General features: G+C 64.8%; 46 protein-coding genes, 2 tRNA genes and 4 pseudogenes (2 of these 52 only partly in view). 29 read left to right on the top strand and 23 right to left on the bottom strand.

Annotated elements, in window-relative coordinates; translation table 11 throughout:
- From CNO20_RS01115 to CNO20_RS01090, 6 genes are all read right to left on the bottom strand, one after another.
- Window positions 1-453 carry the 5' portion of an SDR family NAD(P)-dependent oxidoreductase gene (locus CNO20_RS01115; RefSeq protein WP_101294197.1) on the bottom strand. It extends 255 nt beyond the left edge of the window, so only the first 453 of its 708 coding nucleotides appear in the window; its start codon is at window positions 451-453; its stop codon lies beyond the left edge, outside the window.
- A gap of 210 nt (window positions 454-663) precedes the next feature.
- Complete coding sequence (locus CNO20_RS01110) at window positions 664-1542, bottom strand: EamA family transporter (protein WP_101294196.1); 879 nt, start codon at window positions 1540-1542, stop codon at window positions 664-666.
- 65 nt (window positions 1543-1607) lie between these two features.
- Window positions 1608-2204 (bottom strand): DUF7411 family protein, encoded by a 597-nt coding sequence (locus tag CNO20_RS01105; RefSeq protein WP_101294195.1) that lies wholly within the window; start codon window positions 2202-2204, stop codon window positions 1608-1610.
- Between the two features lie 4 nt (window positions 2205-2208).
- On the bottom strand, window positions 2209-2559 hold the full coding sequence (locus CNO20_RS01100; RefSeq protein ID WP_101294194.1) for a DNA-binding protein: 351 nt from the start codon (window positions 2557-2559) through the stop codon (window positions 2209-2211).
- A 101-nt stretch (window positions 2560-2660) separates the two neighbouring features.
- Window positions 2661-3116, bottom strand: coding sequence for a 30S ribosomal protein S19e (locus tag CNO20_RS01095; protein WP_101294193.1), 456 nt, complete (start codon window positions 3114-3116; stop codon window positions 2661-2663).
- A 39-nt stretch (window positions 3117-3155) separates the two neighbouring features.
- A complete protein-coding gene (locus CNO20_RS01090) occupies window positions 3156-4184 on the bottom strand; it encodes a lysylphosphatidylglycerol synthase transmembrane domain-containing protein (protein WP_101294192.1) in 1029 nt (342 codons plus the stop codon).
- A gap of 187 nt (window positions 4185-4371) precedes the next feature.
- Here CNO20_RS01090 and thiL point away from each other — a divergent pair, with 187 nt between their 5' ends.
- On the top strand, window positions 4372-5271 hold the full coding sequence (gene thiL, locus CNO20_RS01085) for a thiamine-phosphate kinase (RefSeq protein ID WP_101294191.1): 900 nt from the start codon (window positions 4372-4374) through the stop codon (window positions 5269-5271).
- On the opposite strand, the gene CNO20_RS01080 is transcribed toward thiL, so the two are convergent.
- Window positions 5237-6373: a site-2 protease family protein gene (locus tag CNO20_RS01080; RefSeq protein WP_101294190.1), complete on the bottom strand. Its 1137-nt coding sequence runs from the start codon at window positions 6371-6373 to the stop codon at window positions 5237-5239. The genes thiL and CNO20_RS01080 overlap by 35 nt on opposite strands.
- 161 nt (window positions 6374-6534) lie before the next feature.
- On the opposite strand from CNO20_RS01080, the pseudogene CNO20_RS01075 reads away from it, so the two are divergent.
- Window positions 6535-7159: pseudogene (locus CNO20_RS01075) on the top strand (bile acid:sodium symporter family protein).
- A gap of 195 nt (window positions 7160-7354) precedes the next feature.
- Here CNO20_RS01075 and CNO20_RS01070 read toward each other — a convergent pair.
- The 3 genes from CNO20_RS01070 to CNO20_RS01060 form a co-directional block, all read right to left on the bottom strand.
- Window positions 7355-7609, bottom strand: a complete 255-nt coding sequence (locus CNO20_RS01070) for a DUF7123 family protein (protein WP_101294189.1) — start codon at window positions 7607-7609, stop codon at window positions 7355-7357.
- 288 nt (window positions 7610-7897) lie between these two features.
- Entirely contained in the window at window positions 7898-8725 is an 828-nt protein-coding gene (locus CNO20_RS01065) for a molybdopterin synthase (RefSeq protein ID WP_101294188.1), read from the bottom strand.
- Between the two features lie 72 nt (window positions 8726-8797).
- Window positions 8798-9502 carry a methyltransferase domain-containing protein gene (locus tag CNO20_RS01060; RefSeq protein ID WP_101294187.1) on the bottom strand — a complete coding sequence of 235 codons (705 nt, stop codon included), beginning with the start codon at window positions 9500-9502 and terminating at the stop codon, window positions 8798-8800.
- A 249-nt stretch (window positions 9503-9751) separates the two neighbouring features.
- Here CNO20_RS01060 and pyrH point away from each other — a divergent pair, with 249 nt between their 5' ends.
- The 3 genes from pyrH (at window position 9752) to CNO20_RS01045 (ending at window position 14074) form a co-directional block, all read left to right on the top strand.
- Window positions 9752-10471: a UMP kinase gene (gene pyrH, locus CNO20_RS01055; protein ID WP_101294186.1), complete on the top strand. Its 720-nt coding sequence runs from the start codon at window positions 9752-9754 to the stop codon at window positions 10469-10471.
- Entirely contained in the window at window positions 10468-12141 is a 1674-nt protein-coding gene (gene lysS, locus CNO20_RS01050; protein ID WP_101294185.1) for a lysine--tRNA ligase, read from the top strand. The genes pyrH and lysS overlap by 4 nt, the downstream gene beginning before the upstream one ends.
- A gap of 136 nt (window positions 12142-12277) precedes the next feature.
- On the top strand, window positions 12278-14074 hold the full coding sequence (locus tag CNO20_RS01045; protein WP_101294184.1) for a site-2 protease family protein: 1797 nt from the start codon (window positions 12278-12280) through the stop codon (window positions 14072-14074).
- A 9-nt stretch (window positions 14075-14083) separates the two neighbouring features.
- On the opposite strand, the gene CNO20_RS01040 is transcribed toward CNO20_RS01045, so the two are convergent.
- Both CNO20_RS01040 and CNO20_RS01035 read right to left on the bottom strand, forming a co-directional pair.
- Window positions 14084-14602, bottom strand: a complete 519-nt coding sequence (locus CNO20_RS01040) for a PadR family transcriptional regulator (protein WP_101294183.1) — start codon at window positions 14600-14602, stop codon at window positions 14084-14086.
- 66 nt (window positions 14603-14668) lie between these two features.
- A complete protein-coding gene (locus tag CNO20_RS01035) occupies window positions 14669-15508 on the bottom strand; it encodes a formate/nitrite transporter family protein (protein ID WP_101294182.1) in 840 nt (279 codons plus the stop codon).
- 149 nt (window positions 15509-15657) lie between these two features.
- Between CNO20_RS01035 and CNO20_RS01030 the strand changes: the two genes are divergently transcribed.
- Window positions 15658-17235 (top strand): heme-binding protein, encoded by a 1578-nt coding sequence (locus CNO20_RS01030; RefSeq protein WP_101294181.1) that lies wholly within the window; start codon window positions 15658-15660, stop codon window positions 17233-17235.
- Window positions 17236-17305: 70 nt separating this feature from the next.
- Here the strand turns inward: CNO20_RS01030 and CNO20_RS01025 are convergent, their stop codons facing one another.
- Window positions 17306-18040: a helix-hairpin-helix domain-containing protein gene (locus tag CNO20_RS01025; RefSeq protein ID WP_101294180.1), complete on the bottom strand. Its 735-nt coding sequence runs from the start codon at window positions 18038-18040 to the stop codon at window positions 17306-17308.
- 368 nt (window positions 18041-18408) lie between these two features.
- On the opposite strand from CNO20_RS01025, the gene CNO20_RS01020 reads away from it, so the two are divergent.
- Entirely contained in the window at window positions 18409-18882 is a 474-nt protein-coding gene (locus CNO20_RS01020; RefSeq protein WP_101294179.1) for an Lrp/AsnC family transcriptional regulator, read from the top strand.
- Window positions 18883-18884: 2 nt separating this feature from the next.
- Here CNO20_RS01020 and CNO20_RS01015 read toward each other — a convergent pair.
- Window positions 18885-19242: pseudogene (locus tag CNO20_RS01015) on the bottom strand (amidohydrolase family protein); the annotation flags it as partial.
- Between the two features lie 141 nt (window positions 19243-19383).
- On the opposite strand from CNO20_RS01015, the gene CNO20_RS01010 reads away from it, so the two are divergent.
- The 3 genes from CNO20_RS01010 (at window position 19384) to CNO20_RS01000 (ending at window position 24138) form a co-directional block, all read left to right on the top strand.
- On the top strand, window positions 19384-20064 hold the full coding sequence (locus tag CNO20_RS01010) for a PadR family transcriptional regulator (RefSeq protein ID WP_101294977.1): 681 nt from the start codon (window positions 19384-19386) through the stop codon (window positions 20062-20064).
- A 191-nt stretch (window positions 20065-20255) separates the two neighbouring features.
- Window positions 20256-21746, top strand: a complete 1491-nt coding sequence (locus CNO20_RS01005; protein ID WP_101294178.1) for a proton-conducting transporter transmembrane domain-containing protein — start codon at window positions 20256-20258, stop codon at window positions 21744-21746.
- Window positions 21736-24138 carry a DUF2309 domain-containing protein gene (locus tag CNO20_RS01000; RefSeq protein WP_101294177.1) on the top strand — a complete coding sequence of 801 codons (2403 nt, stop codon included), beginning with the start codon at window positions 21736-21738 and terminating at the stop codon, window positions 24136-24138. The genes CNO20_RS01005 and CNO20_RS01000 overlap by 11 nt, the downstream gene beginning before the upstream one ends.
- Window positions 24139-24498: 360 nt before the next feature.
- Here CNO20_RS01000 and CNO20_RS00995 read toward each other — a convergent pair whose 3' ends face one another.
- Window positions 24499-25551: an aldo/keto reductase gene (locus tag CNO20_RS00995; RefSeq protein WP_101294176.1), complete on the bottom strand. Its 1053-nt coding sequence runs from the start codon at window positions 25549-25551 to the stop codon at window positions 24499-24501.
- 329 nt (window positions 25552-25880) lie between these two features.
- Between CNO20_RS00995 and CNO20_RS00990 the strand changes: the two genes are divergently transcribed.
- Complete coding sequence (locus CNO20_RS00990; RefSeq protein WP_101294175.1) at window positions 25881-28049, top strand: GH32 C-terminal domain-containing protein; 2169 nt, start codon at window positions 25881-25883, stop codon at window positions 28047-28049.
- 88 nt (window positions 28050-28137) lie between these two features.
- Here CNO20_RS00990 and CNO20_RS00985 read toward each other — a convergent pair whose 3' ends face one another.
- Window positions 28138-29499, bottom strand: a complete 1362-nt coding sequence (locus CNO20_RS00985) for a glycoside hydrolase family 68 protein (protein WP_101294174.1) — start codon at window positions 29497-29499, stop codon at window positions 28138-28140.
- Between the two features lie 202 nt (window positions 29500-29701).
- On the opposite strand from CNO20_RS00985, the gene CNO20_RS00980 reads away from it, so the two are divergent.
- The 4 genes from CNO20_RS00980 (at window position 29702) to CNO20_RS00965 (ending at window position 33274) form a co-directional block, all read left to right on the top strand.
- Window positions 29702-30607 carry an acyltransferase gene (locus tag CNO20_RS00980; protein WP_101294173.1) on the top strand — a complete coding sequence of 302 codons (906 nt, stop codon included), beginning with the start codon at window positions 29702-29704 and terminating at the stop codon, window positions 30605-30607.
- A 181-nt stretch (window positions 30608-30788) separates the two neighbouring features.
- Window positions 30789-31979 (top strand): PQQ-dependent sugar dehydrogenase, encoded by a 1191-nt coding sequence (locus CNO20_RS00975; RefSeq protein WP_101294172.1) that lies wholly within the window; start codon window positions 30789-30791, stop codon window positions 31977-31979.
- Window positions 31980-32099: 120 nt separating this feature from the next.
- Window positions 32100-32459: a zinc ribbon domain-containing protein gene (locus tag CNO20_RS00970; protein WP_101294171.1), complete on the top strand. Its 360-nt coding sequence runs from the start codon at window positions 32100-32102 to the stop codon at window positions 32457-32459.
- Window positions 32460-32539: 80 nt separating this feature from the next.
- Window positions 32540-33274 carry an Nmad3 family putative nucleotide modification protein gene (locus CNO20_RS00965; protein WP_101294976.1) on the top strand — a complete coding sequence of 245 codons (735 nt, stop codon included), beginning with the start codon at window positions 32540-32542 and terminating at the stop codon, window positions 33272-33274.
- A 577-nt stretch (window positions 33275-33851) separates the two neighbouring features.
- Here CNO20_RS00965 and CNO20_RS00960 read toward each other — a convergent pair.
- Window positions 33852-33922, bottom strand: a tRNA-Gly gene (locus CNO20_RS00960).
- A gap of 688 nt (window positions 33923-34610) precedes the next feature.
- Between CNO20_RS00960 and CNO20_RS24195 the strand changes: the two are divergent.
- Together CNO20_RS24195 and CNO20_RS00945 are read left to right on the top strand one after the other, a co-directional pair.
- Window positions 34611-34769, top strand: a pseudogene (locus CNO20_RS24195) (helix-turn-helix domain-containing protein); the annotation flags it as partial.
- A 1095-nt stretch (window positions 34770-35864) separates the two neighbouring features.
- Window positions 35865-36698, top strand: a complete 834-nt coding sequence (locus CNO20_RS00945) for an NAD+ synthase (protein WP_101294168.1) — start codon at window positions 35865-35867, stop codon at window positions 36696-36698.
- Window positions 36699-36862: 164 nt separating this feature from the next.
- Here CNO20_RS00945 and CNO20_RS00940 read toward each other — a convergent pair.
- Window positions 36863-37549 (bottom strand): annotated as a pseudogene (locus CNO20_RS00940) (enoyl-CoA hydratase/isomerase family protein); the annotation flags it as partial.
- A gap of 60 nt (window positions 37550-37609) precedes the next feature.
- Here CNO20_RS00940 and CNO20_RS00935 point away from each other — a divergent pair.
- From CNO20_RS00935 to CNO20_RS00915, 5 genes are all read left to right on the top strand, one after another.
- Complete coding sequence (locus CNO20_RS00935; protein WP_101294166.1) at window positions 37610-38284, top strand: DUF7114 family protein; 675 nt, start codon at window positions 37610-37612, stop codon at window positions 38282-38284.
- A gap of 43 nt (window positions 38285-38327) precedes the next feature.
- Window positions 38328-38399 (top strand) — tRNA-Thr (locus CNO20_RS00930).
- Window positions 38400-38519: 120 nt separating this feature from the next.
- On the top strand, window positions 38520-41648 hold the full coding sequence (locus CNO20_RS00925) for a hypothetical protein (protein WP_101294165.1): 3129 nt from the start codon (window positions 38520-38522) through the stop codon (window positions 41646-41648).
- Between the two features lie 193 nt (window positions 41649-41841).
- Complete coding sequence (locus CNO20_RS00920) at window positions 41842-42066, top strand: hypothetical protein (protein ID WP_101294164.1); 225 nt, start codon at window positions 41842-41844, stop codon at window positions 42064-42066.
- Between the two features lie 288 nt (window positions 42067-42354).
- Window positions 42355-42786: a hypothetical protein gene (locus CNO20_RS00915; RefSeq protein WP_101294163.1), complete on the top strand. Its 432-nt coding sequence runs from the start codon at window positions 42355-42357 to the stop codon at window positions 42784-42786.
- Between the two features lie 189 nt (window positions 42787-42975).
- Here the strand turns inward: CNO20_RS00915 and CNO20_RS22480 are convergent, their stop codons facing one another.
- Entirely contained in the window at window positions 42976-43218 is a 243-nt protein-coding gene (locus CNO20_RS22480; RefSeq protein WP_143423121.1) for a helix-turn-helix domain-containing protein, read from the bottom strand.
- Between the two features lie 239 nt (window positions 43219-43457).
- Between CNO20_RS22480 and CNO20_RS00910 the strand changes: the two genes are divergently transcribed.
- The 3 genes from CNO20_RS00910 (at window position 43458) to CNO20_RS00900 (ending at window position 45818) form a co-directional block, all read left to right on the top strand.
- Window positions 43458-43760: a hypothetical protein gene (locus CNO20_RS00910; protein ID WP_101294162.1), complete on the top strand. Its 303-nt coding sequence runs from the start codon at window positions 43458-43460 to the stop codon at window positions 43758-43760.
- Window positions 43761-43857: 97 nt separating this feature from the next.
- Window positions 43858-44181 carry a hypothetical protein gene (locus tag CNO20_RS00905; protein ID WP_101294161.1) on the top strand — a complete coding sequence of 108 codons (324 nt, stop codon included), beginning with the start codon at window positions 43858-43860 and terminating at the stop codon, window positions 44179-44181.
- Window positions 44182-44516: 335 nt separating this feature from the next.
- Window positions 44517-45818: a hypothetical protein gene (locus CNO20_RS00900; protein ID WP_101294160.1), complete on the top strand. Its 1302-nt coding sequence runs from the start codon at window positions 44517-44519 to the stop codon at window positions 45816-45818.
- Between the two features lie 491 nt (window positions 45819-46309).
- Here the strand turns inward: CNO20_RS00900 and CNO20_RS00895 are convergent, their stop codons facing one another.
- Window positions 46310-48010, bottom strand: a complete 1701-nt coding sequence (locus tag CNO20_RS00895; protein ID WP_101294159.1) for a hypothetical protein — start codon at window positions 48008-48010, stop codon at window positions 46310-46312.
- Window positions 48011-48166: 156 nt separating this feature from the next.
- Between CNO20_RS00895 and CNO20_RS00890 the strand changes: the two genes are divergently transcribed.
- The 4 genes from CNO20_RS00890 (at window position 48167) to CNO20_RS00875 (ending at window position 54912) form a co-directional block, all read left to right on the top strand.
- Window positions 48167-50893, top strand: coding sequence for an N-6 DNA methylase (locus tag CNO20_RS00890; RefSeq protein ID WP_101294158.1), 2727 nt, complete (start codon window positions 48167-48169; stop codon window positions 50891-50893).
- On the top strand, window positions 50890-53856 hold the full coding sequence (locus tag CNO20_RS00885) for a type I restriction endonuclease subunit R (protein ID WP_101294157.1): 2967 nt from the start codon (window positions 50890-50892) through the stop codon (window positions 53854-53856). The genes CNO20_RS00890 and CNO20_RS00885 overlap by 4 nt, the downstream gene beginning before the upstream one ends.
- Window positions 53857-53937: 81 nt before the next feature.
- Complete coding sequence (locus CNO20_RS00880; protein WP_101294156.1) at window positions 53938-54270, top strand: hypothetical protein; 333 nt, start codon at window positions 53938-53940, stop codon at window positions 54268-54270.
- A 90-nt stretch (window positions 54271-54360) separates the two neighbouring features.
- A complete protein-coding gene (locus tag CNO20_RS00875) occupies window positions 54361-54912 on the top strand; it encodes a hypothetical protein (protein ID WP_101294155.1) in 552 nt (183 codons plus the stop codon).
- Window positions 54913-54974: 62 nt separating this feature from the next.
- Here the strand turns inward: CNO20_RS00875 and CNO20_RS00870 are convergent, their stop codons facing one another.
- The 3 genes in view from CNO20_RS00870 to CNO20_RS00860 are tightly spaced (at most 3 nt apart) and all read right to left on the bottom strand, a layout consistent with a single transcriptional unit that may run on beyond the window.
- Window positions 54975-56291, bottom strand: coding sequence for a hypothetical protein (locus CNO20_RS00870; protein WP_101294154.1), 1317 nt, complete (start codon window positions 56289-56291; stop codon window positions 54975-54977).
- Window positions 56279-57589, bottom strand: a complete 1311-nt coding sequence (locus CNO20_RS00865) for a Piwi domain-containing protein (RefSeq protein ID WP_101294153.1) — start codon at window positions 57587-57589, stop codon at window positions 56279-56281. Before CNO20_RS00865 ends, CNO20_RS00870 begins: the two co-directional genes overlap by 13 nt.
- Window positions 57590-57592: 3 nt before the next feature.
- On the bottom strand, window positions 57593-57671 hold the 3' portion of the coding sequence (locus CNO20_RS00860; RefSeq protein WP_101294152.1) for a hypothetical protein. It continues 920 nt past the right edge of the window; the window shows 79 of its 999 coding nt (coding positions 921-999); its start codon lies off the right edge, out of view; it ends in the stop codon at window positions 57593-57595.

Here is a 57671-nt window from a genome sequence, read left to right as displayed (position 1 = left end):
GCCGCCCCAGCCGGGGTAGCCCTCGACCGCGGCGTCGCTCGTGACGTTCACCACCAGTCCGCCGGCCTCGCGGAGCACCGGCAGGACGGCCTGCGCGAGCGCGAGTGGGGCGACGACGTTCGTCCGGAGCACGCGCTCGAACTCGTCGAGGGGGTACGCCGAAAGCGGCGGGAGCGGCGACGGGCCGAGCGCCGAGGCGTTGTTCACGAGCAGGTCGAGCGCCCCGCGCTCGGCCGCGATCTCGCCGAGGACCGCGCGGTGGTCGGGGTCGGCGACATCGCCGGCGACGGCGCGCACGTCGACGCCGAACTCGGCGAGCGACTCGGCTCGCTCCGTCAGCGCGGCCTCGTCGCGGGCGGTGAGTAGCAGGTCGTCGCCCCGCCCGGCGAGGAACGTCGCGAGAACGGCACCGAGTCCCTTGCTCGCGCCCGTGACGAGGGCGAATCGCGGCATCAGCGCCTCCAGGACGAGCGCGGCTGCGGCTCCGAGCCGCCCGCGTGCGGATGTCGTTCGGCGTACATACAGGAGAGGAGGTTCTCGGGCGGCTTAACGGCGCGCTGAACCCGACTTCAGTACGCGCGCCGGAACGATTCAGGGACGCGATCCGACGCGCTTCGGAACGCGGACCGACGCGGTTCAGCGCGTTCAGCGCGGGCCGACGCGTCACAGGGCGATGAGCGCCACTCCGGCAACCGCGAGCCCCGCGGCTGCGAGGCGGACGCGGAACGCCTCCTCGCGGAGGACGACGCCGCCGAGGACGACCGCGACGATCGCCTGCGTGTTGATCACCGGCGAGGCGATGCTGGCGGGGACGTTCGAGAAGGCGAGCGAGGTGACGTGCTCCCCGACGGCCACCGCCGCGCCCGCGACGGCGAGCTTCGGGGCGTCCGCCAGCACGTCGTCCGGCCACGACCGCAGGGCCGCCGGGAGGAGGACGAGCAGGACGCCGCCGAGGAGGGCGAGCACCCACGCTTCCAGTGGGAGCCCCAGATCCTGTAGCGCGAGGCGCTTGCCGATGTCGCCGACGGCGAAGCAGGCGGCGCTCACGAGCGCAAGCTGCGCCGCCCGCGACGTCGCCGCCTTCCGCACCGGCGCGAGCAGCCCGCCGGGCCGGTAGTTGGCGACGTACACCGCGAACGTGGCGACGAGCACGCCGAACACCTGGATCGGGGCGAGGTGCGCGCCGAGCAGCCCGATCTCGATCGGGAGCACGAACACGGGCACGGTCTTGTTGATCGGCGCGACGTACGACACGTCGCCCGCCTCCAGCGCCCAGAGGAAGATGACGAGCGCCGCGGCGATGGCGGCGACGGTGACGAGCACCACCCCGGCCGTCGCGAGGCCGGCGCGGTCGACCGCGTCGCCGACGGCACCCTCGGGGAGCGCCACGGCCGCGTAGGGGAGGTACCAGGCGATGGCGAAGGCGTAGACGAGGACGGAGAGCGCCGTCGCGGGGTAGTCGTCGAAGTAGCGCTTCAGTCCGAACAGGTAGCCGCCCCAGACCAGCGCCGCGACGACGGAGTAGGCGATGCCGATGTCCACGGACGGCCTACAGGCGAGGGGGACAAGAGGGATTCGAAGTCGCTCGGGGCGGGGACGAACCCACGTCAATCGGTTTTCGTGCCCCGGACGTACGTCTGCTCGTGGGCGGGGAACACCTCGACGATCGCGTCGGAGCCGTACCGCTCGGCGAGCAGGCGGCGGAGTTCGCCCTCGTAGTCCGACTTGGGGATCTCCTCGCTCGGACCCGACTCGACCGCGAGCTGCGACTCGACGAGGCGATCGACGGCCCGGCGGCCGAAGCCCGAAAGCGGCGCGAGGTAGTCGACGTCGTGGCGGTCCTCGAGGCTCTGCGCCTGGGCGCGAGAGACGGTCGGGACGCGGTCGTCGCGGCGGGTCCCGTCGGCGACGGCGGCGACGTCGAGCCCCGCGACGGTCTCCAGGGCGTGTTCGTGGACGCGCTGGATGCCGTGTCGGGGGTAGCCGTCGGCGCGGATCCGGTCGACCGCCTCCTCCGCGACGGCGCGGTCGAGTTCGACCGCCTCGAACGGGTAGCCGAGCGCCTCGGCCGCCCGCTCGGCGTGCCGCCAGTCGTCCGTCACGCCGAAGTGGGCGGTGACGAGCGTCACGTCGTAGAACGAGTCGAGGAGGAGGGCGGCGAGCGAGGAGTCCTTTCCCCCGCTGTAGAGGAGCGCGAGCTCCATTCCGTCACCGGCGACGGATGTTGAAGCTCTTGGAGTCGGGCTTGAGCTCCTTCAGGAGTCGCTTCATCTGCTCTTCGTCGATCTTGCCCTGGATCCGACCGCTCTGGGCGAGCGCGACGATCTGTCGTTCGACCTGTTCGGCGAACTGCGGCTTGCTCATCTGGACCGCGTTGAGCCGCTGGCGGGCGCCGTCGGTGAGGAACTGCCGGAGGAGCGCGTCCTTCTGGGCTTCGGCCTGCTGGCGGGCCGCCTCGTCGGCTTCCTCCTGGCCCTCCTGTTGGGCCTGCTCCTGCATCTCCTGCATCTTCTGGCGACGGAGCTCCTCCAACCGTTCGTCGTCTGGATTGCCGCTCATACCTGCATAGTTTCCGATTGGACAGGAAAACGGTTACGGACGAACGCAGCGACGGCTCGTCGGGCGGACGGTGAAACGCTCACGACGCGTTCGACGAAAGGCTACGCGTAGCGCTCGAGGTCGGGGCGGTCGAGGCGCTCGAAGACGGAGCGGGCGGCCTCGTCGAGGAAGCTGCGGCCCTCGGGCGTGATGCGGCGACCCTCGCCCTGCGCGGTCTCGACGAAGCCCTCCGCTTCGAGCTGCTGGAGGATCGTGCGGATGATCTTCTTGCTGCCCGTCTCCTGGTGGGCCTTGGCGACGCGGTAGCGGTTCGTGCCGCGCTTTCGGCCGCCGTACTCGACCGCCAGGCGCTCGATGCCGATCGGCCCCTTCATGGCGACCTTTCGGAGGACGCTCCCCGCGCGGACGTACCAGAAGTCGTCGTCCTGCGGCGGGAGTTCCTTGTTCGCGCCGGTCTTCGAGTACTGCATCCAGTCGGGCTGTTCGAGCCGGTCCTCGAGGCGGTCTGCGAGCTCCGAGATGAGCTCGTCCGCCGGGACGTCGTAGAGGGTTACCATGGCTACGAATTCTTGAGGGCGCTGTTTAAAGCCATCGTATTAGGCCCGTTCGCGGACGGTGACAACGCCCATCACGATCCCGCCGATGACCATCGGAACCCAGTACACCGCGCCGCGGTAGATGATGACGGCCGCCAGCACGATGGGCTCCGTGATCATCGGGCCGGTCGCCGCGAGCAGCAACACGACGAGCATGCTCTCGATGCCGCCCGCGCCGCCGGGGAGCGGTGTCACCCCCGCGATCGCGGCCATCGGGACGACGAACAGCGTGATCGACAGCGGGATCGACGCGCCGATCGCCTCGAAGGCCAGCCAGAGGCCCACCATCTGGAACGCCCAGCCGGTCGCCGACAGCATGACGGCGAGCGCGAGCCCCTTCGGATTCGTGGCGACTCGCTCGATCGCCTGGAAGAAGCGCCCGACGCGCCGTTCGATGATCGCCGCGCTGGGGGCCGAAACGCGCGGAACGACGCCGGCGATGCGCTGGATGAGCGGCGTCACGCCCCGGACGGCCCGCCGTTCGAGCGAGTAGCGCCGCTGCCAGCCCACGTAGATGAGGGAGGGGACGACGAGCCCGAGGACGAGAACCGCGCCGACCGCGATCTCCAGGTTTCGACCGAGGGTCGTCTCCGTGGCGAAGTAGCCGACGCCGATGAGCGCGAGCGCGATCGACGGGACGAAGTTGAGCGTGTCGACGCTCGCGATGGCCGCGAGGCCGGTCTCGTACTCCGCGTCGGCCGTCCGCGAGATGAGCAGCGCGGTCACGGGCTCGCCGCCGGCCTGCCCGAACGGCGTGATGTTGTTCGAGAACGTCGCGCCGGCGAAGACGAAGAAGGCTTTCGCCGTCGAGATGTCGAGCCCGAGCACCGCGAGGACCGTCCGGAGCGACAGGCTCCAGGCCGTGAGCCACCCCAGCGTCACGAACAGGACGAGCGCCACGGTTCTCGGGTCCGCCGTCGACAGCTGCTGGACGAGGCGGTCGACGCCGACGAAGTAGAACAACAACGCGAAAACGGCGAGCGCGCCAGCGAACCCCAGCACCGTCGTTCGAATTCTCTCGCCGGCCATACCGCCGAATCGGACACGGACGGCATTAAGCCACCGAAAGGGACGGACGGGGCGCAGCCGCCGCCTCGACGGCCCTCCGCCGCTGTGATCAGGTTCGTCTCGGTGACGCCCTGTTCGTCTCCGCGGCGTCCGGGCCGGAGTTTCGGTCTCGGAGCCTTTACCACGTCGCCGTCGCAACCACCGAGGCATGGACGAGCGCACGGCCCTGCGCATGCTCGCGGGCGATCTCCCCGGGGCGGGCGACGACGCCGCGGTCGTCGGCGGGACGGTCATCACGACGGACATGCTGCACGAGTCGACGGACTTCCCGCCGGGGACGACCCGCTACACCGCCGGCTGGCGGTCGGTCGGGGCGTCGCTGTCGGACGTGGCCGCGATGGGGGCCGAGGCGACCGCGGCCGTCGCCGCGTACGGGGCCCCCGCGTTCGACGGGGACGAACTCCGGGCGTTCGTGCGCGGCGCGCGGGGCGTCTGCGACGCGGTTGGGGCGACGTACGTCGGCGGCGACCTCGACGCGCATGGCGAGTTCACCGTCGCCACGACCGCGATCGGCGAGACGGACGACCCCGTCCTCCGCACGGGGGCGGAGCCCGGCGACGCCGTCTGCGTCACCGGGACGTTCGGGCGAACCGCCGCGGCGCTGCGCTTCTTCGAGCGCGGCGACGCCGAACGGGGGAACGACCTCTTCCGCTTCGAACCGCGCGTCGCCGCCGGGCTGGCGCTCCGCGGGCACGCGAGCGCGATGATGGATTCCAGCGACGGGCTCGCGCGGTCGCTCCACCAGCTGGCCGAGGCGAGCGGCTGCGGATTCGCGGTCGAGTGGGACCGCGTCCCCGTCGATCGGAGCGTCGACGAGGTGGCCGACGGGGGCGGCGACCGCCGCGAGCTCGCGGTCCACTTCGGCGAGGACTTCGAGCTCGTGTTCTCGCTCCCGGAGGACGCGCTCGACGACGCCCGGGAGGCGTCGCCGACGTCGATCGCGCGCGTCGGCCGCGTGACCGACGAGAGCCGGGGCGTGACGATGGACGGCGGTCCGCTCCCCGATCGAGGGTTTACGCACTCCCGATCTGAATCGGAACGAGCATGAAGCAGAGCAGCCCGAGGCCGAACGTGAGGAGGCCGACGAGCTGTCGCTTCCGGCCGATACCCGTCTCGTCGATGGGGTTCGCCGGACCGTTGAACGCGATGAACGTCGAGAAGAGCCCCCAGAACGCCCACAGGCCCACGGACTCGTTGATGCTGAGCCCCCTGACGTAGTAGAGGTACCCGGAGAGGCCGAACAGCGCGAGCGGGACGAGCGCGGCGACCGTCTCCTGTCGCTCCCCGATCATCGCCCGCAGCATATGGCCGCCGTCGAGCTGGCCGACCGGCAGGAGGTTGAGGACGGTGAAGAACATCCCGACCCACCCGCCGATGACAACCGGGTGGACGGTGTTCGGCGGCGGATAGTCCGTCGGTCGGCCGATGGCCGCGGCGATGAGTTCGAGGAGCGGCGGGTTGTTGAAGTAGATGACCTCGCCGCCGGTCGAGAACGCCCACTGCGGGATCGTGAACGGCCCGAGCGACAGGCCGACGACCGTCACCACTATCGTCGCGGCGAGGCCCGCGAGGGGCCCGGCGACGCCGATGTCGAAGAGCGCCTTTCGGTCGGGCATCTGTCCGCGCATTCGGATGATCGCACCCATCGTCCCGAACGGGAGGATGAAGGGGATGACGTACGGCAGCGAGACGTCCACGCCGTGGTAGCGAGCCATCGCGTAGTGGCCCAGTTCGTGGATCAGGAGGACGCCGAGGACGGCGGCCGTGAACGGCCACGCCCTGAGCGCGACAAGCGGGTTCTCGGCGATCGTCGAAATCGGAATGTAGTACCAGGCGGTCGCGCCGACGAAGAGCGTCGAGCAGACCGTCGCGACGAAGAGCAGGAGGTTCTTCCAGGGGACCCCGTCGACGCCGGTGGTCGCCGGCGTCGCGACGAGCACGTCCCGCGAGTCGCGGGTTCGGGCGATCTGCACCTCGTAGCCGGCCTCTCGGAAGGCCGGCCAGACCTCGCGGAGGAGCATCCGATCGGGGACGAGAGATTCGCCGTAGTAGAACACGCGATCGCCGTCGCGCTGGACGTCGTGGAGGTGAAACACCGATCGGAGCGCGTCGATCGCGCGGGGCTCCGACGACTGATCTACCCGATCCATTTAGCGGGTTTACGGTCGGAAACCGTATAAATCCGGTGTCGTCGCTCGCCGGCTGCGAGCGCGACCGAGTCGCTCTCACCGTCGCTGATATGTGCCGGAGCGGCGGAAGACGAAAGGATGAGAGGCGGGACTCGGGCGCACCGGCACGAGGGCGACGCTCGATGAGCGCCCGGCGGTATCTCCGGGCCGGCAGTCGAATCGCGAGCGAGTACTTCGTCGTCTGGGTACTGCTGTTTTCCGGCGTCGCGCTGGTCGTTCCCGGGGCGTTCACGTGGATTGCCCCCTACATCGCGCCGCTCCTCGGCGTCATCATGCTGGGGAGGGGGCTGACGCTCCGACCCGACGACTTCAGGCGGCTGCACGTGACGTTCGTCGATCTCTTCGCCAGCATCGTCCAGATCGTGTTCGCCCGGTCCTTTTCGGCTTCGCGCTCCGCTACGCGCTCGATCGCCGCGCGCCGGAAGCCGCGGAGGTCGGCCTCGACGTGTTTCCCGCCGTCAGCGTCGTCACCACCGTCGCCATCGTCGCCGCCGTCGTCGGGCTGAACGTCGAGAACGTCTTCGCCGCCGCCGGAACCGTCGCCTTCGCGGTCGTCGCGCACAACGCGCTCGGGCTCGGCGCGGGGTACGGCGTCGGCCGCCTCGCCGGATGCCGGCGGATCGGCGGCGGACGTGCGCGTTCGAAATCGGCCTCCGGAACAGCGGCCTCGCGGTCGCGCTGGCGAGCTACTTCGCCCGCCGGGGCGGGGACGGCGCCGCGGATCCGACGGCGGCAGCCGACGATTGAGCGGGCGAAGAACGGCTTCCGGGCGAAAGCGCGTCGGTCGCGGGTCCGCCGTTCGAGCGGAGGTCCGCGAGGCGTGCCGGTTCACGAGGGGTGTCAGACTGCGCGTGAAGGGTGTAGGCTGCGGCCGCCGGGACGGAACTGACCGGCGGCGGAGACGGAACCGGCGTCACGGGTGCGGGGACCCGGGAGGCGCGATCAGGCGGTGTCGGCCGGCTGGATGCGCCAGGTGGTCGCGCTCGTGTACGACCACTTCTCGATGGTGAGGTCGGTCGCGGAGTCGCGGAGTTTGACCATGAGGGCGCCGATCTCCTTCGGCGAGAGCCCGACTTCGTCGGCGATGAACTTGCTCTTGAAGTAGAGCTCGCCGTCCTGTGCCTTCTCGGCCAGGTACTGCTTCAGGCGTTCTTCCTTAGAGGGGCTGTCGGCGGAGGCGTGTACGGTTGCGCTCATGTCGTGTGACCTCGCTTCTCCGTATGCCCGGTGGGGGAGTTATAAAGGGAGGAACGTTAGGACCCCTTCGGACTCCTTCGGTTACGTTCAGGTTAAAACGGGCGAAATTGTTCGTTTTGCGACTTTTTATGAACCGGTTAGACGTTTTATCGAGCGCGCACGGATTTTCTTTCTGAGCTTCGTGTATGGTACGGTGGACGTTCCGGCGGGTTTTTAATACGTGTATCGGATACTAAATTGATCCGTCGAGAGGCGTTCATCCGACGCTTGACGCCCCATCGGCGCGCGCTACGGGCGGTCGTGGACCCAGAACTCCCCGTCGACGGTCGTTTCCTTCTTGAAGATGGGGACCTCGTCCTTGAGGCGGTTGATGCCGTCCTCGACGGCGCGGAACGCCTCCGTCCGGTGGCCGGCGAGCACGACGACGAACACGATGTCCTCACCGTCCTCGACGACGCCGGTGCGGTGGTGCAGCAGGACCTCCTCGACGCCGTCGCGCTCGCGGAGGTCCCGGCGGATCGCCTCCGCGCGTTCCTCGGCGACGCCCTCGTACTTCTCGAATTCGAGCCGGACAGTCCGCGGATCGTCGTCGCCGTCCTTCGCGCGCACGCGGCCGGTGAACGTCGCGATGGCTCCGGCGCGGTCGGCCCGCGGGGAGCCTTTGATCGCGCGCACGAGCGAGTCGAGCGTGACGTGCGGTTCGGCGTCGTCGAGTCGCCGCGCGAGGTCGTCGAGGTCGACCGCGTCCGCGCTCTCGGCGACGAGCAGCGCGTCCTCCGGGACGCCGCCGGTCGAAGCGCTGTCGGCCGAATCGCCGTCGACATCGACCTCGCCGACGACGGCGGTCGGGAGGCGGACGCCCGAGAACCCGGTCAGAAGGGCGAAGTCGTACTCGGCGGCGAGCGCGTCGAGGAGGTCAGAGAGTGACCGATCGGCCCCGGCGCCCACCCACGACCCGTTTGGCGCGAGGCCGAACGAGGCAGCCGTTCCGGGCATTTTCGCCCCGGAGTCCGTCTCGGGGAGCCGATCTACCGTCGCGACGCGGCCGTCGAGTCGGGGGACGAGGCGCGCGGCGACCTCGGCCGCGTCCGATCCGACGAGTGAGAGTACCTGCATACCCGAACGGCGGGGGGCGACGGGCTTTAGTTTTGCTTCGCGGAGCCCCCGTCGACCGCCACCCCCGGACCGTCACCTCCGGACGACCAGCATCTCGGTCGCCCCGCGCTGGACCTCGAACGGCACCTCGCGTACCGCCGACGCGTAGCCGGCGGCTCCCAGCGCCCGCCGGAGGTCGTCCAGCCGGCCGTACCGCTCCGCGTCGAACCCGACGAGCGGGAACACCCGGAGCTCGTCCGCGGCGACCCGGGCGAGTTCGCACAGCGCGGCTCGGTGGAACTCGTGATCCAGGCGATCGTCGTACAGAAAGAGGAGGTGCGCCGACAGAACGAGGTCGAAGCTCCCGTCGGCGAACGGCAGGTCCGGCAGCCCCGCGCGGACGTACCGGTCGGGGGTCGACTCGTAGTCGGCGAGAAACCGCTTCGCGGCCGCCCGTCGGTACGATTCGAGCGATCCCGCGTCGCCGTAGAACTCCCAGTCGTACAGGTGCTCGACCCCGTCGAGCGCCGCCACCGCCCGCTCGACGTCGCGTGCGCACCGCGCCGCGAGATCGTCCGGGGTCGGCCCGTACAGAGGGTCGACGGCGACGGCTTCGGCACCCCGAGCCGCCGCCTCGGCCGCGAACGAGCACGCGCCGCCGGGGCAGTCGAGCACCCGCTCGCCGGCGAGACGGTCCGGATCCAGGTCGAACATCCGACGGTACTCCTCGAACGTCCGACCGAGGAAGGCGAAACCGTCGATCCGATACCGATCATCAGCGGGGCCGTCGTCACCCATACCCACTACTGGTCCTAATAGTACAAAAATGCACCTTGACGTATGAATTCGTTCATCGCCCGGCGGGTGCAAAGCCCCGCGTGCGCGAAGGATCGATCGGCGACCCGCCGCCCGCGAGGGGACCGCGAAGGCGAGCGGCGGGTCGGCGGCGCACCGCGCTACCGGGCGGCGGTTCGGACGAAAGCGTCGGCGAAACGACGGTCTTCGAGTTGACAACCCTTAAGACCGACTCACAGCAACCCGTGGGCAATGAGAGTCGTGGTTTCTATCGGGGGTAGCGTTCTCGCGCCGAAGCTCGATCCCGGACGCGTCGAGGGCTACGCCGGGGCCATCGAGTCGCTGGCGCGGGAAGGGTGCGAACTGGGCGCCGTCGTCGGCGGGGGCGGCATCGCGCGCGAGTACATCGGGGCGGCTCGCGACCTCGGGGCGAACGAGGTCCAGCTCGATCAGATCGGCATCGACGTGACCCGGATCAACGCGCGGCTGCTCATCGCCGCGCTGGGCGATCGGGTCGACCCGACTCCGGCGCACGATTACGACGAGGCCGGCGACGCCATCCGCCGGGGCGACATCACCGTCATGGGCGGGGTGATGCCCGGCCAGACCACCGACGCGGTGGCGGCGGCGCTCGCGGAGTACGTCAACGCGGACCTGCTGGTCTACGCGACGAGCGTCGACGGCGTCTACGACGCCGACCCCCGGACGAACGACGGTGCCGAGAAGTTCGCGGAGCTCACGCCGACCGAACTCGTCGACATCATCGCGCCGATGAGCCGCGACGCCGGCTCCTCCGCGCCGGTCGACCTGCTCGCGGCGAAGCTCATCGAACGCGCCGGCATGCGGACGATCGTCCTCGACGGGGAGGACCCCGATCGCGTGGAGGCGGCGGTCCTCCGCGGGGATCACGCCGGAACGGACATCGTTCCCGCGGGGAGCGGGGGCGAGCCGACCTACTGGACCCAGCGATGAGCGCGGATCCGGAAGACGCGCCCAGTTCCGGCGCCGGCGTCGAGAGGGTCGAGGGAGACGGCGAACCGCGGTACCGCGCCTTCTGGGCCGACGAGGTCGCAGACGAGATCGAGGCTCGCGACCCAGACGAGCCGATCGTGATAAAGGGCGGCGTCTCGCCCTCGGGCGTCGCCCACCTCGGCAACTTCAACGAGATCATGCGCGGGTACTTCGTCGCCGAGGTGCTGCGGGAGCGCGGCCGCGAGGTCAGACAGGTGTTCACGAGCGACGACAGGGACCCCCTCCGGAAGCTCCCGCGGAAGCTCGCCGACACCGACGGGAACGTCGTCGGCCTCGGCGACGTCGACGCGGGCGCGCTCGGCCGCAACCTCGGCAAGCCGTACACGGACATCCCCGACCCGTTCGGCGAGGCCGAGTCGTACGCCGCTCACTTCGCCGCGCTCCTGAAGGCCGACGCCGATCGCCTGAACGTCCCCGTGGAAATGGTCTCGAACACGGAGCTGTACGAGTCGGGCGCGTTCGAGGAGGTGATCCGCCGCGTCCTCGAACGCGTCGAGACGGCCCGCGAGGTCCTCGCGAAGTACCAGGACAAGGTCGACGAGGGGTACGTCCCGTTCAACCCGATCTGCGGGAACTGCGGAAAGATCACGGAGACCGTGACCGACGTCGACCTCGATTCCGGCACCGTCTCGTACGTCTGCACCGACATGGAGGCGGGCGAGCGCACCATCGACGGCTGCGGCCACGAGGGGACGGCGACGCTCCGTCAGGGGAAGCTCCCGTGGCGGTTCGAGTGGCCGGCCCAGTGGCAGGTGCTCGGGGTCGACTTCGAACCGTTCGGCAAGGATCACGCCGAGGGATCGTGGCCGAGCGGCGAGGACATCGCCCGCAACGTCCTCGGGATCGAACCGCCGGTCCCGATGGTGTACGAGTGGTTCACGCTCAACGGCGAGCCGCTGTCGTCCTCCGCGGGCAACGTCGTCACCGTCGCCGAGGTGCTGGAACTGCTCGAACCCGAGGTGCTCCGGTACTTCTTCGTCCGGAACCCGAAGCGCGCGAAGGACTTCGACGTCTCGCGGCTCGACCTGCTCGTCGACGAGTTCGACCGCTTCGAGCGGATCTACTTCGGCGAGGAGGAGGTCGATCCGAAGCTCGAGCGCCTCGCGGACCGCGCCTACCCGCTGGTCGTCGACGAGGTCCGCGAGGACCGCGTCCGCCTGCCGTACACCTTCGCGGCCGTCCTCGGGATGACGGACGACCGCGACCTGCGCGAGCGGATGGCGCGGAACCAGGGACACATCACCGACGAGACGCCCGAGTGGGCGATCGAAGAGGCGCTCGAGCGGGTCAAGCAGGCTCGCACCTGGGCCGAGCGGATGGACAACCAGTACAACTACCGGCTCCAGGCGGCGCTCCCCGAGGTCGACTTCGACCCGGAGACCGAAGCCGCGCTCGACGAGCTCGCGGACTTCGTCGAGGAGGGCCGCGACGGCGAGGAGATCCAGGGGGAGATCTACGAGGTCGCCCGCCGCCACGACGTTCCCGTCGGCGACTTCTTCGAGGCGGGCTACCGGCTGTTCTTCGACGCGACGCAGGGCCCGCGACTCGGGGAGTTCCTCGGCGAACTCGACCCCGAGTTCGTCGTCGCGCGCCTCCGCCGCGAGGGCTGAGCTGAGCCGCCGGGGCGCACCGGACGCCGACGGAGTCGCCGAACCGTCCGCTTCCGCCGACCGCCGAAGCCCCGACCCGTCGCCGTGAGGCGGTCAACCCGAACGCATTTGCCGCTCCCTGCCTTTCGATCTCCCAATGAACACGCTGTTCTGGGTACTCGCCGGCGTCCTCGCGTACTCGGTCATCGCGCTCTCGTTGCAGTCACGCGGGCTCCTCCCCGCGTCGGTCCGGCTGCAGGGACCGCTCATGACCGTCCACACGAAGCGGGGGCGGGCGTTCCTCAACTGGCTCGCCGGGCCGAAGCGGTTCTGGCGGGCGTGGAGCAACGTCGGCGTCGGGATCGCGCTCGTGGTGATGATCGGCTCGTTCTTCCTGCTGGTGCAGGCGGCGCTCACGACGGTGCGGAACCCGCAGACCTCGACCGTCAACCAGCCGCAGAACTTCCTCGTGATCCCCGGCGTCAACGACTTTCTCCCCCTGTCGGTCGCGCCGGAGATCGTGTTCGGCCTGCTGGTCGGTCTCGTGGTCCACGAGGGGGGACACGGCCTCCTCTGCCGCGTCGAGGACATCGACATCGAGTCGATGGGCGTCGTGTTCCTGGCTGTTCTCCCGATCGGCGCGTTCGTCGAACCCGACGAGGAGAGCCAGCGGAACGCCGACCGCGGCGCGCGGACGCGGATGTTCGCGGCGGGCGTGACGAACAACTTCGCCGTGACGGTCGTCGCGTTCGCGCTGCTTTTCGGTCCGGTCGTGGGGTCGATCGCGGTCGCGCCGGGCGTCGCGGTCGGCGGGACGTACGACGGCGCACCCGCGGCGGCGGCCGGCATCGACAGCGGCGAGCGGATCGTGGCCGTGAACGGGCAGTCCGTGTCGGACGAGCGGACGTTCGACGCCGCGCTGCGGGACGCGCCCGACCGCACCGTGTCGGTGACGCTCGCCGGCGGGGAGACCGTCGACGTTCGGCGCTCCGTGGTGATCGTCGACTCGGTGCCGGGCAATCCCGCCGGGCTGTCGGTCTCGCCCGGCGACGATCCCGTCCGGATCACGGCGGTGAACGGGACGAGCGTGACCACGATGGCCGAGTTCGAGGCCGCGGTGGGGAACGACACGTTCGCGCGGCTGTCCACCTCGCAGGGCGAGCGCACCATCCCCGTCGGCGCAGCCGTGACGAACGTCCAGCCGGAGGGGCCGTTCGCGAGCGCCGGCGCGCCGACGAACGGGACGCTCATCATCACCCACGTCGCCGGCGAGCGGGTGACGTCCGCGGAGGAACTCGGGGGCGTCCTCGACGGGACCGAGCCGGGACAGACCGTCGAGGTGACGGCGCACGTCGACGGCTCGATCCAGACGTACCGCGTGACGCTCGGGGAGAACCCGCAGGACGGGTCCGGCTTCCTGGGCGTCAATCTCCTGCCGGGGACGAGCGGCCTGCTCGTCACCGACTTCGGCGTCCAGGAGTACCCGGCGGGGACCTACCTCGCGCTGCTGGGCGGCGAGGGCGGCTCCGGGGCCGATGCGCTCCCCCTGAGCGGGATCGTCGACTCGTTCCTCGGGCTGGTGTACATCGCGCTCATCCTGCCGCTGGCGAGCGTGTTCGGCCTCCCGTACAACTTCCCCGGCTTCACCGGCGAGGTGACGAACTTCTACGTCGCCCAGGGCGGACCCCTGTCCTTCCTGGGCGGCGGGGTGTTCCTCCTCGCGAACGTCCTGTTCTGGACCGCGTGGATCAACCTCCAGCTCGGGCTGTTCAACTGCATTCCGGGGTACCCGCTCGACGGCGGCCGCATCCTCCGGACGAGCACCGAGGCGATCGTCTCCCGGCTGCCCGTCAGCCAGCCCTACGCGCTGGTCCGAACCATCACGACGTCCATCGGTCTCACGATGCTGGCCGCGCTCGTCGTGATCGTCTTCGGGCCGCAGCTGCTCTCGTAGCCGCCGGAGTCACTCCCCCTCGACGGCGTGCCGCGCGTAGAACTCCTCGGGCGACGCCTCGATCCGCTCGAACGGGCCGAAGTCCCGCTCGTGGTGGCGGATCATCTGCTCGACGATCCAGGAGCTGAACGTCTCGTCGAAGCACCAGTCGTCGTCCGGGCGGGCGATCTCGAAGCGGTCGTCGGTGGCGAACGCCACGTAGACGTGGTAGAAGCCGAGGATCACGTCGGCGAACTCGCGCGCGCAGCCGCCGCACTCCGCGCGCTTGCGGTCGAGTTCGCGCCGCCCGGCGTCGGTGAGCGCGAAGTACTTCCGGTCCGGTTCATCCGCGCGCTCGACTCGCTCGGCCCACCCCTTCTCCTCGAACTTGTAGAGAATGGGGTAGACGGAGCCGTAGGAGGGCTCCCAGTGGCCGCCGCTCAGCTCCGCGATCTCCTTCAGGATCTCGTAGCCGTAGCGCGGCTTCTCGTCGAGCAGTTCGAGAACGAGATAGGAGATGAGGCCTTTCGGTGGGCCGCTTTTCCGCATCAGGTCCGAGTCCGCGGAGCGGCGTTGAAAGCGTTTTGGTGACGGCCGCCCGCGGACGGCGCGGCCTCAGTCGCTCGCGTCGGTTTCGGCGTCGAAGTCGACGTCGACCCGCTCGCCGGCGAGGGCGACGTGTCCGTAGTTGAGCAGCGCGACGAAGACGCCGCCGCCGACGGCGTTGCCGATCGTCGTCCACGCGAGGACCGTCGCGAACTCTGCGAGCGTCACTCCCTGGCCGAGGAACATGGCGGCGAGCATCTCGGTCGACCCCAGCAGGGCGTGGTGGAACGGTCCGAATCCGATCGCCGCGGTGGTGAGGAGCACGAGGACGACCCGCGAGATGGCGTCGAGACTGGCCGCGACGAGCCACGTCGCGAGGCCCATCAGCCACCCGGCGACGACGGCGCTGAGGAGGATCACCCACCAGGGGTACGGAACGACCGCCTCCGCGATGGTCGCGAACGCGGACGGCTGAACGATGCCGAGCGCCGGACCGAGAACCGCGATGAGCCCGGCGAACAGCGCGCAGCCGACGAGGTTCGAGACGTAGACGACGCCCCAGAGCCCGAGCAGTTCGCGGAGCGTCGCGCGGCCGTCGAGCACCGGAATGACGGCCATCGTCGTGTGGGCGGTGAAGAGTTCCGTCTGGCCGAGGATGACGAAGACGAAGCCGACGGACGACACCGCCGCGAGGACTGCCTGCTGGACGAGCGACGAGGAGAACCCGCCGGCGTACGTCAGCGCCATCCCCATAAACAACGCGCCGAAGCTCACGTTGAGCCCGGCGGAGATGCCCGAGAGGAACACGCCCTTCGCGGGGCGGTTGATCTCCTTCAGCGCGTTCTCCATCTCCTGTTCGAGGATACGTCGGTACGACAGCGTCGCACCCGTTGGTTCGTCAGATGACATCGGAGAGAGCCGTGGGCGTCAAACGCGGGGACGGCGCAAAACGGCTACGGCTGCGATCGACTGCGCGACCGAATCGGACCGCGCCGAACAGACTGCTCCGCCGGCGCGGACTCAAAAGGTCCTTGTTCGCACCGTGCCAAGCCGGGCGTATGCCAGAGCCGCCGCAGACCGACGAAGGGTGGTACGCGCTGCACGACTTCCGGACGGTCGACTGGGACGCGTGGCGAGACACGCCCGAACGGGAACGCGAACGGGCGATCGAAGCCGGCGTTCGGTACCTCGAATCGCACGAGGCGGTCGAGGACGCGGAGGAGGGCGCGTCGGCCGTGTTCGGGCTTCTGGGCCACAAGGCCGACCTGCTGCTCCTGCACTTCCGCCCGACGCTCGACGACCTGTCGACGGCGGAGCGCCGCTTCGAGCGGACGGCCCTCGCGGGCTTCACCGACAGGGCGACGTCGTACGTCTCCGTCACCGAGGTGTCCGGCTACGTCTCCGACGCCTACTTCGAGAGCGAAGCGTCGGAGCCGTCCGACGACGAGGCCGAAACCGGCGAGGTAAGCCAAGGAGGGGCGGAATCCATCGACGAGGGCCTCCGCCGCTACATCGAGGGGAAGCTCAAACCGGACATCCCGGACGACGAGTACGTGAGCTTCTACCCGATGAAAAAGCGCCGGGGCGAGGTGTACAACTGGTACGACCTGCCGTTCGACGAGCGCGCCGAGCTCATGTCGGGCCACGGCGACGTGGGGCGGAAGTTCGCCGGGAGGATAAAACAGGTCATCGCCTCCAGCGTCGGCTTCGACGACTACGAGTGGGGCGTCACGCTCTTCGCGGCGGATCCGACCGACATCAAGGACATCGTCTACGAGATGCGGTTCGACGAGGCGTCCTCGAAGTACGGCGAGTTCGGGCGGTTCTACGTCGGTCGGCGATTCCCGCCGTCGGATCTGGGCACGTTCCTCGCCGGCGACCCCGTCCCGACGTCCGAGCACGGCGTCGACAACGGCGTCCACGGCGGACGCGGCGAGGGCGGTCGCGCCGAAGCCGGCAACCATCACGGAGGCGGCGCCCACCACGCCCACGGTGGCGGTGAGGACGCCCGAGATGGTCACGGCCGCGGACGCGACGAGTCCGCCGACGCCTCGGAGGAGATCCGCGGCGAACTGGAGGAGCTGAACGTCTACGCCGGCAAGCCGCACGGCGAGGACGTGTACGCCACCGTCCTGTACTCCGAAGCCGACCCCGCCGAGCTGTTCAAGGAAGTCGAGGGGCTGCGGGGCAACTTCGACCACTACGGCACGCACGTCAAGACCGCCGTGTACGAGGCCAGCGACGGGGAGAGATCGGCGGTCGTGAGCGTCTGGGAGACGGCGAGCGCCGCCGAAACCGCCGCGGGGTTCCTCTCGGAACTGCCCGGGATCGTCTCCCGCGCGGGCGAGGAGTCCGGGTTCGGCACGATGGGGATGTTCTACACGGTCGAGCCGGAGCACCGCGAGGACTTCGTCGGGAAGTTCGCGACGGTCGGCGGGCTGCTCGACGACATGGAGGGTCACCACGGCACTGACCTCATGGTGAACCGCGAGGACGAAAACGACATGTTCATCTCCAGCCAGTGGCGCTCGAAGGAGGACGCGATGGCGTTCTTCCGGAGCGAGGAGTTCAGGGACACGGTCCGGTGGGGGCGGGACGTGCTCGCGGACCGGCCGCGGCACGTGTTCCTCGCCTGATCGGGACCGAACTCGTCTGATCGGAGTCCGGCCGGCGACTACCGGGACGGGGCGACCGACGGACCGTCGATCACGCCGAATCGACGCGGTCGCGCGCCTCGTCGACCCAGAGGCTGACGCGCTTTTCGGAGACACCGATCCGCTCGGCGCACGAGGAGGCATCCACCTCCGCGAGCGCGGCCACGCCGTCGACGCCCTCCGCGCGGAGGCGCTCCGCGTACGCCGAGCCGATCCCCGGGATGGATCGGAGGTCGTCGCCTTCCGCCTCGTCGATCCCCTCGTCCCGGTCCGTTCCCGTCTCGGTCCCGGCTCTTTCGGCGGACTGTGCCGTCTCGCGGGTCCCCTCTCGAACCCGCCGCGCGACCGCGCCGAGCGAGTCCGCGTACGCGCTCGCCGGGGCGTCGACGAGCGACGCCGACTGGTCGAGAAACCGGGCGTACGCCTCGGCGTTGTCGACGACGCCGTCCTCGGCGGTCCGCCAGGCCCGCTCGTTGATCCGATCGAGGGCGTCGAACTGCTCGTCGACCGCCCGTTCGAGGTTCTCGAACGCGTCCTCGGTCCGACCGGGCGCACTCGCGCGGTACGCCTCGAGGGACGCCTTCCAGACGTTGCGCGTCGCGCCGACGCTCGACCGCTGGATCGACAGCCCCGACTTTATCGCGTTCCGTAGCGCCTGCGGCAACCGCGCCTGCGCGTTCACGCTCCGCTGGAACCAGCGTCGACCCTGCTCTATCGACTGACGCTGCATTTCGAACATCGCTGCTATCGGGTTCGGCGTTCGGTTCGGGTGTGTACTCTCACTCATTCTGATCACCGGGGCTCGTTTGCTCGACCGGACGTTCGTCCGGTCGGCGCCGTCGTCGTCCGCTCGGTACGCGCTTCTTCGGTATAGTGGCTGTGACAAGACGATTATCTGACGTTTTGAGCGACGTCACCGACGGCGATCGGCTCCCCGTCGCGGACGGCGGCGACGCTGGTCGCCCACACAACTCCGGAGGATGACGAATTTACGGACGGAAGCGGCGTTTCGTTGGCGGTTCAGAGACGAGGAAGGAAGGCAGATAGCGGGTATCTCTCGCTACGTACGCAGAAAGTGAGAGGAGGGCAGTCAAACTCGATGCGCCGTCCGAGTAACGTATAAAGGTAAAGTGCTTTTAGTGTGGACACGCCAGTATGGCTGACGAAGAAATTGACGACGTGGACAGAGCAGTCCTATACGCGTTACAAGAGGATGCTCGTAACACGTCGTCCGGAGACATCGCAGAGCGAACCGGTACCTCGGACAGTACGGTCCGTAAGCGCATCCAGCGCCTCGAGTCCGACGGCATAATCAAAGGATACAGCGCCAGCGTCGATTATCAGAAGGCGGGTTACCCCCTCCGAATGTTGCTTTACTGTACTGCTTCGATATCCGAACGCGGCGACCTGATACCCAAAATCTTGGAGATCGACGGCGTTGTGTCGGTTCAGGAACTGGTCACTGGTGAACGGAATCTCCTCGTGACGGCTGTCGGCGAGTCGGACAGCGAGATCACGCCCGTGGCGCAGGAACTCCTCGATATGGGACTGACAGTCGCCGACGAAGTGCTCGTTCGAAGCCACGAGACGACGCCCTTCGGCAAGTTCGATTCCGAGAACAGCAGCTGACTGACGACGTATTTGATATCGAGCGCGGTCGCGCGCCGGACGACTGCACGTACCGGATCGACTGAGTCAGCCAGATTGTCCGAGTCGCCGTCGAGAACGGTGAGTGCGGCCCGGCGGCCAGGAGCGATGACTCCACAGTCAAGTCCGACGATCTCGGCACCCGCGGTCGTCGCCATCCTTGACATCCTCCCGCGCGGTCACGTCGAATCGTTTCGCCGTATATGCCATCTCGCGAACCATAGCGGGTGGATTGAGCGGTACGTTATCCGTCCCGAGTGCGACTGTCGTGTGATCGACCAACTCCCGTACTGGGGGTCTACCCAAGACAGTATTCGCGCGCGGACAGACTGCGACAGGAACCCGACATCCCGAATAACGATATGATTTTTCAAACCCCGAATATCGAACGTTTCGGTAACACTATTTCGTCTCGGCGGCTATTCTGTCCTGACGGTCGATGACAGACACCGATACGCGTGAATGGAGGTGGACCACCCGTTGATGAGCGGGGACAGTCTCGAATCTCTCATCGAATCCGTCCAAGACTGGACCGAATCTCGAAGAGATTCGGTACGCGCATCGAGTGCTCAGACCGCCCTCGTCGTCTCGTGTTCGATGAGTGACTGCGAACCCCGTGAGCCACTCTGGCCAATTGACGCCGCCTGGAACGCCGTCGGCGTTCAGACCCTCGGAAACCAGACGCGGGAACGATACGAGGGCGAGACGGTTATCGACGGTGACATTGCACATCTCAGGAACCAGTACGACATCGCAGCCGTGCTCGTCGTTGGACATACGAGGTGTGAGGTTCTCAGAGATGCGTACGATCGGTGGGTGTCACCGCCACCAGAATCGCCTGCAGGCGTCCAGGCACGATTGGATCCGCTCGTTTCCCTCGTCGAGGATGGAGCCGAGCAGGGCCTCTTCGAGGAATCTACGTCACTTCGGACGAGAGCGTATCGACTCGTCGAATACAATGTCAGCCGCCAAGTTCGGTTTCTCCAGCAGGCACTCCCCCCTTCGGTCACGATTGCTGGCTACGTCCACGATCAAGACGGGGCGTACAGTTCCTTCCCCGGCAAGCGGTATCTAGTTGCTCTTGACGGTGCGACTGAACCGACCGAGATTCGGCCTCGCCTCCCGGACGATCCCTCGGTTCAGGTAGGGAGTCTCCTGAACTGACCTCACTGTCGGGCCACTCCACTCGCTGGCGGGGTGAAAACATAACGTTCTATTATCCGCTTAATCGGGAACAATTTGGTAGAATAGAAGGATTTAATAACCATTCTGTTCGTAATGGTGGGTGAGGGCGACCAGAAGCGACCCACCTGGTTTGTCTCGGATACCGTGACGGGTCGCAAATGGACTGAACGATGTCAGGACACGGCTCAACGACGACGACGGTCGGATCGCTCCCGGACACGACGGCAGAGCCGCCGTTCGTGCCCGCCGCACTCACGTGGCTCGCGTGGTCACTGTCGATCGCGAGTATCGCTACGCTTGGCGTCCGAGCCCAGACCGAGGGCGCGTGGGAGATCCCCGGCGTGGTCGTCATCGACGGACTAACTGTTCTGATGTGGGTGGTCGTCACCTTCTTCAGCGGCATCGTCCACAGCTACTCGCGCCGCTACATGGCCGGAAGCACCCACAAAACGGCCTTTTTCGCCACTATGTTCGGTTTCACGGTGGTCGTGATGGGGCTAGTCGCGGCCGACCACGTCGCCCTGTTTGGGATTCTGTGGCTGGCGATGGGTCTGCTGATGGCGAAACTCATCGGTATCGCCAGCGGCTGGGACCAGGCGCAGGCGGCCGCGGCGGTCGCCCGCAAGTACTTTTTCGCCAGCAGCGCGCTCCTTGGGATCGCGCTGACGGCACTGTGGTGGGCGACCGGGGCGACTACGGTCTCCGGGATCGCCGCGGCCGCCGACACGCTCGGTGGCCCAGTGTGGCTGATCGCCGCCGGCACGCTCGTGCTCGCGGCGATGATTCAATCCGCGCTCGTCCCGTTCCACAACTGGCTGCTCTCCTCGATGACCGCACCGACTTCGGCGTCGGCGCTGATGCACGCCGGGTTCGTCAACGCGGGCGCCATCCTGCTAACCCGCTTCGCCCCGGTCATCACCGTCGATCCCGCGCTTATGCTCGCAGTAGTCGCTGTCGGCGGGGCTAGCGCCGTCGGCGGGAAACTCCTGAAGTCAGTCCAGACGGACATCAAGAGCAAGCTTGGCTGTTCGACGATCGGCCAGATGGGGTTCATGATCATGCAGGTCGGCCTCGGCTTCTTCGGGGCCGCTATCACCCATCTCATCCTGCACGGCTTCTACAAGGCCTACCAGTTCCTCAGCGCAGGCGGACAGGTCGAACACACCAGCCCAAGCGAGGCGACCGAGCACACGATAGGGCGCATAACGAGCGTCGTCGGCCTTGCCGTGGCGCTGCTGACCGGCCTCAGTGGCGGCATGCTGTTCGCGGTGCTGACGGGGAAGGGGACGAACGTCGACAGTGGTCTCCTGTTGACGTTCTTCGTGGTTTTCACCACGCTCCACGCGGCCCGCAGCGCGGTCCAGCACACTTCGCTTCCGACGACGGCCCGCTATGGGGCCGTCCCGTTGGTCTTCTTCCCTGCTATCGTCATCTATGCCGTGGTCTACGAGGCTATCTCGGAGCTCCTGACCGTCAGCACGGCGACGACCGAACTGACCCTGCTCCACGGCGTCATCGCCGCCGTCTTCGTCGGCATCTACGTCGGCATCGAGACCGGCGTCCACGAACACAGCCAGCGTCTCTACGTGGCCCTGCTGAACGCCAGTCAACCGTCACCGGACACCGTGCTGACCTCCACGGAAGACTACAATGAGTACTGAATCCACCATCCCGGACAGCATCGACGATGCAGCGACCAGCGTGGGCTCGCTCTGGCCCATCCACTCGTTCGTGACGGCCAACCCCCTCTCGGGGTTCGAGGACCAGCCGTTCGACGAGGCGGTCGTGCGGGCAGCCGACCTGCTCGGCGGCCGTGGCTACCCCAGCGCCGAGACGTTCAGGAAGGCGCTGAAACGCGGCCAGATAGACCCGAAAATACTCGGAGCGGAACTCGCCGAGGCCGGCTACGAGGATGATCCCGAGATGCTACTCGACCTCATGGCCGACGCGGCTGACACCGAGGACCGTGACGCGGACACCGCCACAGACCACGTCGACCGGGTGCTGACGAAGTGGCTGTCGGCCTTCCTCGACGAGGGAAGCGCCCACTGGTCGATGCCGAACCGCGAAGCGGGGTTCTACGTCGCATTCCGTGAGGTGGCCGAATACGACGGCGAAGTCCCCGACGAGGGGGTCGTCGCTGACCTACCCGAGACGCCGATCGAGGCCATCGAGACGGTGCTGGAGCCGTATCCGGAGAGCCAGTGGGTGCCGATCTTCGAGGAGCAATTGGCCGCCCTTCCAGGCTGGACGGGCTTCATCAAGCAGCGCGCCACCGACGAGGGAGAGTGGCAGTCGACGTACCCGATTTCGCTGGAAGGGTACTTGGCGGTGCGGCTGGCGCTGCTGGACGGCGTGGGTGCCACCATCGAGCCCTCGAACGAGGACGCCGACGCGAACCCGGCCGACGAACTCGCCCGGGCGTTCCTGCGCGCGTGGGAGGCGACTTACCGCGGTGACCTCGTCGAGGCCGTCGCCGCAGAGAGTCAGTCGCTGGCCGAGAGCGATACATCGGGCCGACCGGACGCCCAACTGGTCTTCTGTATCGACACTCGCTCGGAAATCATCCGCCGTCACATCGAGGCAGTAGGCGACTACGAGACCCACGGGTACGCCGGTTTCTTCGGCATCCCGATGGAGTACCAGGGATACGACGCCGACGTACCGGTCGATGCCTGTCCACCGATTCTCGAACCACAACATCGCATCACCGACTTTCCGATCGACGACGACACGCGGACAAGGTACGACCGCCGGTCGGGTGTCCGCGAGGCCGCCCACGAAGTCATCGAGACGCTAAAGGCCAACGCCGCCACGGCCTACGGCTACGTCGAGAGCGCCGGGAGCGGCTACGGCCTCGCGCTCGCGGCCCGCACGCTCGTCCCCGGGCGCGTCCACGGCCTGTTCGACGCCGCTGACGGGTTAGTGCCCGACGAACACGAGTTCTGTGAGCCGCTCGTCCATCACCAGCATACTTACGTAGGCGATTTGCCAGTGGGGCTGACCACCGAGGAAAAAGTCGAGTACGCCGCCACCGCCTTCAACCTGATGGGCTGGGAGGAGTTCAGCCGCCTCGTCGTCTTCGTCGGCCACGCCAGCGAGACGACCAACAACCCATACGATTCGAGTCTGGACTGTGGTGCCTGTGCCGGCAACCCCGGCGGGCCGAATGCCCGCGTACTCGCGGCTATCTGCAACGACTCCGAGGTCAAGACGGCGCTCCGCGAACGCGGTTTCGACGTCCCCGAGGACACCGTCTTCCTCGCCGGCGAACACAACACGACGACCGACGAGGTCGAACTGTACGACAGCGACGTATCCGAGAGTCACGCCGACGATCTCGAGCAGTTGCGTGCCGACCTCGCCACCGCTCGCGAGAACGCGGCCGCCGAGCGTGCCGAGTCGATGGATCCCGGTGGATCGTCGGGTGTCAGCGAGACGGAACGCCGCGCTGCCGACTGGGCCGAAACCCGTCCCGAGTGGGGACTGGCCGGCAACGCCGGCTTCGTCATTGGTCCTCGCGAACTGACCAGCGATCTCGACCTCGACGGCCGCGCGTTCCTCCACTCGTACGACTGGTCGACCGACCCCGACGGCGAGGCGCTGGAAGCGATACTCGCCGGGCCGATGGTCGTCACCCAGTGGATAAACACCCAGTACTACTTCTCGACCGTCGACAACGCCGTCTACGGCAGCGGGTCGAAGGTGACCCACAACCCCGTCGGCAATATCGGCGTCTACCAGGGCAACGGCGGCGACCTGATGACCGGTCTCCCGCTGCAGTCTCTCATGACCGCTGACGACGAACCGTACCACCAGCCACTCCGCCTCTCGACGGTCATCCACGCTCCGGTCGAACGTGTCAACAGCATCCTTGCCGACCAGGAGGAGGTTGCGGAGCTACTTGACAACAACTGGCACTTCCTGGCAGTTGTCGACCCGACTCAGGACCACCGCGCGTTCCAGTACGAGAGCGACTTGCGGTGGATACCACTGTCCGAGAGGCACGAAGTCGACGCAGAGGTAATTGCTCCCGCGGTCGCAGACGACTAACCCAATACGAATACTGCCCGGGGAAACACCGTTGGGCCGTCCCAACGCTTCGTCTACGGTCACGAATCCCCGACTCTCTCGGGTTCTCTTCCCGTCCCGATGACACAGACACAGGCCTCCCGAACAGGCCCGCTCAACCCCTGTAGTCTCAGCTCCCCGAACGGTACGGTTTCATACAGCGCATACTACTTTACAGGGAGGGGGAGGAATCTCCGTCCAGCGGGCGAACGGGCCGGAAACTGCGACACACCGCGACCTGGGTGACGAAAGCGGTGATCGGGAACCGACAGATAAATCGAACGATCGGTCGAAATCTCTACACGAAACGGAGGGGTTCGCGGCGTCGTTCGCGGACGGGCGTCACTTCCCGGCGTACGTCTTCCCGGTACCTTCGAGGTCCGCGCCTCCGACCGACGACCGGAGCGAGTCCATGCCGTCGTCGCCGGAGATTCCGAAGTTCTCGCGGTACAGCTCCTCGACCCGATCGACCTCCTCCGCGGAGAGCGGCGGCGTGTCGGGGGCCGCGGCCCACTCGTCGATGTCCGCCGTCGTGCGGAACGTGGGCGTGACGGCGGCGACGGCGTCGTGCGACAGGAGCCACTGGATCGCCGCCTGCCCCATCGTCCGCTCGCCGTCCCGTTCGAGGAAGCGGAGGGTCTCGATCTTCTCCCAGCCGGTTTCGTACCACGCGTCCGGTCGGAAGCCGCGGTGGTCGCCCTCTCCGAGTTCCGTGTCGGGGCGCACCTGCTCGTTGAGCAGCCCCGAGGAGTGCGGGACGCGCGCGACGACCGACGTGTCGGCGTCCGATTCCTCGATGTAGTCGAGAACGTGCCGGCCGGGAACCTGCTCGAAGACGTTGAACACGGTCTGCACCGCGTCGAAGTCGAGATCGACGGCGCGTTCGTGCTCCGCGAGCCAGCCGATGGACGGCCCCATCGCCCAGCCGAGCGCGTCGACGACGCCCTCCTCGCGGAGTGCTTCGAGGGTCTCCACTACCTCGGGCGTCACCTCGTCGACGTTCGCGTTGTGGAGCTGGAGGAACTCGACGTGGTCGGTCCCGAGGCGCTCTAAGCTGCGCTCGACGCAGGTTCGGATCCAGTCCGGTTCGAGGCGCTTCGGCAGCTCGCCGTGCCCCGCCTGCGGGTTGTTGTAGAAGTCGTAGCCGACCTTCGTGGCGAGCGTCACCTCGTCGCGGTGCTCGGAGAGCGCCCTCCCGAGCAGCGTCTCGCTGTCGCCGTGCCCGTACACGTCGCCGGTGTCGAAGAACGTGATCCCGCGGTCGAGGGCGTGCTGAACCAGCTCGACGGCCTGCTCCTCCGTCCGGTCGCCCCACCAGTCCGTGCCGACGACCCACGCGCCGAAGCCGACCTCGCTCACTTCGACGCCTGAGTCACCGAGCGTCCGGTACTTCATGCCGGCGGGTAGGGAAAGCTCGCACTTATCGGAACCGGTTCGGCGCTCGAACGGGTTTCGGGAGCGCGAGCGTCGAATCGGGGGGCAGAGAGCGGCGCGGCCGGTCGGGGACGGTGCGTCCGTTCGCGCCGCGCCGACCACCATACACAGGTTATTGTGATACGAAATGTGGCGGAACCGCGGTTCCGGCCGCAGCGCCGCTCGCGAAACGAGGCAGCGGTGGCAACCACACGGTTCGCAAGCGGCGCGTACCGGCCTACAACCGCCGTCGAGCGGAGACCGGAACCGACTGACAACGCTTAATCCGCCGCCGTCACCAGTGTCGTTCGATGGACTCGCTTCCGGTTCGGGTCGCGTGCCTGCACGCGACCGACCGTTCTGTGGAACAGCGGGCGGCGCACGAGTGGTGCGACGGGGCGGCCGTCGCCGCCGACCCCGTTGCGCTGTCGGACGTGGCCGACGGAACGGTCGACCTCGGCGACTACGACGCCGCGTGGTGGCACCGCGACGAACCGCTGGACGAAGTGTCGGCGGAGGCGGCGAACTGCGCGGGCGCGCTCGGATCGTACCTCGAAGACGGCGGCGGCCTCCTCCTCTCGCTCCGGGCGCTTTCGGCCGTCGAACCGCTCGGAGTCGACCCCGTCGGACCCGACGCGGTCGGCGTCGAGGACTGCCCGAAACCGACCGGGTTCGCCCCGAAGGCCGTCCACGCGTCCCACCCGGCGTTCGAGTCGTTCGGCGAGCGCGTTCGCACCGACCCGGCGGCCGAGGACCGCCCGTTCGCCCGCTACGAGTCGCTCGTCCCCGATCGGGGGCAGGTGCTCGCCTGCGCCGTCTCGGGCGACGACCTCCTCGTCGGCCGCAAGCAGGTCGTCTCGTGGCGGGTCGGAGCCGGGGCGGTCGTCGGCGTCGGGGCGCACGTCGTCTTCACCGCGGAAGGGGACGAGACCGCTGCCAGGGATCAGTTCGTCCGGAACCTCCTCGCGACGCTCGGCGGCGACCGCCGGCCGACGTTCACCGACCGCTACACCGACGAGGAGAGCGCCCGGGCCCTCCGGGCGGCGCTCGCCGACGACCACCACCGGCCGGGGTACCACCTCGCCGCGCCCGCGAACTGGCTGAACGATCCGAACGGGATCATCCACCACGGCGGCCGCTACCACGTCTTCTACCAGTACAACCCGGCCGGCCCGTTCCACGGGACGATCCACTGGGGCCACGCGACGAGCGAGGACCTCCTCCACTGGCGGGACGAGCCGCTCGCGCTGACGCCGTCGCCGGACGGGCCGGACCGCGACGGCTGCTGGTCGGGCTGCGCCGTCGTCGACGCGGAGGGCACGCCCACCCTGCTGTACACGGGCGGCCGCGGCCGCGATCAGCTCCCCTGCCTCGCCACCGCGGCGGACGACGACCTCCGCGCGTGGGAGAAGCACCCGGAGAACCCGATCATCGAGGAGACGCCCGACGATCCGGCCATCCTCGAAACGGACGACTGGGCCGCCGAGTTCCGCGACCACTGCGTCTGGCGCGAGGACGGCGCCTGGTACCAGCTCATCGGGGCGGGGACGCGGGACGGCGGCGGCGCGGCGCTCCTGTACCGCGGCGAGAGCCTCCGGGAGTGGGAGTACGTCGGCCCTCTGCTGGCTGACGGGAGCGACGACGCGCCGCCAGAGACCGTCTGGGAGTGTCCCGAGCTGCTCGACTTCGGCGACCGGCGGCTGCTGCACGTGTCGAACTACGAGGAGACCGTCTACTTCGTCGGCGAGGCCGACCTCGGCGCGCCGGCGTTCGAGGTGGAGCGCCGGGGCGTGCTCGACTACGGCGACTTCTACGCGCCGCAGTCGACCCGCGCGCCGGACGGCCGATACCTGACGTGGGGGTGGCTCCCCGAAGCGCGCGGCGTCGCGGCGCAGTGGCGCGCCGGCTGGTCGGGCGCCATGTCGCTCCCGCGCGAACTCTCGATCGAGGGCGGCGAACTCGCTCAGCGACCGGCCGCGGAACTCGCCGAACTCCGGGAGCGGCACGCCGCCTCCGGGGAGCGGTCGCTCGCCGCGGGGGAGCGGCTGTCGCTCGGTCTATCGGGCAACGCCTACGAGCTCGGCCTGGAGATCGACCTCGACCCGGGCGCGACGTTCGAACTCGGGCTGTTCGAGTCGCCGGCGCTGTCGGAGCGCACCGCGGTCCGCTACGACGGCGAGTCGGTCGCCGTCGACCGGTCGCGGAGCAGCCACGACCCGGCGGCGCGCGGCGAACAGCGGATGCCGGTCGCCGACGCGGTCGGCCCCGACGGGACGCTCTCGCTCCGGGCGTTCGTCGACGGCTCGATCCTGGAGCTGTTCGCGAACGAGCGCCGATGTCTGACCGGCCGGGCGTACCCGACGCGCCCGGACGCCGACGGCGCGTCTCTGTTCGCGCGCGGCGGGGACGTCAAACTGCGCTCGCTCGACGCGTGGGAGCTGAAGCCGACGTTCGCGGCGGGGCGGACGCGGACGGAGTGAATCGGATCGCCGCCTGCACCCTCTAGCGTTCAACAGACGCCGCCCGATCAGCCGGCGGCGGACGCGATCAGCCGCCGATAGCGCGGGATCAGCAGTCCGGATCGTCCACGTCGAGCACGCCGTCGCCGGCGTCGGCCTCGGGCGGAGTCAGGTACCCGCTGACAGCGACGTCCTCCCCTGGCTCCCACCACGGCTCCGGGAGTTCCTCGCTCGGCAGCGGCAGGTGGCCGTGATCGAGCGTGCCCGCGACGCGCGTCTCTCGCCCGTCGAGCCGGAGGCGGACGGTGGGCGCGAGCGTCCCGCCGAAGCGCCGGAGCTGTTCGGACTCCGGGAGGAGCGCCACGTCGTCGAGTGTCGGGCGGTCGAAGTCGAAGTAGTTGAAGAAGGCGGTGACGAGCGCCTCGTCGCCGTGGTCGTACGCGAGCCACGAGTACGCCTGGAACGGCGCGTTCCAGGGGTTCGTGAGCACGAGTCCCGAGCCGTTCAGCGGCTCGTAGTCGCCGCGGAGCGAGTCGGCGGCGAAGCCGTACAGCGCGTCGTAGCCGTCGAGGCCGGGCGCGAACGTGTGGTCGTGGCTGGAGACGAACAGGTAGTAGGTGCCGTCGCGGACGATCAGGTGGGGGCGTTCCAGTTCCTGGTTCACGCAGACGGCGTCGAGGAGCGGCGGGCGGAGCTCGAAGTCCGTCGGATCGCCCGTCGGCGACTCGGCGATCCCGACGCAGCCGTTGAACTCCCGCTGGGCGGGATCCCCTCCGCAGACATCGGCGCTGTCGGGGACGGGCGCGTTCGCCTCGAAGAGCAGGTAGGTACGGTCTCCGTCCTCGAAGAACCACGGGTCGCGGAAGGTGTAGATCATCCCGCGGGACTGGGCTTCCGTCTCGTAGTACTCGCCGTCCGGTTCGAGGAGGACGAAGTGGTCCCACGGCCCCTCGATCCGGAGACCGTCGCCGTCGGTCTCGACCGCGCCGCCGCGGCCGAGCGCGATGCGCTGCGTGTAGGCGAGTTCCGCCTCGCCGCGCCGCCCGGCGGCCGTGTAGTAGGCGAACACCTCGCCCTCGTCGTAGAGGGCGAACCCGGCCCACTGGCGCGAGCCGAGCGGTTCGCTCTCCTCGAAAACGCGGCCCCCGGTCGTCCAGTTCTTCCCGTCGCGCGAGTAGAAGTAGCGGATCGCGGCGACGTCGTGGCGCTTGCCCGGCAGGAGCTCCGAGGGCGAGGTGAGAGCGAAGATCACGCGGTACCCGTCGATCTCCGCGACGCTCCCGTCGCGCCGCCGGAGGAACCACGTGTCCCAGACGTGCAGCGCCGGGTCGAGCGGCGCTTCGGGCGGGTAGATGATCGGCGCGACGTTCCGTTCAGTTCGGTCGATGCCGGCCGCGTGGGCCCGGGTCCACGCGGGGGTGCTTCGGTCGTCGACGGCGTCGAGCAGCGCCGCGTCTGATCCGTCGGTCATGCGTGTCGGTGATCGGTGCTGACCCAAAGCTCTCACCTTTTGCGCCGGGAGGAAACCGAGCCGTCGGATCGCGTCCGTCGATCAGTTCTGGCGGGGCGAGATCGCGTACCGGCGCGCCGGGGTCGCGCGCCCGGGAGCCGGAGTCTGGCGACCGCTGCTCACACCCGAATCCATTTGTGGGGCGACGGCGAAAGGGGGGCTAATGACGAAGCGCTACGTGTCTCTCCCCGAGGACGCCGAAGCCGGCGTTCAGGACTTCATCGAAGAGGTAGACGAGCGGCTCTCCTCGGACGAAGACACCTGCAAGGTCGTCCGGGACGTGCTCGTCGACCTCTTCGGCGACCGCGAGGCGTACGAGGCCTGGCAGAACGGGGAGCCGGTGTCGAACGCCGAGCGGGTCCGTCTCCAGGGGTACGACCCGTGCAACTCGACGCTCGAGAGCGAGTACTACGCCGAGAAGGACGAGGAGAAGTTCCGCCGCTCCAAGCACCTCCAGTGGCTCTGGCGGCAGTTCGACGCGACGCCGATGGCCGACAACGTCGACTTCGCCCTCCGCTTCCGGCAGATGCTCGCCGACCACCTCTTCGAGGAGGCGGGGGAAAACCTCCGCATCTTCAAGGGCGTCACCTTCTCCTACGGCCACAACATCACCGTCGGCGACAACACGGTCATCCACGACGACGTCCACCTCGACGACCGCGGGAAGCTCACCATCGGCGACCGCGTCTCCATCTCCGACGGCGTGCACATCTACAGCCACGACCACGACATCGTCGATCAGACGGAGGTCAGAAACTACGAGACGATCGTCGGCGACGACGCGCGCATCACGTACGACTCGATGATCCGAGCCGGGTGCCGCGTCGGGAAGAACGCCATCGTGGGCGCGCGGGCGGTCGTCCAGGGCGACGTGCCGGACCACCACATCGCCGTCGGCATGCCCGCCCGCAGCGTCAAGGTGAAGCCCGGCTGGGAGTCGGCGGCCGAGCCCATCGAGAACGCGAATCCGAACCGGCAGGACGAGCGCCGGATCGAGTACGACCTCCCCGAGGACCTCGACGTGTTCGACGAGTTCGGCCGGGACCTCCGGCCGCCGAGCGCCGACTGATCGCCGGCCGCTCACCGAGCGCGAACGCGGCTCGTCGCCTGCCGGATCGCCCGCCGAACGCGGATCGGTCGCCGAACGCGGACCGCCCGCCGAACGCGGACCGCTCGCAGCCGAGCGGCTTCGCCCCGTCGCGGAACGGGGGCGGGCAACCACTTTTGCCGTGCGCCGCCGTATCGCGGGCATGAGCCGCACGCGGAGATCGGCCGCCGGACGGGCGCGAACTCGACGTTCTCGCCGGCGCTACCTGGCCGGCGTCGGCGCTTTCGGTCTCGGATTGGGGAGCGCGGGCTGCCTGGGCGCGCCCGACGGGACCGGATCGACGACCGACGGCGAGGGGAGTTCCGGCCCGTCGGACGGCGGGAACGGCGGCCTGCCCGTCCGCGTCGAGACCGTCGTCTCGGGGCTCGAAGTCCCCTGGGGCGCGGCGTACCGGGACGGACGGCTCTACCTCACCGAGCGCCCCGGCCGGATCGTCCGCGTCGCGGACGGCGGAGCCGGCAGCGGTGGCGGGGCGGCCGAGGTCGAGGTTCTGGTCGACGGGATTCCGGACCTCGAACCGACCGGCGAGGGCGGGCTGCTCGGACTCGCCTTCCGCCCGGGCGAGCCGACGGCGTACACGTACCAGACGTACGACGGCGGGGGCGGGCTCCGGAACCGGGTCGTCCGCCACGATCTCGACGACGGCTGGGCGCAGGAGTCGATCCTGGAGGGGATTCCGGCGTCGAGCATCCACGACGGGGGGCGGCTGGCGGTCCGGGGGGACTCGCTCTTCGTCACGACCGGCGACGCGAACAAGGCGGGCCTCGCGCAGGACCGCGAGTCGCTCGCCGGGAAGGTCCTCCGCCTCACGCTCGACGGCGACCCGCACCCCGACAACCCGTTCGGGAACGAGGTGTTCTCCTACGGGCATCGGAACCCGCAGGGGCTCGCTTTCCGGGACGGAACGCTGTACAGCACCGAACACGGTCCCGACGTCGACGACGAGATCAACGCGCTCGAAGCGGGCCGCAACTACGGCTGGCCCGAGGTGACGGGGCCGAGCGAGGACGACGAGTACGCCGATCCGATCGCGTCGTACACGCCGACGATCGCGCCGGGGAGCGCGACGTTCTACGGCGGTCCGATCGACGCCTGGCGCGGCGACTTCTTCTTCGGGACGCTGGTCGGGGAACACCTCCACCGCACCCGCATCCGGAAGAACGGCGGCGTGGCGGCCGACGAGCGGCTGTTCGAGGGCGAGTTCGGCCGGCTGCGGACCGCCTTCGTCGACCCGGACGGCCACCTGCTCGTCGCGACGAGCAACCGGGACGGCCGCGGCTCTCCGCGCGAGAGCGACGACCGGGTGCTCCGACTCCTCCCCGCGGACGGGTGAGGGTGCACCGATTCGCCCGAAAACGGCCGATTGCGCGCCGATCGTTCGTCCGCGCCGACGACATTTCGACGATCCAGACTATCGAAGAATCAAAGTCGCGTGGTATCGTACCTCATAGTGATGGACATCTGGGGCTGGATCGTGCTCTACGCGGTCGGGCTGGCCGTCCTCCAGCTACTGGTGTATCGGTATCTCTGGGACCGGGACGAACCGTTCGCCGAGCACGGCCGCCCGACGTCCGAACGCGACGGCGCGGACCGGGAGGTGCGCGACGAGCGGGGACGCCGCGAGCGCGCCCGCGGGGAGGGGCCGGACCACTTCGCGGGGACGTGGTGGGGGACGCCGACGCCCGAGTCGCGGCCGTCGTTCGGCGCGGGGGGCGCGGAGGCGGGAGAGCGACGGTGTCCGCACTGCGGCGCGGAGAACGAGCCCGACGCGACGTTCGTCTTCTGCCGGAACTGCGCTCAGCGCCTCGGGTGAGCGCTCCGGTGCCGCGCGGGCCGACGGCGTCGGACGCGGACACCGAGAACGTTTTCCGCCGGGAGGCGAACCCCCTGTCAGTGCCCCGGAGCATCGCCATCAACGTCGCCGCCAACACGAACCTGCCCGGCTTTCGCGGGCCGATCGGCCCGAGCGGGCGCTTCGAGTACGTGCCGATACCCGAACGGGCCGCGACGCGCGGAGCGGTCCCGACGTACGCGGACCTGGACCTGAGGATCGAGATTCCGGATGGAGTCGCCGACGTGCCGGTCCACCTCGATCCGGAGTTCGCGACGTACCCGAGCTGCGAACGCTACACCTACGGTGACGAACACGGCGTGAAGGCCGGGCCGCTCTCCGAGCTGAAACCGGACGACAGCCTGTTCTTTTACGCGACCCTGAGTTACAGCGGGCACCCGGACGAGCGGGCGGAGTGGATCGCCCCGGACTGGGGGGCGTACCTCATCGGGGAGTTCCGCGTCGAGACGGCCGTCACCGGGCGCGAGTACGAGCGCCTCCCGGCGGCGGAGCGGGCCCGATTTTCGAACAACGCCCACGTCAAGCGCGACCCGTTCGACGCGAAGGTGCTCGTCGCCGGCGGCGACGGTTCGCGGCTCTACGACCGCGCCGTGCCCCTGAGTTCGCGCGAGGTCGGCGCGGAGGCCAACCGCCTCGTGACCGAGCTTTCCAACGATTCCGGCAGGGGACCGTGGTGGAGGCGACGGCTCTGGTTCGACGAGAACGCCACGGTCGAACTCCGCCGGATCGTCGCGGACGGCGACCGGGCGGCGCCATTCGGCGCCGAGAACCGCTAAGCGCCTCGGCGGTCCGGTACCGTACCGACACCACGCTCCGGGCGAGAAAGCGCGTCACGGGATCGAGCGTCGCATCGCTTCGGGCGCGGAGGCGCTCGAACCGGACGGACGAGCGGTCCGCCGATCCGAGCGGGGCCTACCAGAGCGTCGAGAGCGACGAGAGCACCGGGATCGACGAGAGCTGCCGATCGCCGGCGACGGAGTTCGCGGCCGCGAAAGGGACGAGGAGTGATGATTGCGGTCCGGTTGTAGTGTGTCAAGCCACGTGCCGGATCGTGCGGTTTCGCACCCGATCACAGAGGGGGTGCCTCACGCCGCACCGCACTCCGTTCTCGTCGCCGTTCGAGTATCAGCGTAGGCCCTAATCTGTTTGGTTCGAAGACAATCGCGGTTTTTTGCGTTTTCGTCACGGTCGATCGAAACGGGCGGCGAACGCACCGTTTAGCGCTCGGGCCCGTCGTGCCATCCCAGGATCTGTCCGACCGACCGACAGTTCGGGCGCGACGTTCGCTCGGTTCGGAGATCGACTTCCCGGAGTCCGGCGACCCGTCGCGTCGAAAAGCGCGCCGCGTTCGTATGCGCCGTCCGGGAATTGAACCCGGGCTAGTGGCTTGGGAAGCCACTGTCCTACCACTGGACCAACGGCGCTCTCGAATCGCATCATCCCGTACAAGGTCGCTCACCTTGAAGATGGCGATCTCGCCCTCGTATCGCCCTTTCGAGTGCTACGCGGGTGAAGCGCTCTCAATGTGGCGTCTCGTGGAACGGGACGATCGGTTAAATTCCCGCGTCGGTGGCTGTGGCGACGCTACACGTTTGGCCAACTCCCCCGCCGGAGTGCAGTGAACGGATCAGGAGCGATGAGAGCTATAGCGAAGAGACGTGATAATGAGCGATCACCACCACCCGGTCTCGCATCTCGCCATTTCGATTGGGCGCGTCGCTTAATACGTCAATGCGTGAACCCCACTCTGCCGATGGCCTTGAACCGAGAGCAGTCGAGCGATACCGAGCCATCGTCGAGGGAGAGTGACGTAGATGGCCCGCCAACATACGAATTAGCGTGTGTCGAGTGTAACTACGAAGAGACCATCGACGGGCTTCGCGCTGCTCTGAACGAAGGGACACGGCACGAAGACGAGTTTGGCGAGGAGCACTTCGTCGAGATGGTGCTCGTAGAGTAGTTCCCCCACTCGTCTCCGTGATCTCATTTATCAGCGGACAAGGCGAATACCGCGAGGCGTGACCTCGGGGATGAAGCCGACACTCAGATGTACAAACCAGTAAATCAACACGTTTCCAATCGAGAGACGGCGATGGAATACAGTAGACAGCGATGGAAGACAGTCACCGCTACCACGCGTACCCGACACAAGAGGTGGCGGAGCGACTGGAACATCAGTTAGACGTCCATCGCCAACTCTACAACCACGTCCGCTGGGACTACGTGGACTACCAGCACAAACCCACGACGTGGCTCGTCAAAGAATACGACGTCGCGTTCGTGGAAGACCTGAATGTTCAGAAGATGCTTCAGGGCTTGACCCCGAGGCGATTCACCGTCTCGGTAACGCGTACTACGAGAGCGGAGTACCGGACGGCGCGTCCGGAAAGCGCCGGCTTTGAGAGAGGCTGACGGCCTCGCTCGTCTTTCGCGGATTTTGACGGATCGGTCACGAGCCGTTTTTGTACCCTGATCGTAGGGGGAATCGCCCCGTCGGGGAGAGACGGGGGGCGGATCCGCCGATTCGAATCAGAGGCACCCCGACCCGGCCCTCCGTTCTACGCCGAACAGTCCCCCCGGACGAGAGCGGCGTCCGTAGCCGGCGCTAACGTACAGTCATTTGACATCCGAAAAGGATTTTATGATAAACCGTGTAGGTTAGGACGGCCCGTGCGACATCGGGCCGAAGTGGGGTGCCTCTGACGACCGTGAATGAGCTTCTCTTCAACATACCCACTTCCAAACTGAAACCGTCGTAGCCGCCGGCGTTTCGACGACCCGTTCGGCGAGCTTCATCCGTCGTTCGACACCGCGCGAGCCCTCGTCCCTGAGAGGCTCGGCTCTCCACCGAGGATCCGCCTGCGGAGAACGGAGGCGAGGGCGAATCGGGGGTGGAACTCACAGGAGAACAGCTATTAGGTGTATTCGATAATAACTCGTCTAGTCGGGCGCAGTCGTCTCGCTGTCGATTTGTCTCGTTCCGACAAAAAGCATATCAGTTACGAACTCCGAGGCCCGAACGGGAGGAAGCGCGCGACCAGCGGTTTCTGACACACCCGTTTCCTCCCCTCGACCCGTGCGGCGGACCCGCCGCCAGAAAGCATTTATCGCATACGACGAACGTTCAGGTGACCCTCCACGGGTCACGCGGTTCCTCTGACAGCGAGGCGGGCGGATCCTCCTGAGTCGTTCTTCGCGCGCCCGCCTCGCACCCGGCTCGACGGCGCGGGACGCACCTCGACGCTCCGAGTCGAAGCGACGGTCGCGGTCCGATCCCGCCGGACGTCCTCCGTCGAGTGGACGAACGTTCGAAAAGATCGGCGGAGAGGGTGGCTATTAGTCGGTCGCGCCCCTACGAGGCGACCGATGAGCAACGAGGCAACCGTTCTGTCCGACTCGGCGCCGCTCGACCTCCGTCTCTCGGACGACGAACTGGAAGCGACCCGCGAGCACGTCGTCTCGTTCGTCCGCGACACCGTCGACGCGGCGAACGCCGACGGCGCAGTTCTCGGACTCTCGGGCGGTATCGACAGCACCCTGACCGCGCACCTCGCGGTCGAGGCGCTCGGCGAGGGCGGACTCCACGCTCTCGTCCTCCCCTCCCGGGTCAACACGGACGAGAACATGAGCGACGCCGAACGCGTGGCGCAGACGCTGGGAATCGAGTACGACGTGATCGAGATCAACCCCATCGTCGAGCGGTTCTTCGACGCGCTCCCGGAGGCCGCCGGCGATCAGACGGCGGCGGGGAACGTCCGCGTCCGGACGCGGGCCGTCCTGAGCTACTTCGTCGCCAACCACGAGAACCGAATCGTCCTCGGGACGGGCAACCGGAGCGAGGCGCTCACCGGATACTTCACCAAGTACGGCGATCAGGCGGTCGACTGCAACCCCATCGGCACCCTCTACAAGCAGCAGGTCCGCCAGCTGGCGGCCCACGTCGGCGTCGCCGACGACCTCGTGACGAAGACGCCCTCGGCCGAAATGTGGACGGGACAGACCGACGAGGAGGAGATGGGGCTCGACTACGACACGCTCGACGCCGTCCTCGCGCTACACGTCGACGGTCCGCTGTCGAAGGCCGCCACCGTCCGGCACCTCGGCGTGACCGAAGAGCAGATCGAGCGCGTGGTCTCGCTGGTGGACGCGAGCGCCCACAAGCGCTCGATGCCGCCGGCGCCGCAGCCGCTCGGGCTCTGATCGGCCCTCCGACGCCGTCCGGACCGTCAGGAACGAGGTTCGTCCCCGCTGTCGTCCCCTCTTTCACCGTCGTCCGCGTCGCTCGCGTCGTTCGCGGGTCCCGGACCCGCGGGATCTGCGGCCCCAGCCCCCCCGGGATCGCCTCCCTGGACGGCGCGGTCGCCCCTGTCCGCGGCGATGTCGCCGGCGTACCGCTCCACCAGCCGTTCGAACGCGATCGCCTCCGCCACCGCCCGCTCGTCTCGGCTTCGACGGTCCCGCAGACGCTCTTTGACGGTCCGGACGGCGTCGGGTTTGTTCGCCGCGATCTCCTCTGCGACCGCGCGAGGATCGGGGACGATCCGCGAGACGAGGCCGATCCTGAGCGCCTCCTCGGCGTCGACGACGCGACCCGAGAGCGCGAAGTCGAGCGCGTCCCCCTCGCGGAGCGCACGCGGGAGCCGGATCGTCCCGCCCCACGCACCGAACAGCCCGAACCGCACGCCCGGCTCGGCGAACGTCGCCGCCGGCGTCGCGACGCGGAGATCGCAGGCGAGCGCGAGCTCCACCCCGCCGCCCCGCGCCGCCCCGTTGATCCCGGCGACGACGACCGACTCGGCGGACTCGATCGCGTCGGCGACGCGCTGACCGCGGCGCGCGAACGCCGCCGGATCGTCCAGGTCGACCACCGCGTCGAGGTCCGCGCCGGCGCAGAAGGCGTCGCCGGCCCCCCGGAGGTACACGACCGGCGCGTCGGCGTCGGTCACGGCCGCCTCCAGCGCGTCGAGGTCGGTCGGCCGGAGGGCGTTGCGGCGGCGGGGACGATCGAACGTGACGACCCGGAGCTCGCCCGCGTCCGTCGTGCGAATCATGGTCTCAGCAGTCGGGGCGTTTCCAAAGGTCTTTGCCCTTCCCCCCGCTAGGCCGGCGTAATGGACGACGCCGTGCGGGCCCGTGAAGCCGCGCGCGAGGCGCTTTCCGACGTCGAACCGGGGGCGTTGCGCGAGGTGCTCTACGACCACCTCGCGGACGCTTCGATGACCCCCGGAGTGCTCACGTTCGTGAGCGCGCGGGCGCTCGACCCGGGCGTGGACCTCGACCTCATCGCGGAGCGGGCCGCCGGAGTGCAACTGATCTACGAGGGGCTCTGGCTCACCCGCGGACTCGCACACGACGAGCCGTGGACGGAGCTCTCGGAGGCGGACGTCCGGGCTGACATGGAGATCCTCGCCGCCGACGTGTTCGTCTCCCGCGGGTTCTACCTCCTCGCGCGGACGGAGGCGGCGGAGCGCGCCGTCGGGACCGTCCGGGCGTTCGGGCGGGACCAGACGACGCGGCGGTCGGTCCCCGAGGCGGACCGGGAGGCGCTCGACCGGAACCTCGAAGCGGACGTGTTCGAACTCGCCGTCGCCGCCGGGACGAGCGCCGTCGACGGGGGCGCCCCGCCGGCCGCGCTCCTGGACTACGCGTCGGGGCTCGCCCGGGGGTACGACGGCGACCTCCCGCCCGCGGCGGCCGCGCTGCCCGACGGGACCGCGGAGCGCATCGCGTCCTTCTCTGCGGACGGGACGGACGACCGTGTGCCGTCGTCTCCAACGGACCCGTAAATCGAAACGCCTAAAGACGAATCCGGCAAACGGAAGAGTGCGCGCCTGGGTAGCTTAGCGGTAAAGCGCGTCCTTGGTAAGGACGAGAGCCCGGGTTCAAATCCCGGCCTAGGCTTGTAAGAAATTCTTCAAATCCTACCTTCACCTTCCCTCTAAGCGGCTGCGTATCTGGGTTTTCGGACACTGGCATATATCTGTTGTATGATTATTTCGCTCAGGAAACGGGGGTCTGGGCATGACGGCGCCCGGTTCGGAGGACTCCAACTCCGTCAAGATTGGAGTTGAGATCGAGCCAGGTGTGTACCCCGCTGACCTCAAGGAGGTCAAGCGGTGGCTTACCTGGAAACCGACCGACGACGGACGGAAGGTTCCTCGTGCCCCGTACGCGAACCCCGGACGACCGGATCTGTTCGTCAGCGCGCAGGATCCCGAACTCTGGACCGATTTCGAGACTGCCGAGCGATGGGCCGATCACCTCCCGGACCACGGCGTCGCGTTCAACATCCCCGACCGTAAGGAATACCCGGAGGACCCGTTCGTCCTGATCGACTACGACGACGCCCGTGATCCAGAGACCGGTGCAGTTCATCCGGTGGTTCGTGAACACCTCGAACGCGCCAGTTCGTATGCGGACGTAAGCACCTCTGGGACCGGCATCCACATCTTCGCCCGTGGCCGGCTACCTGACGGCGTGAAGGCCATCAACGCCGCACTCCCCAAGGTCGACGGATTCCCCGACGCCGAGATCGAGGTATACGACTCCGGGCGGTACTCCGCGATGACCGGAGACCACCTTACCGACACCCCCCGTGAGACTACTGACTGCCAAGCGTTCATCGAGGACCTCGCCGAAGAGTACGCGACCGTCGCCGAAGGTACCCCAGACGAACTCACTCGCGAGCCTGAGAGGTCCCGCGAGGAGATCGCCGACGTCGAGATCACCACCGACCTGAAGGACGTGTTCGACGCTATCCAACACATTGGTCCGCGAGACATTCGGCTCCGGTCGACGGTTACCCATAAGCGCGCCGATGGCTCGAAGTCGCTGGACCCCTCCTGGGCCTCGTCGAAGAGCGGCACCCGCCTCGCGCAGGTCGGCGACGGATGGGTGTACCGGAAGGGGATGCGCGGTCTCGACGCCCTGCAGGTGGTCGCCCTCGAGGAGCGAATCATCAGCGACGTGAACGACTACCCGAGCGGCGAGGCTTTCTGGGAGGCCGTCGACGCCCTCCGCGCCCGGGGTGCGCACATCCCTGAGTTTGAACCCGGCGAGGAGGCCCCCGAACCGGTGGCTGTCCTTCCTGACTCTGACCGCGCTAAGGCCGCTGCGAGCGGGTGGGACTGGCAACACGCCGCGGGCGCACACACCCACGACACTGACCTCTCGATCACCGCGGCCCGCGACCGTACACAGACGGCCATCGCCGACGCCCTCAAGGCTGGCGACCAAGTGCTGATCGAGGCACTTCCGACCACCGGGAAGTCCCACGGGACCGTCCAGGCGGTCGCTGAAACCGGTGAACCGACGACTATCCTCACCACCCGGGGCCACAAAGAGCAATATGGACAGATGCGTGAGTGGTGCGACGCCGTCGGTCTCTCTCATTACACCCTCCCCTCGTTCGCCCGCGACTGCGACACCGCGAACGGCGAACACGGCGAGGATTGGGCCGAGACCGTCCGGGACTGGTACCAGCGGGGGGCGACCCCGCAGGAGATTCACAAGAATGCCGAGTACGAGCTCGGCGAACCACTCCCCTGTCAGCGCCACGAGGGGCAGGAGTGCCCGTACACCTCGAAGTGGCGGTTCGACCCCGACGAGTACGACGTCCTGATCGGACACTACGCTCACGGATACAAGCGGAAAGTGACTCAGGGCCGTGCGGTGGTGTTCGATGAGTTTCCCGCCGGCACCTACGAGACCCCCCTCGCGGGCCAGCGCCTGGCCGGTGCAATCACCTACTACCTGCAGGTCACAGACGCGGTCCCGTTCGACGACTACACCGACCTAATCGAGAATCGGCGCGACGAGGAGCGCCGGGCAGAGGCCCTTGCCTGGTTCGCCGACCAGGACCTCGAGACCGACGGGGAACTCGTGTTTGGTGACCGGCAGGCTGACGCTCGCGCCCCCCTTGCAGTATTCACTATCCTCGCTGGTTCCGGGGAAGAACTCGGAAACGGATGGGAGCGCGCCGAGCTCTGTGAGCATAGCATCGGCTTGTACGACCGTGAAAACGGCGTGGTGTGGCTTCTCACTCCTCCCGCCCTCCAGTACACCCGTTCGGTCCTCGCGCTCGACGGGACGCCAACGCCGGCGCTCTGGGAGCTCTCACTTGGCACTCGGTTGAACCACCGACAGGTGCTCACCGACGTCGAACGCCGAGAGTATCTTCGGGATGTCCTGAACCTGAACCTGATCCGGACCACCGATGCTGTGAAGCCGTACAACTCGGCCGATCACGTCTCCGTGAACCAAGACGCCGCGCTCCTCGATGCGATTACCGATCAACATAGGGAATCGCCCGCGGTCATCACGACGTCGACGGCCCTCGATCAGTACGAGGCCAACGGGCTTCTCGAGCTGGGCAACGATGGGGAGGTCCTCGACGGCCCCGCCAGCGCAACCGGGTACTACGGAAACGTACTCGGCTCTAACAAGTTCGGAGAGACTCGTCTCGGTGCGGTGATCGGCTCGAATCACTACGGCGACGGATACATCAAGCGTTGGGGGGCGTATGCCGGCAAGGCCGTCGAACGTGGTGAGGAAAAGGGTACGGGCCTCTCCTACGGATCCTTCGGGGATCAAGTCCTCCAACATATGAGGGAACACGAGACACTCCAGGCTGTGATGCGGTTCGGTCGCGACGGGAATGGGGCAACGGTGTACGTCCACACTGACACCCTCCCCGACTGGGTCCCCGTCGCCGGCGAGGGGCGCGTCCTCACCACCTGGTCCGACGGGATGCGTGAGGTGATCGACGCGGCCGCCGAGCTTGACGAGTGGCGCACTGGGGAGATCGCCGACCAGGTCTCGATCAGCGAGCGCCAGGTCCGGGACCACCTTCACACCCTCCAAGAGCGTGGGTATCTCGAAGTCCGCCACGAGGACCGTGGATTCACCTGGCTCGACACCGGCCTCCACCGGGTGAACGAACACGGCGAGGTCGAACTCGAGCCCGTCGATATCGATGATCTGACCGAGGTCGAGGTTGCGGAAGTGATGCGTAGTAGTTACTATACGTGGGAGTTCCGCAAAAACGGACAATCACTGGTCGGATACGCTGTTGATGATTCTATAAGCGAAGGTGGCGCCGTCAACGGAGGAGGTACTCGACTGGTCCAGGGTGGTCAACCCCCAGGGTAATACCCCGAAACCGCCGGATGACGCTCCGGCCATTAGCCGCTGGTATCTCCTTCCCGGCCACAGGGCGAGGGTTTCGCTCGAGATCGGCGGCCGGTGTTGAGTGTTAGGGAAATCACCTTACGCCGTTCATTTTCTCCTTACAAATTAAAATTATATACTGCTACCCCGGGTGGATCCAAGTGACGGTGACAATATGGAAACGGCAACCACCGGTCAAGAGAACGGCATCGACAGTTCCGCTGGACCTCGCCGCGCCATTGATGCGACCATCGCCGATCTTAGGGAGGAGAACTACGACCACTATGAGCTCGCCAACGCGCTCCTTGAGGCTCGAGACACGCTCTTAGTGAACGGCCGCATCCCTGACTGGTTCGGCCAAGAAGAGGCGCCTGCGTACCGTCATACTACCCGCGACTGACTGGGTCCCCTACATCCCCCTCCCTGACGTTCTTCTTCGACTCCCACTGGCTTGACGACAGCTTTCGAACCGCTGTGTCACTATACCACATATGGTGAGTACAGCGGCTCTACTTGTCGGTCAGGTCGTAGCAAAGTTATTCGTGTTTCAGAATGGACTCACCATCAAAGGAGTCCAGTTGCTATGAATTTATCAACCATATTCGATGGTCTCGAAACATCCTGCAAGCGGTACGGTCCCGGCCGGCTACCCGGATCAGAACGGTATGACGTCGGGGCGGGCTATGCGATGGCGTCGGCCGCACTCGGTGTTACGGTTTTGTACGCGCTTATCGCGTACAGTTTAGAGGTCTCGGGATCGCCGATCGGGTCCGATTGGCGATTTCTCCGGACGATGGCGCTATATGCCCTTCCGCTTATTGTCCCCGTGGCGTTCATCTCTGCAGTGCTCGTCTGGCGGCTCCTACCTGCCAACGTCTCGTACTACGGTGCAATTGGCGGTGTGGCGGCAACTGTCGGGACGTATATTGGCTCGTTGGCCGTAGTCTTCGCACTTGCCATCGTGACCATTCTCGTCACCGGGGAGACTGTACAGGTCTTGGAGGTGCTTGCCACTATGGGTGCCATCGGATTCGTCGCATTTGCAGCGACGTTCTGGCTGACGCTTCCTGTAGGATGTATCGCCGGCATCGTTCACGAGCACGTTCACGCCCGGGCGTAGGGGAGCGGTGTTTGAACCAGCATGAGAATGCCACAGGTGCGCACTTGCTGAACAGCCAGTTCACCGGCACTTATGGTAAAAACGACACCTTGTAAAGTATTCTGTGACACGCTCCTGCAGGAACGACTCGAAAAACGGTTTCCCGAGATGGTAGCTCTACAGTGCTCGGCCGAAACTTGCAGTCCTGCTTTAACGCTCTACTTGGTCAACGGGCCAGTAGAGCACCCGGCCGGCGGTCCGTCGACTGCTAACCTCTCCCCGATCACGAAGCTCTTGGAGCTTCCGGCGGGCTGTATCCGGTGAGAGACCCGTCGCCTCGGCGACATCGGCTGACGTGATGACTGGTGGGCCGTCGACCGCGTCAAACACCGCTTGGACGTCATCGAGAGACGCCTGCTCGACGAATCTCCCTGATTCATTCCGCTTGTCCATAGGGGCCGATCTGATCCGTACTCCATAGCCGTTACGGGTACCCGTGAGGGGAATACAGTACGGCGAATCCGTTATGCAACAACCGTGCACGGATTGCCGTGCGGGATACACTGCATGGACAGGACTTATAACCCATTCTGTGCATGGACGAGTCGAGACATCCGGGTTCCTCCGAGGCGTGAGATACGGAAACGCCCGGGCGTAGGAGCGCCCGAGCCTGGTTGTCTTAGCCAACAACCATGTCGACCTACGAAATCGGTCAACAAGAAACCGACGAACCGACCGTTGACCTTCCCCCCGCGAGAGACCTCGCCGTCGCGGACACCGGCGCGGGCCTCCTCGTCTACGAGATCGAACGCGAGTACCGTGAGCACATCGGGCGTGAGGCGGAGATCGCCCGTCGGCTGATCGGCTTCGCTGACGTTACTAACTGGGGGGTGATCGCCGAGGCCGTCCGGGCCCGCGGTGGGGGACACGGTGATGTCCTCCACCTTCCCGAGTACGGCCTCACTGAACTTCCGGATCCAGCTATGGATCTGTGAGTGCTGATACCCCTCCAGCACTGACCGAGATCAGTGAGTGAATTGATTTCCGAATAGGTTACTGCATCAGGCAGTGACTCCCTTATGGAGGAGAACGATGTGCGATTCTGAACAGGAGACCTCACCAGTACTACTCAAGAGTGACCGGGCGCTCGTCCACGAACTGGAGGCCGCAGCCGTTGAGCAGTGGGATGATGAATACGCGATCAACATCCGGCGATGGTCAGATGGGACCGCGCAGATATACGCCGAACACCTCTTGGGACTCACCCCAGACGGTCACCGGAAGATGGAACGGCTGATGCCTGACGGAGAGGATAACTTCGGCATTGATTTCGTCGTGGAGACTCGGTCCGAGACGAAGAGAAGTGAGGTGATCGAGTACCCTGTTAACGGGACCAGTGTCACTAATAACGAGTAAGGGCTTCCGGCGTAATCGGGGCGTTCGGCTGGTGTGGGGTAAAGCGATCGTGTACTCGAGGTACTGTAATTAGACAATCGGGGCTCTGTTGAAATCCGCCGCTGCTGACAAGAGCCGCGTTCGGAATACAAAGGGAGTATGCAGAGGGAGTATGCATCAAGGTACTTCTTGGTATGTGAGGCTACCTGCTCTCTGGGACAATTGTCACCAGAAGCAGGCAACTACTCCGCAATGGGAAATCACTTTTAAAATATCTGCGTGGTCGGCGGACGACCGATTGTCTTCCAATCATCTGAAAACAAACTGTTATTATGGCAACCTACAGAGGTTCGCGTATGATCTTTCTCAACCCCTCTCGCAAACCCGCTTCCGAGTACACACCTATCCCCTCCGAACAGATGATTGTCCGCCGCTACCGCTCACTGAGAGAAAAACGCCAGCTTGAGACGTACTTCACCGAGGGTTTGTTCTGCAACCACCTCACGAACTTTGACGATAAGAATGAAGGAATCCTCCAGCATCCCGGCGGATACAATTCCCTCAAAGGCGCTCTTGCAGCAGACTCTATGCGAAAACGACAGCGCATGGACGAAGACATTGACATAGCATCCGACGAAGAATTCCAGGAGGCGCTCGACCAGTACCATCGCGACTCCCGCCGCCAGCACTTTGCCAACTGCTGGCGACTCGGCACCGAAGAGAAAGACGCCATCTGGAAATGCTACACTCAAGACGACGAGATGAAAGCCGGGTGTGCGGTCGAGACCACTGTCGGCCAGCTGATTGCCGCCCTGCCGTCCCGGCCGGCGATCCAAGACGAAGATGACGAGTTCGATCCGGACAACATCACGGAGACCCCTGAATGGAATCTCTCGTTCACCACGGAGACGTGCGACATCCGGTTTGGAGCCTGCAAATACCAGCAGGACGAAAACCCTACACAGGACCAACCAGCGGGCTGGAACGCGGCTATTACCTTCTTCAAAGGCGAAGACTTCGACGACGAAATCGAGTTCCGCATCCTGGTCAATCCGTTTACAAACAACGGGTTCATTGAGTCCGCAGCAGACGGAACCCCGGTCGCGTTCCGGCCTGACCTCGAGGAGGATCCATTTCGGAAACTACCGGCGGCGACCGAATGGATGACCAACCGCCTCATACTGGCTCCGAATGCCACAGAGGAAGAGCGGGACAAGGTCGAATCGTGGCTTAACGAGTTTGAGGTGGTGGTCGGCAATGGGTCCGATGCGGATTTAGAGGTGATCGAGTCGACGGACTCGGGGACGACGCTCCAGGACAAGTACGAGTACACGGCGGAGCTGGCTGGCCTCGCGAACTACGATGGCTCGGTTGAGCATCTTGAACACGCAATGGGACGGTTTCTGACGAAACGCGATTGGGACGTCTGGCCAGTTGTCGATCTGGTTGAGATCAGTTCGGACAATGCCGGTGCGTTCCTCGAAGCGTACTGGCATCGGTCGGAAGACCCGGTATTCGAGATGAACGAGTACGGGCACCACGACATTCAGCGGGTGTGGGTCCGGCGCTTCACGGACCCAACCGAGGAGCCGGAAATGTGGAAAAACACGCTTGCAGAAGAAGCAGAAGAGGACTCCAGGGAGCAGTCTACTGAATAATGAGACCGGTTCTACGTCCCCCCAGCGATCATCTTGGGATCTTGAGTTTAATATATCCATAGAGGCCGGCACCGGCAGGATTAGGAGCTTCGGTAGCCAAAAACGAGATCACGCCTTAGGCGAGGCCGCCGATCAGGAGCGCGAACAAGGCCCCCAATCGCCAGTCGATACCGTTGGGTTTCGAATTCTTGGTCGGCTACACTGAGGGGCCCCTGTCTCCGTCACCTTCGGATATTATGACGTGTTTGCGGGTCAAGTGTGGGTTGCTGTCCCGCTGACGCTTCTGGTGTCATCATTGCTATTCGGCTGGTATCTTTCCGTCTGAAAGTTGATGAGCGAGAACAGTAGGTACAATATTCGCATAGCCTCTTCGCAGGCAATTCAGCCTGAATCTGGTTGTGAGATATGCGCTGTGTATTCAGCACGGCTGCTGAAACCTATCACCAGTTGAGGGTTTCAATAAGGACACAATCGGGCCCTTACTGTGTTCATCAATCCAAGAACTGATCGAGTAACTCGTATTCGGAGAGTAAGCCAAACTCCGCACGGTGCGCTATAAGGTCGGTGCGGATGATCAGTCGGAGTAAATCCGTGAGGATAAGATAGGCGATGAAGGCGTTGTCCTCACCCATTCGGAGGTGACCATGCGCAGTTCGGTTCCGAAGGTTTCCACCTGCAAGCTCTCCGAGCCGATCGTTGTACATATACTTCAGGTACTTGTGGAAACGCTGGTCAACGTAGTTTTCCAAGACATCGAGTAATGATCCGAGTGTGCGGGTGCCCGTTCCCGAATCAAAAAGGGCGTCGACGTCCTCACCCTTCGACTGCAGAACGTTGAACATCATTGACTCAAGCCGGGGAATGCCGAGGTGGATGGCCTCACCATACCGCTTCTCCCATAACGCGGTGATGAAACTGATTGCGTACCATCGGTCATCGGCTGAGATGGATTCACAGTTAAAGAAAATTTGATAGAGCAACCCACGTGTGACGACGCCCTCATTCACGAGTTCAAAGAGGGTCTGGGGTGCCAACGGTGCATAAACCGATAAATTCGTGAGATAGGACTGGGTGACCTCGATTTCATCTCCATCGGGGGTTTGACGAACAACGTGCCCCGTATCCGATGGTGCGACCGTCGATATCCGGTCAAGAAGAGGCTGACGATCCGTATCTTCTGCCGGGAGAAACTTGTTCTGGGTCGCAAACCAGTAGATGGCTCCTTTCCGAGAATGACGTGCAGCTAACAGCTTGAATAGCTGGGTGTTTCTCTGGACATCACTACGGAACGCATCGTCCATATCATTGGTGTGAAGCGGTGTACCTTTCCGCCGAAGTTGTTTTGCGCCCGACCGGAATGCCTCATTCATCTCGCGTTTCCACTCTTGCTTCTCAGCATCAGACAAGGTGCTACTAACCGTACTATCTTCTAATCCCCGCAACAATGTGCCGCCTCTGACGACTGGATCCGATTGCAGTGCTGCCTCACTGTGATAGGTTTCGACGTATCGTCTTGCGACACCGCGTTGGTCAATCCCAACCACTTTGGCTAATTCCAGAGCATCCTCGAGGAGCATCCGTTCTTGCTGTGACTCTCCATTAGATGCATATCGGTTGGCTTGTTGAAGGGTGATGACGAATATACGGAGAAGAGCCTGTTCATCGGCATCGTAATGATTCTCGTAGATGAGGGAAACAAGCTCGTGATAGGTGTTTAATGGTAGATCGGATGCACCGTAGAAATGATCGTCGCAGTACCGGACGATGTCGTTCAGAATGGTAGATGAATCTCTATTCAGTTCTTTCTCTGTCTTCAGCAACCACGTAAGAACGTGCTTGGCGACGTGGTGCCACTCCATTGCATCAGCTTCTTCCAACGTATCATAGAGCAAGTGGAGTGCTGAAATAGCCTCGTAATAGTTTCTCTCGGTTTCCCACTCAGTGAGTGCCACCGCTGCAGAAATAGAAGGATGCGTCACCGATAGGTTGTCAAGGAGATCGTCTATTTTCTCGTGGGGATCCTCGTCGAACTGGTCCGCGAGTACGATCCACTGATAAATTGATCGGAGACTCGACGCGAAGTGATAGTGGTCATCCGGATCCGCCTGTGCCCGCTCCAGATACTCCTCCACCGTTGATGCCGTGGGATAATGATAGGCGATTTCGTTTTCTGTGGGGAACCGGAATAGCATCCTCTGCTACAGTGTTATTTCACTGGTAATTTATTCTACGGTATAAAGGAGCATACCTCTGCTGGACCAGACACGATATTCCGGGTAATCACGGGGGTAGAATCAGAACCCCTGGGTCGCACCACTTATTATTCTAAACTGTAACCCCTACTGTAGATGGTCGAGAATTTCAACGAGAAGGCCGATTTCATCTGGTCTATAGCCGACCTTCTCCGAGGGGATTACAAGCAGTCGGAATATCAGAAAGTCATCCTGCCGATGACGGTCCTCCGCCGTCTCGACTGCGTTACGGAGCGGAACAAAGCGGATGTGTTGGACCGGTACGAGAAACTACAGAGCCAGGGTATCGAGAACGTCGCCCCGGCACTGAAGAAAGCGGCCGGCGAAAAGGTCTACAACACGAGCGAGTACACCTTCGAGACGCTGTGCAACGACCCGGACGACATCGCGAGTAACCTCCAGTACTACATCAACTCTTACGACGAGGAGACGAGGGAGATCTTCGATAAGTTCGACTTCGGGCACCAGATTCAGCGCCTCGACGAGGCGGATCTTCTCTACCAGATCGTCCATGAGTTCGCGGAGATCGACCTCCATCCCGACGTCGTGCCGAACCAGGAGATGGGGTACATCTACGAGGAACTCATCCGGAAGTTCAGCGAGCTCAGTAACGAGACCGCTGGGGAGCACTTCACGCCCCGCGAGGTCATCGAGTTGATGGTGAACCTTATCTTCGACGAGGACGACGAGGTGCTGACCGAGGAAGGGGCCGTTCGGACGGTGTACGACCCCGCCTGTGGAACCGGCGGAATGCTCAGCGTCGCGGAGGACCACGTCCGAGGCTTCAACGAAGAGGCGAATCTCCACGTTTTCGGACAGGAGTTGAACCCGGAGAGTTATGCCGTCTGTAATTCGGACATGCTCATCAAGGGCCAAGAGCCCGAGAACATCATCTACGGTAATTCCTTTACACAAGACGGGTTCCCCGACCGGAAGTTCGACTACATGCTCTCGAATCCGCCGTTCGGTGTCTCCTGGAAGAAGGTCAAGGACCACATCGAACGGGAACACGAAGAGCAGGGATTTGCCGGGCGGTTTGGTGCGGGGACTCCCCGGGTGAATGACGGGGCGTTCCTCTTCCTCCAGCATATGATTAGCAAGATGAAGCCGCCAGAAGATGGGGGCTCTCGCATCGCGATCGTGTTCAACGGCTCACCGCTCTTTAACGGTGGTCCAAATAGCGGCGAGTCAGCCATCCGGCGGTGGATCATCGAGAACGACTGGCTGGAAGGCATCGTCGGGCTCCCCGAGAACCTCTTCTACAACACGGGCATCCGGACGTACATCTGGGTCCTCTCGAACGACAAACCGGAACACCGCGAGGGCAAAGTCCAGCTCATCGACACACGGGACCTGTACGAGGAGATGGACGAGAGTCTCGGGGAGAAACGCCACAAGCTCAGCGAGGAGCACATCAACGAAATCACTCGGATCTTCGGCGACCTCGAAGCCAATGGTCGGTCGAGGGTCGTCGACGGCGAGGAATTCGGCTATCGGCGCATCGTCATCGATCAGCCACTTCGGCTCCGGTTCAAAGTCACCGAGGAACGTATCGAAGCACTCGATGACGAGCGGGCGTTTACGAACCGGGACGAGGACGTTCAGGAGCGCATCAAAGAGGCGCTGTCCGAGATTGAGGAGGAGAAGGTCTGGATGGACCGGGAATCGTTCTTGAATGACGTTGAGCTCAAGTTGAATATGGCTGGCCTCGACGTCCGGAAGAGCGTCTACAACGCCATCGAACGGGTTATGGGAGAGCGGGACCCTGAAGCGGAGATCTGCCGTGATGGGAACGGTAATCCGGAGTACGATAGCGACTTACGGGAGAAAGAACGAGTTCCCCTTGGTATAGACCCACACGACTACTTTGAGGAGGAAGTAGCACCGTATCTGGAAAATGCTTGGATTAACGAGGAGAGCAAATATCACGACGACAAAGATGGCGACCTGGGAATAGTTGGTTATGAAATCAATTTTGATCGGTTCTTTTTCGAATATACGGACTCAGGAGGGCTCCCCAGGATCAATACTCAATTGAATTCGGTTGGTGCGGATGTTGTAAGCGGCATTGAAGGTCTGATTTCAGGAGAGAGTCAGATACAGGATGCCGTCACAAAGGGAGTAGAGGAGGACGTACCGATGAAAGATTCAGGCGTTGGTTGGATTGGCGAGGTTCCCGAGCACTGGGATGTCGTTAGAACTCGGTTTGTTGCTCGGCTGGAGTCCGGCCACACCCCCGATAGGTCAAACGACGAGTACTGGGAGAACACGAATATCCCGTGGGTAACGACTTCCGACATCAAGCCCTTCCGTAAAGGGAAGAAGATCTACCTCAACGACACAAAGCACAAGATTAGCCAGCTGGGTTTGGAGAACTCAGGCGCACGCCTCCTTCCAGAAGGAACGGTATTCCTCTCCCGGACTGCATCTGTTGGCTTCTCTGGGATTATGGGCCAAGACATGGCGACCTCACAAGACTTCGCTAATTGGGTATGTGGAGATGAGATTATCCCAGAATATCTCCTCTATGTCTTCCGTTCGATGGACTCTGAGTTTGATCGTCTTACGCAGGGATCCACCCACCAGACGATCTATATGCCGGATATTCGGTCATTCAAAACACCGTTACCTCCCATTGAAGAGCAACGAGAAATCGTCGAATACATCCAGTCGCAAACCGATCAACTCTGGGACCTCATCGAAAAAACCGAGGAGACAATGAATCTTCTGGAGCAGAGGCGGAAGGCACTCATCAATGCCGCAGTGACGGGTCAAACTAATGTCACAGAAGACCAAGACGATGAGTTAGAGACAACCATATGAGTAAGATACACGACGAAGGGAAGTTTGAGGACGAGATTGCGGCTCACCTCGTCAACTACGGCGGCTACGAGCACTTGCCGTCCGAGGAATTCGATCGGGAACGAGGTATCTTCCCAGACGTCGTCGTGTCGTTCGTCAAGAAAACTCAACCAGAGCGATGGGAGCGGCTGGAGACTGCCTACAAGGGGAATGCACGGAAGCGATTCCTGCAGGACCTCGCCAGCGCGATGGAAAGCCGAGGAACTCTACAGTTACTCCGGCACGGGCTTCGTACGACGGGGACGACCATCGAACTCGCGGCATTCAAACCGAACACCGGGCTGAACCCGGAAGTCCAGAAACGCTACGAGGCGAACCGTTTGGGAGTCACTCGCCAGTTCTACTATTCGACGACTGACCCGAAGAAGAGCATCGACCTCGCGTTGAGCGTCAACGGGATTCCGGTAGCCACGGCGGAACTGAAGAACAAGTTCACCGACCAGAGCATCGTCGACGCGAAGGCTCAGTACAAGTCCGACCGCGATCCCGGCGAACCCGCATTGAAGTTCAACCGAGGTGCGCTGGTACACTTCGCCGTCGATCAGGACGAGGTCGAGTACACGACCGAACTGAAGGGTGACGACACGTACTTCCTCCCGTTCAACAAGGGCCACGACGGCGGGGCAGGGAATCCTCCACGAGAGGATAGCCACCGGACCGCGTACCTGTGGGAGGAGGTCTGGGAGAAGGACAGCTGGATGGATATCCTCCAGCGGTTCATCCACATCGACACCGAAGAGATCCGGAAAGACGGCATGAAGGTCGGCGAGGAAGAGACGATGATCTTCCCCCGCTACCACCAGCTCGAGTGCGTCCGGAAGCTCATCGCGAGTTCCCGCGAGAACGGTGCCGGGAAGGACTACCTGATCCAGCACTCCACCGGAAGCGGAAAGAGCAAGTCCATCGCGTGGCTGGTCCACCGGCTCGTCTCCCTGCACGACGAAGCCGACGAGGCGGTCTACGATGGTGTCGTGGTCGTGACGGACCGGACGGTTCTCGACGAGCAGCTACGGAACACCATCTACGAGCTTGACCACAAGACCGGCGTGGTTTACGGCGTCAAGGGGGAGAAAGGCTCTAAGTCCGCAGAACTGGCTGAGGCCCTGGAAGCGGGCAAGCCGGTCGTCATTACCACCTTGCAGACGTTCCCGTACGTAATCGAGCACACGCAAGGAATACCCGAACGGGACTACGCGGTCGTTGTCGACGAAGCCCACAGCAGCCAGACGGGTGAGATGGCGAAGGAGATGAAGGGGATCCTCTCCGGCCAGGAGATCGAGGAGGATGACGACTGGGAGGACCTACTCGCGAAGAGCGCCGAAGCCCGGGGGGACCAGGAGAACCTCAGCTTCTTCGCGTTCACGGCGACCCCGAAGGGGAAGACGCTGGAAGCGTTCGGTCACGTGCCCGAGAACAGCGATAAGCCCGAACCGTTCCATGTCTACTCGATGCGGCAAGCCATCGAGGAGGGGTTCATTCTCGACGTACTTCAGAACTACACGACCTACGAGACCTTCTACAACATCGCGAAGGTCATCGAGGAGGACCCACAGGTCCCTCAGAAGAAGGCCGTCAAAGCCGTCTCGAAGTTCCTGAAGCTCCACCCGCACAATATCTCGCAGAAGGTGAAAATCATCGTCGAGCACTTCCGTAATCACACCCAGCACAAGATCGGTGGGAAGGCGAAGGCGATGGTCGTGACGTCGTCGAGGGTACACGCGGTCCGCTACAAGAACGCGATTGACGAGTACGTCGAAAAGAATGGGTACAATCTCAGTGCGCTCGTCGCGTTCAGTGGGACCGTCGAGGACGACGGCATCGAGTACACGGAACGGGGAATGAACGACGGTATCAAAGAGTCCGAGTTGCCGAATAAGTTCGGAACCTCCGAGTATCAGGTCCTCGTCGTGGCTGATAAGTACCAAACCGGGTTCGATCAGCCGCTTCTCCACACGATGTACGTCGACAAGCGGCTCTCGGGTGTCCAGGCCGTGCAAACGTTATCGCGGCTGAACCGGACACACCCAGGCAAGGAGGATACGTTCGTCCTCGACTTCGAAAACGATCGCGAGGACATTTACGAGTCGTTCCAACCCTACTATGAGAAGACGACCGTCGAAGAGACGACCGACCCTCAGCACATCTATCAGCTGGAGTCAGAACTCAACTCGTTCCAGATCTACACGCAACAGGAAGTCGACCAGTTCGCGGAGGCGTTCTTCAGCCCCGAGAATCGCGCCACAGAGCAGGCCCACGCGAAGCTGAACAGCCACATCCAGCCAGCCCGCGACCGCTTTATGGTTGCGGATGAAGAGACGCAGGACGAGTTCCGTTCTAAACTTCGTTCGTTCCTTCGGCTGTACAAATTCCAGTCGCAGGTAGTCAGTTATTCCGATACGACGTTAGAGAAGCTGTACACGTTCGGTCGGTTCCTCTACAAGGAACTCCCGCGGGATTCGCGGGAATCTCGCGTGGAATTCAACGACGAACTGGCTCTCCAGTACTACCGACTCGAGAAATCCGACGAGGGTGCCATCGAGCTCGATAAGTCCAATAGCGGAGTCTCTGTTCCGACCGAGACTGGCACAGGTAGTCAAGAGGACGAAGAAGTCGAACTTTCCACCATCGTTGAGAAGGTCAACGAGGCGCTGGGAACTGATTTCACAGAAGCTGACCAGCTATTCTTGGATCAGCTCAAAGAAGACGCTCTCGAAGACGATCACCTGCGAAGGTCGGCGCAGGTAAACAACGAGGAAAACTTCGCGCTCGAATTCGACAACGCTCTCACCGATATGTTCATTGATCGAATGGACCAAAATCGGGAACTGTTTGCTAAGTTTATGGACAACGATGAGATCCAAGAGGCGATTACGAAGCATCTACGTCGTGAAGTGTACGAGAAGAGTCAAACCGCCGAGAGCTGATCGAATCTGCATGTTTCTCGCCCTTGATGATGCCTGTCCCCCCAGGGAAGTGTATATTGAATATTATTCCGTAGCCTGGGTATGAACAATCGGAAGTTGGCGTTGGAGGTCGTCCATAGGCTACGTGACGATCGTCGGGAGACTTACAAGCGGACGTCCGAGGCGATCACGGCCGGCGATTCCGGGCCGGCGAAAGGCCTCGTTTCGACGGCGGAGGACTTCCTGGAGAGGGATCTTGGTACGACCGGCGGCGTCAAGGTAATGGTCGAAGAGCCCTACGTCATCGAGCTCACAGAGCCAGCGCAGTCGACACTCGATGACCCAGACCTCCTTGCCGTCTGGAGCGACCTCCTCGAGCTGATCGCGGATGACCCAGTCACCGAGTGGTCAAGGGGTGAGGCCGATGCCTGGTGATCGTCTGGAATCTATTATACTGAAACGCCAAACCAACAGACTGCACCGGTCTTGGATTTCAGTTTTGGGGGAAGGGGGTGACCAAGGCCGATGAACGACAAACTCCGGGCCCGCCGCGAGGAGACGTATCGGATGCTCGTCGCTCACGGCCGGCCCCAAGCAGAGGTCATTGCCCGGTTGAGTGACGAGTATGGCGTTACCAAGAATGCCATCCGGCAAGACATCAAGCAAATGACCGAATGGCTACCGGACCTCTCGGTTGATTTTGGTGCTGGCATCGTCCGGCTGACCAGGCTCCGCGACCAACAGCAGGAACTTGAGTTGCTCGCGATGAAGGCCGAACGAGACGAGAACTACAACGCGGCGGTGGGGGCCCGTAGGGAGATTCGGAAGGCAATCATGGCCGAGGAGCAAATCGCCTCGCGGATGGGACTTGCGCCCGAGGGTGAGGCGGATGAGAACGCCTGGGAGAAGGAGGTTCAGTCGAACATCAGCAGGGTAGAGGAGGCGCTGCTCGACGAATTCTGCGGCTTAGACCACGACCCGTACTGGTACGAGGATGGGACGCTGATGATGGAGGACGAGGATGGGAATGTATGGGATGAGGACGATAATCTGGTCCATGAAGCAGGGGGCGATTGATACTCGATCACAAGGCAGACCACTGGAGGATTTGGAGTGCCGCTCGCAGAAAAGAGGTCCTCTTAGAACGCCAGGAAAAAGGCCTGGATATCCACCCAGAAGTATCCGACCACGCCAGCACCGATTAGACCGAACGCCAGCCGGAGAATCCAAGCTGGCCAGTTCCGATCCTCGACCATATTGACGACGTCACGGACCATCGGCACGGACTCAGTCAGGCCGAAATCCTTGCTTATATCCTCCAGCCGCCATTCCATATGCATCAGCAGGAATACTGTGATGCCCTGCACGAAGTGCGACGCGTCCATAAACGACGCTGACGGCGGGTAGGCAATCACGACATCGACCAGGATGAACCCGATCAACATCGCGGCACCAACTTCGATGATGTTCTTCCGACGCCGATTCTCCCGAATCGCCTGGTCCTTCTCCTCGGCCACCTCGGCCTCGTGCTCCTCCAGCTGCTCCGCTGAGAACACCCGGATGCTGTTGTCCAGCCGGCCGAGCAGCTGGTCAAGTAACGCGAGCTGCTGGACGTCCGGAGTGAACTCGTAACCGATCTCGTCCGCAAGATACAGCTCGAATGGCAGCTCGTCGTACAACCGCTGCCAAAGATTCTGACGTATCTCGGCCACGACCTCCTGTGCGAACTTCTCCTGGCTCAAGGCGTCCCGAATCGCGTCCTGCTGCTCCTGGAAGAACCAGACGAGCGGGATCAACTCATACTCATTCAGGTCTTCTTCGTCCACGCGCCGCATCTTTTGTAGCACGTCTCGACACTCCTTGGCGTCGTACTCGGCGACCTCCAAGGCAACGGTCTCGACGAACGCCATCCGGTCGTACTCGGTCCAAGTCGCCTCGCGCTGGCCCTCCACTTCACTGGATAGGAACTCACGGTACTCGTCCAACGCATCGTACGCCTTGATGCCGACGAGGGCGCAGTACAGGTAGATGTAGGAGTTGAAGAACTGGAACCGCGCGGCATCCGGCCCGTCGCTCTCCTCACGGCGAGCGATCTCCTCATCGATCTGGGCGAAGAACTGGTCCCGGATCTCGTCGTAGATCGGACGGCCGCGGTCGAACTGTTGGAAGAACTCGGCCATCAATCCGAGAGCGGCGACCTGATACTCGTGCGATACCTGGACGTCAGCGAACCAATCCTCGAGCTCGTCAGCGATGTCGGCTATCTCATCCGTATGCCCGTCGTGTGCCTGGAGCGCGAGGCCGACCCAGGCCGTGCTGAGCGGGTCCCCATACCAACCGGGGCGTTCCTCTTCCCGGTCGAGAAGCTGGTGGATCGTCCGATGGATGATGAGCTTCAGGTTGGGCTGTGACTGCTCTCCCTGTGACCGCTCGCCGGCCGTAGTTAGAGGAACCATGGGATATCCCTGAGGCGTGGGCTCACCATCCGGCCCATGTCAATTCTTGCCACGCCGTCATCATCAACCTTCTGGGCATTCTCAATGATATCGGCGATATCCTCCGCGTACTTGATGGTGATCGGCATATTCGACCCGAACTGATCCTTCCAGTACACCGAGCACAGGTCGTAAATGCCCTGCGCGATCTCCTTGATCTCCAGGCTACCCTCGACCTCCAGCTCGATCGGGACAGGCGAGCCCGGGCGGAAGTTGCGCCGGCCACCCGTCATAACGAACCCCTTGTTCCCGCCGGTCCGGATCCACAGCCCGCGTTGCGACAGGCCGGTCCTGTGCCGGTCGTCGTAGATTCGGAAGTCGTGGCTGTCATTGAGGTGCGCCAGGGTCACGTCGAGACCATCGAACTCGTCCTCCAGCCGTTCCTTGGCATCCCGTTCCGCCGGTCCGATCCGTTTGTAGCTGTGGACCACGATGTGCTCCGGCGCGTTCTCCTGCTGCGCATACTTCTCGGCGGCCTCGACGATGCTCTTCGTCAACTGGTCATTGAACGAATCGTAGGACGTGGTCGCTTGCGTCGAGTCGAACCAGAGGAAGGCGCCGTTGCTCTGGTAAGCAGCGGCGAACCCAAGCGTCCGTGTCGTCCCACCGACCCGGCCAGCGCGGTACTCGCTCTTCCCGACACCGATCACCAAGTCGACCGGTGACCGAGGACGGTGAATGACCCACGGCGTCCCACCGAGCTTCGCGTAGATCTGGCTGACGACGTTGACGATCAGGTACTTCAACGGGACGTGATGCGATGAGTGCTGTCGGAGTTTGTCGACGAGCACCATCTGACTGGGAATCCCGGCTTGCGTGAGCAGCGCCTTCACCGCCCAGTACGGAGATCGGTAGCCCCGGCTGCGCATTTCGTCCGACACGAACACGATCGCCAGGTCGTCATCGGCTGCCTGGATATCATCGACGGCGTCCACGTAGGTATCGAGGTCCGTGTCGTCCAGTTCGATGGTGTTCGCTACGGAGACGCTGTCCATCCGGAAGAACGATCGGAAGCCGTTCGGGTAGTAGCTCGAGTGGCCGTTTATCAGCGCATCTTGGAACCCTTCGGCGTCCGACCGCCAGCTTGCCGGGTACACCAGGGTGAACGTGGCGTCGGTGAAATCGCGGGACGTGGAGGAGTCGAATGGGCCGTTCCTGCCTAACCCCTTGCCGACGTTACTGTTCGTGATGCTGGGGTTGGTGTAGTCAAACCGGTGGGTCGGTGAGTCAAGCTGCTCGGCGTGGAACTGGATGGGCATAGGTTAGGCGAGCACCTCCACGGGCTGGTCGGCGATGGTAAGTGTCTGCCCGGTCAGCAGTTCGACGTTCCGGTCGATCTGG

The sequence above is a fragment of the Halegenticoccus soli genome (assembly GCF_002844195.1).
Classification (GTDB): domain Archaea; phylum Halobacteriota; class Halobacteria; order Halobacteriales; family Haloferacaceae; genus Halegenticoccus; species Halegenticoccus soli.
This window is presented reverse-complemented; position numbering and strand designations above follow the sequence as displayed.

Excerpts from the sequence above, each read along its gene's own strand:
- CNO20_RS00995 (WP_101294176.1), bottom strand. The coding sequence starts at position 25,551 with ATGAAGTACCGGACGCTCGGTGACTCAGGCGTCGAAGTGAGCGAGGTC.
- lysS (WP_101294185.1), top strand. The coding sequence starts at position 10,468 with ATGAGCGCGGATCCGGAAGACGCGCCCAGTTCCGGCGCCGGCGTCGAG.
- CNO20_RS01005 (WP_101294178.1), top strand. The coding sequence starts at position 20,256 with ATGTCAGGACACGGCTCAACGACGACGACGGTCGGATCGCTCCCGGAC.
- CNO20_RS00980 (WP_101294173.1), top strand. The coding sequence starts at position 29,702 with ATGACGAAGCGCTACGTGTCTCTCCCCGAGGACGCCGAAGCCGGCGTT.
- CNO20_RS01035 (WP_101294182.1), bottom strand. The coding sequence starts at position 15,508 with ATGTCATCTGACGAACCAACGGGTGCGACGCTGTCGTACCGACGTATC.
- CNO20_RS00865 (WP_101294153.1), bottom strand. The coding sequence starts at position 57,589 with ATGCCCATCCAGTTCCACGCCGAGCAGCTTGACTCACCGACCCACCGG.
- CNO20_RS00990 (WP_101294175.1), top strand. The coding sequence starts at position 25,881 with ATGGACTCGCTTCCGGTTCGGGTCGCGTGCCTGCACGCGACCGACCGT.
- CNO20_RS00910 (WP_101294162.1), top strand. The coding sequence starts at position 43,458 with ATGTCGACCTACGAAATCGGTCAACAAGAAACCGACGAACCGACCGTT.
- CNO20_RS00885 (WP_101294157.1), top strand. The coding sequence starts at position 50,890 with ATGAGTAAGATACACGACGAAGGGAAGTTTGAGGACGAGATTGCGGCT.
- thiL (WP_101294191.1), top strand. The coding sequence starts at position 4,372 with ATGGACGAGCGCACGGCCCTGCGCATGCTCGCGGGCGATCTCCCCGGG.
- CNO20_RS22480 (WP_143423121.1), bottom strand. The coding sequence starts at position 43,218 with ATGGACAAGCGGAATGAATCAGGGAGATTCGTCGAGCAGGCGTCTCTC.
- CNO20_RS01025 (WP_101294180.1), bottom strand. The coding sequence starts at position 18,040 with ATGAGTGAGAGTACACACCCGAACCGAACGCCGAACCCGATAGCAGCG.
- CNO20_RS01070 (WP_101294189.1), bottom strand. The coding sequence starts at position 7,609 with ATGAGCGCAACCGTACACGCCTCCGCCGACAGCCCCTCTAAGGAAGAA.
- CNO20_RS01095 (WP_101294193.1), bottom strand. The coding sequence starts at position 3,116 with ATGGTAACCCTCTACGACGTCCCGGCGGACGAGCTCATCTCGGAGCTC.
- CNO20_RS00890 (WP_101294158.1), top strand. The coding sequence starts at position 48,167 with ATGGTCGAGAATTTCAACGAGAAGGCCGATTTCATCTGGTCTATAGCC.
- CNO20_RS00875 (WP_101294155.1), top strand. The coding sequence starts at position 54,361 with ATGAACGACAAACTCCGGGCCCGCCGCGAGGAGACGTATCGGATGCTC.
- CNO20_RS01060 (WP_101294187.1), bottom strand. The coding sequence starts at position 9,502 with ATGGGTGACGACGGCCCCGCTGATGATCGGTATCGGATCGACGGTTTC.
- CNO20_RS01000 (WP_101294177.1), top strand. The coding sequence starts at position 21,736 with ATGAGTACTGAATCCACCATCCCGGACAGCATCGACGATGCAGCGACC.
- CNO20_RS00985 (WP_101294174.1), bottom strand. The coding sequence starts at position 29,499 with ATGACCGACGGATCAGACGCGGCGCTGCTCGACGCCGTCGACGACCGA.
- CNO20_RS00870 (WP_101294154.1), bottom strand. The coding sequence starts at position 56,291 with ATGGTTCCTCTAACTACGGCCGGCGAGCGGTCACAGGGAGAGCAGTCA.
- pyrH (WP_101294186.1), top strand. The coding sequence starts at position 9,752 with ATGAGAGTCGTGGTTTCTATCGGGGGTAGCGTTCTCGCGCCGAAGCTC.
- CNO20_RS01010 (WP_101294977.1), top strand. The coding sequence starts at position 19,384 with ATGAGCGGGGACAGTCTCGAATCTCTCATCGAATCCGTCCAAGACTGG.
- CNO20_RS00905 (WP_101294161.1), top strand. The coding sequence starts at position 43,858 with ATGTGCGATTCTGAACAGGAGACCTCACCAGTACTACTCAAGAGTGAC.
- CNO20_RS01040 (WP_101294183.1), bottom strand. The coding sequence starts at position 14,602 with ATGCGGAAAAGCGGCCCACCGAAAGGCCTCATCTCCTATCTCGTTCTC.
- CNO20_RS00920 (WP_101294164.1), top strand. The coding sequence starts at position 41,842 with ATGGAAACGGCAACCACCGGTCAAGAGAACGGCATCGACAGTTCCGCT.
- CNO20_RS00970 (WP_101294171.1), top strand. The coding sequence starts at position 32,100 with ATGGACATCTGGGGCTGGATCGTGCTCTACGCGGTCGGGCTGGCCGTC.
- CNO20_RS01065 (WP_101294188.1), bottom strand. The coding sequence starts at position 8,725 with ATGCAGGTACTCTCACTCGTCGGATCGGACGCGGCCGAGGTCGCCGCG.
- CNO20_RS01080 (WP_101294190.1), bottom strand. The coding sequence starts at position 6,373 with ATGGATCGGGTAGATCAGTCGTCGGAGCCCCGCGCGATCGACGCGCTC.
- CNO20_RS00915 (WP_101294163.1), top strand. The coding sequence starts at position 42,355 with ATGGCGTCGGCCGCACTCGGTGTTACGGTTTTGTACGCGCTTATCGCG.
- CNO20_RS00880 (WP_101294156.1), top strand. The coding sequence starts at position 53,938 with ATGAACAATCGGAAGTTGGCGTTGGAGGTCGTCCATAGGCTACGTGAC.
- CNO20_RS00925 (WP_101294165.1), top strand. The coding sequence starts at position 38,520 with ATGACGGCGCCCGGTTCGGAGGACTCCAACTCCGTCAAGATTGGAGTT.
- CNO20_RS00895 (WP_101294159.1), bottom strand. The coding sequence starts at position 48,010 with ATGCTATTCCGGTTCCCCACAGAAAACGAAATCGCCTATCATTATCCC.
- CNO20_RS01030 (WP_101294181.1), top strand. The coding sequence starts at position 15,658 with ATGCCAGAGCCGCCGCAGACCGACGAAGGGTGGTACGCGCTGCACGAC.
- CNO20_RS01105 (WP_101294195.1), bottom strand. The coding sequence starts at position 2,204 with ATGGAGCTCGCGCTCCTCTACAGCGGGGGAAAGGACTCCTCGCTCGCC.
- CNO20_RS00945 (WP_101294168.1), top strand. The coding sequence starts at position 35,865 with ATGAGCAACGAGGCAACCGTTCTGTCCGACTCGGCGCCGCTCGACCTC.
- CNO20_RS01090 (WP_101294192.1), bottom strand. The coding sequence starts at position 4,184 with ATGGCCGGCGAGAGAATTCGAACGACGGTGCTGGGGTTCGCTGGCGCG.
- CNO20_RS01020 (WP_101294179.1), top strand. The coding sequence starts at position 18,409 with ATGGCTGACGAAGAAATTGACGACGTGGACAGAGCAGTCCTATACGCG.
- CNO20_RS01100 (WP_101294194.1), bottom strand. The coding sequence starts at position 2,559 with ATGAGCGGCAATCCAGACGACGAACGGTTGGAGGAGCTCCGTCGCCAG.
- CNO20_RS01045 (WP_101294184.1), top strand. The coding sequence starts at position 12,278 with ATGAACACGCTGTTCTGGGTACTCGCCGGCGTCCTCGCGTACTCGGTC.
- CNO20_RS00975 (WP_101294172.1), top strand. The coding sequence starts at position 30,789 with ATGAGCCGCACGCGGAGATCGGCCGCCGGACGGGCGCGAACTCGACGT.
- CNO20_RS00935 (WP_101294166.1), top strand. The coding sequence starts at position 37,610 with ATGGACGACGCCGTGCGGGCCCGTGAAGCCGCGCGCGAGGCGCTTTCC.
- CNO20_RS00900 (WP_101294160.1), top strand. The coding sequence starts at position 44,517 with ATGATCTTTCTCAACCCCTCTCGCAAACCCGCTTCCGAGTACACACCT.